The sequence below is a fragment of the Actinoplanes sp. NPDC051346 genome (assembly GCF_040682215.1).
Classification (GTDB): Bacteria; Actinomycetota; Actinomycetes; order Mycobacteriales; family Micromonosporaceae; genus Actinoplanes.
The window spans coordinates 115344-173014 of record NZ_JBFBAJ010000006.1 but is presented as its reverse complement, the minus strand read 5'-3'; the positions used below and the strand labels follow the sequence as shown (position 1 = coordinate 173014).

At 69.7% G+C, this 57671-nt stretch carries 26 protein-coding genes, 1 pseudogene and 1 riboswitch (2 of these 28 cut by a window edge); of the genes and pseudogenes, 7 read left to right on the top strand and 20 right to left on the bottom strand.

Features of this window, described 5'->3' with window-relative positions:
• The 3 genes in view from AB0M36_RS16990 to AB0M36_RS16980 are tightly spaced (at most 6 nt apart) and all read right to left on the bottom strand, a layout consistent with a single transcriptional unit that may run on beyond the window.
• Positions 1 to 46 carry the 5' end (the start) of a dipeptide/oligopeptide/nickel ABC transporter permease/ATP-binding protein gene (locus tag AB0M36_RS16990; RefSeq protein ID WP_364158102.1) on the bottom strand. 1778 nt of this gene lie to the left of the window's left edge, so 46 of the gene's 1824 nt are visible here — the first part of the coding sequence; its start codon is at positions 44 to 46; the stop codon falls past the left edge of the window.
• Positions 22 to 1005 carry an ABC transporter permease gene (locus AB0M36_RS16985; RefSeq protein ID WP_364158099.1) on the bottom strand — a complete coding sequence of 328 codons (984 nt, stop codon included), beginning with the start codon at positions 1003 to 1005 and terminating at the stop codon, positions 22 to 24. The genes AB0M36_RS16990 and AB0M36_RS16985 overlap by 25 nt, the downstream gene beginning before the upstream one ends.
• A gap of 6 nt (positions 1006 to 1011) precedes the next feature.
• Complete coding sequence (locus tag AB0M36_RS16980; RefSeq protein ID WP_364158096.1) at positions 1012 to 2505, bottom strand: ABC transporter substrate-binding protein; 1494 nt, start codon at positions 2503 to 2505, stop codon at positions 1012 to 1014.
• Positions 2506 to 2780: 275 nt separating this feature from the next.
• A riboswitch (cobalamin riboswitch) is annotated at positions 2781 to 3010 on the bottom strand.
• A gap of 39 nt (positions 3011 to 3049) precedes the next feature.
• On the opposite strand from AB0M36_RS16980, the gene AB0M36_RS16975 reads away from it, so the two are divergent.
• Positions 3050 to 3424: a hypothetical protein gene (locus tag AB0M36_RS16975; RefSeq protein WP_364158094.1), complete on the top strand. Its 375-nt coding sequence runs from the start codon at positions 3050 to 3052 to the stop codon at positions 3422 to 3424.
• Here AB0M36_RS16975 and AB0M36_RS16970 read toward each other — a convergent pair.
• A complete protein-coding gene (locus AB0M36_RS16970) occupies positions 3364 to 5118 on the bottom strand; it encodes a bifunctional diguanylate cyclase/phosphodiesterase (protein WP_364158091.1) in 1755 nt (584 codons plus the stop codon). The genes AB0M36_RS16975 and AB0M36_RS16970 overlap by 61 nt on opposite strands.
• Positions 5115 to 6683, bottom strand: a complete 1569-nt coding sequence (locus tag AB0M36_RS16965) for a PAS domain-containing protein (protein WP_364158089.1) — start codon at positions 6681 to 6683, stop codon at positions 5115 to 5117. The genes AB0M36_RS16970 and AB0M36_RS16965 overlap by 4 nt, the downstream gene beginning before the upstream one ends.
• Before the next feature lie 246 nt (positions 6684 to 6929).
• On the opposite strand from AB0M36_RS16965, the gene AB0M36_RS16960 reads away from it, so the two are divergent.
• A complete protein-coding gene (locus tag AB0M36_RS16960) occupies positions 6930 to 7514 on the top strand; it encodes a hypothetical protein (protein ID WP_364158086.1) in 585 nt (194 codons plus the stop codon).
• A gap of 11 nt (positions 7515 to 7525) precedes the next feature.
• On the opposite strand, the gene AB0M36_RS16955 is transcribed toward AB0M36_RS16960, so the two are convergent.
• The 3 genes from AB0M36_RS16955 to AB0M36_RS16945 form a co-directional block, all read right to left on the bottom strand.
• On the bottom strand, positions 7526 to 9340 hold the full coding sequence (locus AB0M36_RS16955) for a dynamin family protein (protein WP_364158084.1): 1815 nt from the start codon (positions 9338 to 9340) through the stop codon (positions 7526 to 7528).
• A 145-nt stretch (positions 9341 to 9485) separates the two neighbouring features.
• Complete coding sequence (locus AB0M36_RS16950) at positions 9486 to 11045, bottom strand: hypothetical protein (RefSeq protein WP_364158081.1); 1560 nt, start codon at positions 11043 to 11045, stop codon at positions 9486 to 9488.
• Between the two features lie 119 nt (positions 11046 to 11164).
• Entirely contained in the window at positions 11165 to 13489 is a 2325-nt protein-coding gene (locus AB0M36_RS16945) for a LuxR C-terminal-related transcriptional regulator (RefSeq protein ID WP_364158078.1), read from the bottom strand.
• Positions 13490 to 13668: 179 nt separating this feature from the next.
• Here AB0M36_RS16945 and AB0M36_RS16940 point away from each other — a divergent pair.
• Together AB0M36_RS16940 and AB0M36_RS16935 are read left to right on the top strand one after the other, a co-directional pair.
• A pseudogene (locus AB0M36_RS16940) lies at positions 13669 to 15178 on the top strand (dynamin family protein).
• 68 nt (positions 15179 to 15246) lie between these two features.
• A complete protein-coding gene (locus tag AB0M36_RS16935; protein WP_364158076.1) occupies positions 15247 to 17256 on the top strand; it encodes an Hsp70 family protein in 2010 nt (669 codons plus the stop codon).
• Here AB0M36_RS16935 and AB0M36_RS16930 read toward each other — a convergent pair.
• Both AB0M36_RS16930 and AB0M36_RS16925 read right to left on the bottom strand, forming a co-directional pair.
• On the bottom strand, positions 17253 to 17741 hold the full coding sequence (locus AB0M36_RS16930) for a hypothetical protein (protein WP_364158073.1): 489 nt from the start codon (positions 17739 to 17741) through the stop codon (positions 17253 to 17255). The two genes, AB0M36_RS16935 and AB0M36_RS16930, sit on opposite strands and share 4 nt — an antisense overlap.
• Positions 17738 to 18202 carry a hypothetical protein gene (locus tag AB0M36_RS16925; protein ID WP_364158070.1) on the bottom strand — a complete coding sequence of 155 codons (465 nt, stop codon included), beginning with the start codon at positions 18200 to 18202 and terminating at the stop codon, positions 17738 to 17740. Before AB0M36_RS16925 ends, AB0M36_RS16930 begins: the two co-directional genes overlap by 4 nt.
• A 159-nt stretch (positions 18203 to 18361) precedes the next feature.
• Here AB0M36_RS16925 and AB0M36_RS16920 point away from each other — a divergent pair, with 159 nt between their 5' ends.
• Complete coding sequence (locus AB0M36_RS16920; protein ID WP_364158067.1) at positions 18362 to 18775, top strand: VOC family protein; 414 nt, start codon at positions 18362 to 18364, stop codon at positions 18773 to 18775.
• A 209-nt stretch (positions 18776 to 18984) separates the two neighbouring features.
• Positions 18985 to 19617 carry a response regulator transcription factor gene (locus AB0M36_RS16915; protein ID WP_364158065.1) on the top strand — a complete coding sequence of 211 codons (633 nt, stop codon included), beginning with the start codon at positions 18985 to 18987 and terminating at the stop codon, positions 19615 to 19617.
• Between the two features lie 54 nt (positions 19618 to 19671).
• Here the strand turns inward: AB0M36_RS16915 and AB0M36_RS16910 are convergent, their stop codons facing one another.
• From AB0M36_RS16910 to AB0M36_RS16900, 3 genes are all read right to left on the bottom strand, one after another.
• Complete coding sequence (locus AB0M36_RS16910; RefSeq protein WP_364158062.1) at positions 19672 to 21738, bottom strand: hypothetical protein; 2067 nt, start codon at positions 21736 to 21738, stop codon at positions 19672 to 19674.
• Positions 21739 to 21769: 31 nt separating this feature from the next.
• Positions 21770 to 37735 carry a hypothetical protein gene (locus AB0M36_RS16905; protein WP_364158059.1) on the bottom strand — a complete coding sequence of 5322 codons (15966 nt, stop codon included), beginning with the start codon at positions 37733 to 37735 and terminating at the stop codon, positions 21770 to 21772.
• Between the two features lie 89 nt (positions 37736 to 37824).
• Positions 37825 to 46815: a hypothetical protein gene (locus AB0M36_RS16900; protein WP_364158057.1), complete on the bottom strand. Its 8991-nt coding sequence runs from the start codon at positions 46813 to 46815 to the stop codon at positions 37825 to 37827.
• Positions 46816 to 47021: 206 nt separating this feature from the next.
• On the opposite strand from AB0M36_RS16900, the gene AB0M36_RS16895 reads away from it, so the two are divergent.
• Positions 47022 to 47351, top strand: coding sequence for a YbaB/EbfC family nucleoid-associated protein (locus tag AB0M36_RS16895; protein ID WP_364158054.1), 330 nt, complete (start codon positions 47022 to 47024; stop codon positions 47349 to 47351).
• Between the two features lie 51 nt (positions 47352 to 47402).
• On the opposite strand, the gene AB0M36_RS16890 is transcribed toward AB0M36_RS16895, so the two are convergent.
• The 7 genes from AB0M36_RS16890 to AB0M36_RS16860 form a co-directional block, all read right to left on the bottom strand.
• Positions 47403 to 48776 (bottom strand): EsaB/YukD family protein, encoded by a 1374-nt coding sequence (locus tag AB0M36_RS16890; protein ID WP_364158052.1) that lies wholly within the window; start codon positions 48774 to 48776, stop codon positions 47403 to 47405.
• A gap of 6 nt (positions 48777 to 48782) precedes the next feature.
• Entirely contained in the window at positions 48783 to 49109 is a 327-nt protein-coding gene (locus AB0M36_RS16885; RefSeq protein ID WP_364158050.1) for a WXG100 family type VII secretion target, read from the bottom strand.
• 14 nt (positions 49110 to 49123) lie between these two features.
• Positions 49124 to 49495 (bottom strand): WXG100 family type VII secretion target, encoded by a 372-nt coding sequence (locus tag AB0M36_RS16880; protein WP_364158048.1) that lies wholly within the window; start codon positions 49493 to 49495, stop codon positions 49124 to 49126.
• Between the two features lie 87 nt (positions 49496 to 49582).
• Positions 49583 to 53623, bottom strand: coding sequence for a type VII secretion protein EccCb (eccCb, locus tag AB0M36_RS16875; protein ID WP_364158045.1), 4041 nt, complete (start codon positions 53621 to 53623; stop codon positions 49583 to 49585).
• The gene (locus tag AB0M36_RS16870) at positions 53620 to 54363 is read right to left on the bottom strand and encodes a hypothetical protein (protein ID WP_364158042.1); all 744 of its coding nucleotides are present in this window, start codon (positions 54361 to 54363) and stop codon (positions 53620 to 53622) included. Before AB0M36_RS16870 ends, eccCb begins: the two co-directional genes overlap by 4 nt.
• Positions 54364 to 54383: 20 nt before the next feature.
• Positions 54384 to 54926, bottom strand: coding sequence for a hypothetical protein (locus AB0M36_RS16865; protein WP_364158040.1), 543 nt, complete (start codon positions 54924 to 54926; stop codon positions 54384 to 54386).
• Positions 54923 to 57671, bottom strand: partial view of a hypothetical protein gene (locus tag AB0M36_RS16860; RefSeq protein WP_364158037.1) — the 3' portion only. The gene runs 713 nt beyond the window's last position; the window shows 2749 of its 3462 coding nt (coding positions 714-3462); its start codon lies off the right edge, out of view; the stop codon is at positions 54923 to 54925. Before AB0M36_RS16860 ends, AB0M36_RS16865 begins: the two co-directional genes overlap by 4 nt.

The following is a 57671-nucleotide window of genomic DNA, read 5'->3' as shown; positions in this document are numbered from 1 at the left end:
GGCGCAGCAATTGGGCGGCCATCATGACCAGCTCCGCGGCCGCCACCAGCCGGACCGGGCCGGGACGCGGTGCGGCCCGGCGGCCAGCCGCGGGTCGATGGCCACGGCGACCAGGTCGACGACGAGGGACACCGCGACGTAGGCGGCGATGGCGAGCAGGATGTAGCCCTGCACGACGGGAAGGTCGCGGGCGGTGATGGCCTGCACGGCGAAGCGGCCGACGCCGGGCCAGGTGAACACGGTCTCCACGATCGGGGCGCCGCCGAGCAGGGCCGCGACGCCGGTGCCGACAACAGTGAGGAACGGCACGAGGGCGCCCGGCAGATCGTGCACGACCAGCAGCCGTAGCCGGCTGGCGCCGCGGGCGCGGGACACCTCGGCGTGGGGTGCGCCGTGGGCGTGCAGCAGGCCCGCGCGCAGCAGCCGTGACCAGGAAGCCGCGGTGGCCAGGGCCAGAGTGAGCGCCGGCAGCCCTACGGTGCCCCAACTGCCGTCGGAGATGATCCGCAGGTGGCCTAGCCGCAGCACGACGACGTGCAGCAGGGCGAGGCCGACGACGAAACTCGGCACGACCACCGCGGTCGCGGACACCACCCGGATGATTCCGTCGAGCCAGCGACCCGCGCCGGCGGCAGCGGCCATGGCGAGCAGCATCGCCACGCTCAGCGACAGACCGACGGCCGTGGCGGCGAGGCGCAGCGTGGCCGGTAGCCGGGTGCCGAGTTCGTGGGCCACCGGCCGGCCGGTGGCCCACGACGTGCCGAGGTCACCGCGGACGGCGTCGGCCAGCCAGCGGCCGTAGCGGACCGTCGGATGCCCGGTGAGGCCGAGTTCGGCGTTCTTGGCCTCGACCTGCGCGGCGGTGGGATGGGCCACGCCGCCCGCGGCCAGGATGCGGCGGGCCGGATCGCCGGGTGCCAGGGCCAGCAGCGCCCACACCAGGACGCTGCCGACCACCAGGGTCACCACGGCTTGCCCGACCCGGCGTGTGATCGTCGCGGTCATCGGTTGTCAGTACGCGTCGACCCACAGCAACGCCACCGGCGGCACGGCGTAGCCGCGCAGCTTCGGCGCCGCGACCACCGGTACCCGCTTGAGCGTCAAGTACAGGCTGAGAACCTTCTCCTCGACGACGATCTGCTGCACCCGGCGCATCAGCGTGTCGCGGGCGGTCGGATCGAACGTCTCGGTCAGCTGCCCGGCGAGCCGCGTCAGCTCCGGCTCGTCGACTCCGCCGTAGTTGTTGTCGCCGCCGGGGGTGAAGTTGGCGATGACCGGGGTGACCGGGTCGGTCTGGGTCCAGTCGATCGCTCCGTTGCCCATCACCGCCGCGTCCCAGCCCGTCGGGCTCTTCACCGCCGCGGTCACGTCGTCCACCTGGCGCACCTCGACGGCGAAGCCGGCCGTCCGCAACTGCGCCTGCACGGCCACCGCCACGGTCTTGGAGTCGGGCTGCTGCGGGTAGCTCAACAGGGTGAACGCCAACGGCTTGCCGTCCTTGGCGCGCATGCCGTCGCCGCCGCGGACCCAGCCGGCGGCGTCGAGAATCCGGTTCGCCTCGGCCGCGCCGAACGTCTGATTCCGCAACGCGTACGGCAGGAACGCCGGGTAGAAGCCGACCGCCGGGTCGTACAGCCCGTTCATCACCTGCGTGGCTAGTTGACCGTAGTCGATGGCGTGCGACACCGCTCTCCGCACCGCGACATCGGCGATCGGGCCGCTGCGCAGGTTCAGCAGCAGCTGAAAGCCTTCCGCGGCGGTGCCGGGGGCCTGGTGGAGATACACCGCGTCGGAGCGACCCTGTAATTCCTTGGCCGCCGAGGTCGGCGGGTACAGCGCCAGGTCCGCCTCGCCGTTCTGCACGGCCAGGATCCGCGCGTGCGCGTCCGGAACGAACCGGACGGAGAGCTTCTCCAGCTTCGGCGTCGACACGGCGTAGCCCGGCGTCGGGACCAGGGTCATCGCCTCCGGTGTGAGACCGGTGACCGTGTACGGACCCGACCAGATCTTCGCCGCGATCAGCTCGGCATCCTTGCCCTTCAACGGCTGATACGTGGCGTAGTCGAAGATCGGGAACATCGACTCGTGCGCGAGCAGACTCGGCACATACGATGTTGGCTTCCCCGTTGTCACCGTGACCGTACGCGGTCCGCTCACGGTGACCGTAGCGCCGGGCAGCAGTGGCTTGACCGAACTGTTCTCGGCAAGGCTGAACGTCATCGCCGCGGCCAGCGCCGCCGCGTCGAGCGGCTTACCGTTCTGAAACGTCAGATTCGGCTTGAGCCGCAGGGCCCACCTGGTCGGGCTGGTTCGGCTCGGGGGCGACTCCAACAGCCAAGGCGTCAGCTTGCCACCCGCCACTGGCTTCATCAACAACGCGCCGAAGCCGAACTCCGGCGCCCAGAACCCGTTCTCGAGCGGATCCAGATCCCCGATCGCGAAACTCGTCGCGATCGTCAACTGCTTGAGCGGGCCGTCGACCGACGCCGCCGTATCCGTCGACACACCCGAACAGGCCGACGCCACCACGGCCAGCACACTCGCCGTGGCCAGCGCACCGACCAGCCGTCGCCCTCTGCGCCACAGCGGCGCTGCAAGCCCATCACGCCGCGGTGTACGACCCTGGACAGAACGTGCGGAAACTGCTGACACTGCCGCTCTCCCTCGAGACCCGACTCAGCCGGGAACGCGCGAGGAAGCCACAACGACAGACCGGCGCAACGAGCGTGCGACGCAGTGTCGGCGAGATCTCCCCACGAGACCCGGTACCGGCACGCGCCCCACGCGCGTGCACCGACGGCAGGTCTTCGGACTCGCGGGCAATGCACCGGCACCTGAGCCGGCGGCAACCTACTGGCCGTCGCTTCCCGGACGCGGACGCGTCCAGTGCTGTTGACGGCGGTCGTTCCCACTTACCGCTGCGGGGCAGTCCCGGATTCACACCGGGTTCCCTCTTACGACGCCCACCCCCGAAGCCGGGAGCAAGCGAACCGTTGGCGAGCCGCAGCATACACGGACCGGCTGCCACCGGAACCCGCATGGTTCCGGGATGGACGGTGAGCCGGCATCCGCGGCTACAGCTCCGGTTAGCGCGCGGCGGGCCGTTACCGCGTCGCTGTCTGCCGACTGGTCCCCGCTGGCGGATCTGGTCGGCCCTGTCGCCACCGACCTCACCGGCCGACTGGTCGCTGCCGGCTCGATCCGGGCGCGGCTCGCGCTGCTGGACACGTTCCTCGCCGCCCGGCTGGGCGACATCCGCCGCGATGGCAGGGTCAGCACCGCGATCGGTGCGATCGTCGATCGCGGCGGCGCGGTGGAGGTGGCGTCGGTGGCGCGACAGGCCGCGGCGAGTCCGCGCCTGCCTCAGGCGTTCGTCGCGAGCACCTCCGTCGGCGGCTGGAGTTGCAGGAGCTGCGGGCTCTGAGGGCGGCCGAAGTGGTAGCCCTGTAGCAGATCGACGCCGAGAGCCCGAAGGGCCTCGGCGGTGCGTTCGTCTTCGATGCCTTCGGCGACGACCGTCAGGCGCAACGACTTGGCCATGGTGGTGACGGCGCTGACGATGGCGGCGTGCGGGGCGGAATCGACCATCCGTGACACAAAGCAGCGGTCGATCTTGAGTTCGTCGATGGGGAGTTCGGGAAGCAGGGCGAGGGAGGTGTAGCCGGTGCCGAAGTCGTCGACCGATACCCGCACGCCGAGGTCGCGCAGGGCGGCCAGGCGGGTCGCTGCCTGTTCGGGGTGGGCCAGCATGGTGCTTTCGGTGATCTCCACGGTGAGCAGGTCGGCCGGCAGGTGGTGCAGCCGCAGAAGGATGGCGATGGTGTCCACGGCCCGCTGCTGGGCGAGGTAGGCGGCGGAGATGTTGATCGAGATCGGTAAGGGTCTCCCTGCCGTACGCCAGTCGGCGGCCTGGCTGATCGCTTCGGCGAGGACCCAGTCGGTGAGGTCGATGATGATGTCGGAGCGTTCGGCGTCGGGCAGGAACAGCCCGGGTGCCAGGAAGCCGCGGTCGGGATGTTGCCAGCGTACGAGTGCCTCGACGCCGTGCAGTTGGCCGCTGGCCGCGTCGACCAGGGGTTGGTAGTGCAGGCGCAGCTGCCCGCCATTGGTGGCCGCGCGCAGTTCTGCCATCAGCCGCAGGTCGCTGCTGCGGGCGGCAGCCGCCTGCGGATCCCACGATTCCACGCCGGTGCGGGCTTGTTTGGCGGACCGCATCGCGATGGTGGCCCGGCGGATCAGGGCGTCGACGTCATCGTCCGCGTCGCCGGCGGGGGCGACACCGATGCTCATCTCGACGCTGACCGGCACGCCGGCGACGGTGAACGGGCCGCGGGCCCGCTGGGCGAGCCGTTGGGCGGTTTGCAGCGGCCAGGCCGCGGAGGCCGGCTCGGCGCCGGCGCCGGGTGGAGCCGGGCTGAGCAGGACGGCGAACTGGTCGCCGTCGAGGCGCGCGACGATGTCGTCGGGGCCGGCCGCGGCGGAAAGGGCCAGGGCTACCTGGCGCAGGATGTGGTCGGCCCCCTGGTAGCCGAGGGCGTCGTTGGTCTCGGCGAAGCGGTCGAGGTCGATCAAAAGGAGCGCGCCGCCCGGCCGCTCACGCAGCAGTTCGGCGCCGTTGGTGGTCAGTGCGTGGCGGTTGGCCAGGCCGGTGAGGGCATCGCTGCGGGTCAGCCGGGCGTAGCGACGGGCCATGGTGGCGATGAGGTCGAGCATCGGTGCGATGCCGTAACGCCCGTGCGGCCACGCGACGACGACCGCGTCGTCGCGGGTCTCCGGCGGCCGGGCAAGCGCGGCCTCCGCGGCGGCGTCGACGGGTGTACTGGCCGGCAGCACGAGTGTCTCGCCGAAGGCCGGGGCGTGCGCCGCACCGGCGACCGGCTCGGCACCGGGTTCCGGGGTGCCGACGGCGGCCTGCGCGAGGTGTGCGCGGCTCAGCAGCCGCAACCCGCCGAGTGCGGTGCGTACGACGATGCCGGGTAACAGCGGATCTTCGCGCAGCATCGCCTCCAGATCGGCGACCGGCGTGCCCGCGGGCAGGAGCCGCACCGGCACGGCGAGCTCGCCGACGTGCCGGGGAAGCCTTTCGCCCGGGCCGGGACTCAGTGCCGCGCTCGTCATAGCGGGGACGGGGCCGTCGTTTGGGGGGTGATGTCGCAGCAGAAGCCGTCGAGCAGCGTGGGATCCTCGGGCCGAGGGCGCAGCCGGATGAACACCCACCGTTGCCGCCCGTCGAAGCCGATGATGCGACAGTTGAGGTCTCCCGCCTGCCCGGCCAGCGTGCTGGCCCGAAAGGCGGCGTATTTGGGCCGGTCGTCGGGGTGGATGAGCTCAGCCATCGCCTCGGCGAGGTCGCTCGTGGCGTCCAGCGGCCCGCCGAAGGTCTCCGTGCCGTCGGCGCTGCTGTAGACCTTGCGCACGCTGCCGTCCGGCTGCACCCTGACCGTGAAGGCATAGCCGCGCAGCCAGGAGATCATCTGGTTCAGGTCCTGTCGTACCCGCGCCGACTCCAGCTCCGCCTGCTTCTCGCGGGTGCGGTCCAGCAGCAGCCCGTCCCAGACCATGGTCCCGTCGATGAGCCGTTCCGGCCGTGCGATGCCCTGCAGGTAGCGGGGTCGGCCGTCGCGGAGTCGGATCTTCCCTTCCCACCGCCACGGCTCGAGGGTGTCCGCCGACTCCCGCAGGGTGTCGTCGATCGACTTCTGCGTCTCCGCGTCGAACAGGCCGGTAATCGCGGTGTCGTCGGCGAGGACCGCGGCGGGCTCGACGCCGAAGACCTCACGGCAGCCGTCGGAGACGTAGGTAAATGCCACGCGCCCCTCCTGGGGGATCGCCTCGAACCGCAGCACCATGCCCGGAATGTTGCTGACGATCCGCTCGTAGCGTTCCTCGCTGTGGCGCAGCGCCTCCTCGCTGCGCCGGTGTGCGGTGTCGTCGATCGCGAGGCTGCACACCCCACGGGGAGCCCCGCTCGGGTCGAGCAGGGGGAACCGGGTGACGATGTACTGCCGCACCTCCTCGCCAGTGGGCAGCTCCTCCAGGGTCGTCGAGGCGGTGGCACTGTGCAGCACCCGCATGTCGTTGGCGAGCGACGTCGCGGCCACCCGGGCCGGTAGCACGTCGGACTCGGTCTTCCCGACCAGTTCCCCCGCAGCGACCCGGAAGCAGCGCTCGAACTCGCGGTTGACGAACAGGTACCGGCCGTCAAGGTCCTTGGCCGAGATCAACGCCGAGGTGTGCTCGAGGATGGCCTGCACGAGCGCATTGCTCTCCCACAGCGCGCGCTCGGCCTCGCGGCGCCCCGTGCTGTCGTGGGCGAATGCGCAGAACCCGTCGTCGACGGCGTCGATGGTGACCTCGATGAGCAGATCATGGCCGTCGCGGTGGCGTGCCGGCAGCTCCAACCGGCGGCCCAGCGCGGATGCCTCACCGGTGGCCAGGCAGCGGGCGAAGGCGGCCATGAACGCGGCACGCATCTGCGGCGGTACGATCGTGTCGGCTACCGGTTGCCCCAGGATCTTCTCCCGGGTCCAACCGAACATCCGCTCGGCAGCCGGATTCCAGTCCACGACCAGCCCCATCTGGTCCACCCGGAGGAAGGCCAGCGCGGTAACACTCAGCGGCCCGCCGCCCGCGTCGACCGGGCCGGGCATGGTCTCGGCGCCGGCACCACCGTCAGACCCCACGCACTCCTCATCGGCAACCCTGGCCGCGAGCTGAGCACGGGCCGGACGCGACGGCTGTCCGGCACACCCGGCATCTCGTCGACCCCAGGATCCCCGCCGTCCGGCACGATTTGGTGCGTCGGCGCAGCCGGTGCTCGACGACGCCGCCCGCACCGAGCACGACAGCATGGACGGAAGCAGCGTTAGGGGGCGGTCAGGGGATGTCCCCCTTGCCGGGACCGGTGGCGTTCTCCTTACAGTGGGTGCATGGCAGCGGCGCGATCCCTTCACGAGATCATCGCGGGGTTGACCGGCACTGCCGGAACCTCGGGTGACCTCGCCGCCGTGCTGCGGGCCGGCGGGCACGGGGACCTGCCGGAGGAGCTCCTCGCCGAGGCCGTGGTCAGCTTCGCCGACACCGCCCGGGCCGAGGTGTCCGAGCACTTGGCCCCCTTCGTCATGGCGCACAGTCCGATCATCGAGGGCGACGCCGTGGCAGGCGAGATCGGCCAGCTACCCGATCTTCTCGCCACTGCCCCGGCGGCGGAACTCGACGAGAGTTCGACGCTGGCGATGCCGGAGATCGATCCGCCCCTCGAGGCGCGGAGCCACGACGTCGAGCACGCGTGGGCGCCGATGGACACGGCATTCGGTCACGGCCATGGCCTCACAGCGGTGCCGGTGGACGACAGCGCGTCCGGTGCCGTGGCACCGGACGCGGAGCCGGTCGGATACGCCGCTTCGCAGGATCTGTCGGAGCTCGAGGACGTGGCGCCGGCGGCGGACGAGCTATGGGCGATGCCCTCGCTGCCCGATGACGCTCCGGAGATCGACGACATCGACGGCGACTGACGCCGGGCGGCTCACGAGACGAGCGCCGCCGCGTGCTCTCGCAACTGCCGCAGGCGATCCTGCTCGGCCGTCAGATCGCGCAGACGGCTCTCGCGCTCGGCCGTGGTGCGCTGGGCCGCCTCCGCCGCGGCCGTCAGCGACTTGGCGTTGGAGCGGGCCAGTTCGTCGGCCAGGCCGCTGTAGTGGTCGCGGAGCTGACGCTGGATCCGGCGCAGGGTGTCCCGGGAGTCCTTGGTCATCACGAAGGTGACCTCGTCGCAGTAGCGGCGGATCGCGTTCCGGGCCTGATTCTGCCGGTTCGTGCGTTGCCGCTTCTTCTCCTCGCGCAGGCCCCTGCGGCCCATCACCAGGCCGATACCGATGCCGATCGGGCCGAGGGCGATGCCTGCCAGCGTCCCGACCATGGTGAACATGAGCGCTCCGCCGTAGGCACTCTTGAGTGCCACCATCGCCTGTTTCCGGCGATTCATCCTGACCAGGTCGATCTTGTGCTCGACCTGGGCGGTGCCGGCCAACGGCAGCGGGTTGGTGATCGCGACCTGGCGCAGGATCTGACCCGCGGCCTCCTCGAAGTGGGTCGCGACGTCGTCGCTGAGACTGATCGCCCGGTCCCGCAGCATCATGTAGTTGGCCAGCACTTCCTGGGAGACCCTGGCCTGCAGCCAGCGTTCCGTCTCCTCCCAGGTGTCGGCCGGGTCGCCTTCCTCGATCTCCGCGTCGGCCTCCTCCACCAGCCGCCGAATCCTGCCGCGCAGGTCGTGGTCGATGTCGGCGTTGAGATCGGCGATGCCATCGCCGAGGGTCTGCTGCCACTTCGCCGCGGCGGCCTTGAGCGCCTCCACGCGCGTCTTCACCTCGGTGAGCTCGTCCATCACCGTGGCGGCGGCGGCCGGGTCCGCGAGTGCGGCCCGTTCGGCCTCGAACTGGCTCTCGATCTGCTCGCAGATCCCGACGACCGACGCGCCCGCCTGGGCGGCGGCCCGGGCGGCCGCTCCTCCGGAGACCCGCTGGGCGACGAACTTGACCAGGTCCGGGAACCCGGACTCGGCGTTGAGTTCCTTGTCACCGCCGGCGACGGCACGTAGCCGCAGATCGGACGAGACGGGGAGGATCGGCACTTCTCCCAGGCTGCGCAGATGTCCCGCGTCCAGGTCACGGATCTTGCGCCAGTACGGATAGAAGTCGGTTTTGGTGAGCACGCAGACCGCCGTCGAGCAGACCTCGCGGGCCTGGCGCAGGAATTCCAGCTCGCTGCGAGTGAGTTCCTGGGCCGCGTCGGTGACGAACAGCAGCGCGTCGGCCATGGACGCCGCCGTCAGGCTGGCGGCCGAGTGCACCGAGCCGAGGCCGCCGACGCCCGGGGTGTCGACGATGACGAGGCCGCTGGAAAGCAGCTGGCGCGGCAGCCGGACCTCAACCCCGGTGACACCCTCCACCGCGCCGCCGGCGTCCTTCTCCAGGACGAACTCCCGCACCCGGTCGACCGACACCGGCTCGCGCCGGGGCGGGACCTCGTCGAGGAGCACCTCGGCGGATGGCTCCTTGCCGTAGCGGACGTAGGTCGCCACGGCGGTGGCGACGTCGTCGTTGACCGGGCAGACCTTGGTCCCGACCAGCGCGTTCACCAGAGAGCTCTTGCCCTGTTTGAATTCGCCCACGACGACGATGTGCACCGCCGGGTCGGCCAGGGTGGCGCGGACGGCGGCGAGCCGGCTGTCGAGATCCCCGCGGTCGTACGCCTCGCAGGCGCGTTGCGCGAGGTCGACGATCTCGGTCGCCCGCCGCAGCGTGTCGCCGGCGTCAGGTGGTGTCGTGGTGCTGGTCAACGTCGTTCCTCCCGGTCACGAAGGGTACGGCGAACCGGAGCGTCCGACCATCGGCCCCGAGCGCGAACGTGGCGTGGCAGGTCGCAAGACCGCCACGCCACGCTGTTCCCACCCGGCCCGCTGCCCGGTATCCGCCGGTTGGGGATCAGGCCGCGGGGCTGGGGTCGACGTTGTCGCCGCCCCCGGTGAAGTTGTCGGCCGATTCGGTGATGATCTGCGAGTCGTCGGCGCGGATCGAGTCGTCGGTGTTGAACGAGTCGTCCGTGTTGAACGAGTCATTCGTGGACTGGTCGTTGAACGAGTCGTTCGTCGACTGGTCGTTGAACGAGTCCTGCGTCGTGGACGCGTTGCCGCTGCCGGACACCGACGAGTCCTCCACGCGGGAGCCGCTGACGTTGGTCTGGCTGCCGCCACCGAAGTTGAAGTTGATCGGGCCCACCGCTCCCCCGGCGCCCCCGCCGGCGTTGCCACCGACGCCGGCGCCGCCCGCGGCGCTGCCGCCCACCGCGGTGCCGCCGGCACCGCCGTCGCCGCCGTCGCCACCGATGCCCTGGCCGCGACCGTCGCCGCTGCCGCGGATCCCGACGCCCACCCCGAGGCCGACTCCGGCGCCCACCGCGCCGCCGGCGCCGTTTCCGCCGTCGGCGGAGGCGTCGCCGCCGATGCCGCCGGCGCCTCCGGTGCCGTTGGCGGTGCCGCCGGCGCCACCACTGGTGTCGATGTCGAACTGGGCGGACTGGTTGTTGTCCCCGACGACGGCCTTGTCCACGTCGTCGCCGACGATGCCGAAGTTGTCGCCCAGGATCGCCTTGTCGACGTCGCCGCCCGCCTGCACTCCGGAGTTGGTACCGGTGTTGACCGCGCCGGAGATGTCGTCGCCCGCGGTCACCGCGTTGTCGCCGGTGTTGCCGACCACGTCGCCGTTGGCCGCGTTGCCGACGAACGCGCCGTCGCCGGTCGCGCCGAGCACGTCGCCGTTGCCGGTGCCGACCACGGAGCCGTCGCCCGCGGTGACCTTGTCGCCGCCGACAACCTCCGCCGACGAGTTGTCGCCGGTGACGCCGATCGCGTCACCGCCGGCCGCCACCGAGCCGCCGGTCGCGGCTACCTTGTCCCCGTCGCCCTGCTGGGCCACCGCGCCGTCGCCGGTGGCCGCGTTGACGTCGCCGTCGCCGGTGGTGCCGACGTTGCCGTCACCGGTCTGGTTGACGTTGGTGGAGTCGATGTCGATGTCGCCGAAGACCGCACCGTCCACGTCCACATCCACCGAGTTGTCGATGTCGGTGGAGTTGTCGGTGAATGTCCGGGTGTTGTCGACGAAGTTCTGGGTGGTGAAGGTCTGCGCGACCTGGGTGACCTGCTGCACGGCCTGCGGAGCCGGCGCAGAAGCGGCAGCGCTGCTCGCTGCGCCGCCACCGCTGCCACCGCTGCCACCGCCACTGAAGCCGCCACCGCTGTAGTTGCCACCGCTGTAGTGGCCACCACCGCTGTAGCCGCCGCCCGCGGAGCTGTCGCCGCCGTAGGCCGCTTCCGCGACGACCTGGTTGATGTTGACCGCGTTGAGCGACTCGGCGTCGATGTCGTTCGCGGCGAAGGCGCCGGCCGGGTCGGCGAGGAACTTCGCGGTTTCCGCGTCGCTGCTGAACACCTTCTCGAACAACGCCTTGATGTTGTCGATGATCAGCGGGGTGACTTCGACTGCCATGACTACTCCTGTGTTCAGGCCCGCCCCGGTGGTCGGACAAGTGCAAGCCTGCGGGTTGGGGCCGAGCGTCGCATCGGGGCTATCCCCCTTCCGTCCGGAGGGGGTTAGGGGGGACCCGGCTAGGACTCCGCCGGCAGGCGACTACGCAGCGCGGCGATCATCTCAGCTCGGTTGGCGGCACCGAGTTTGGCACGGATCCTGGCCACGTGGTGTTCCACCGTCTTCGGGGACAGGTAGAGCTGCGACCCGATCTCACGGTGCGTACGACCCGCGAGCACCAGCCGTGCCACCTCCACCTCCCGGTCGGACAGACCACCCGCGTCCTGGAGTGACTCGTCCGCCGGTCCCTCCGCGCGCGACAGCTCCCGCGCCCGCTCCAGCAGCCTCCGCGCGGCCGACGGGTCGCTGGTACGGATCGCGGCCTGCCCGAGCAGCCGGGACGACTCCCACGGCAGGTCGACCGCGACGAGCTCGGCGGCGTCCGCCAGCACGTCGTCCGGGTGTACGTCGCCGGTGAGCGCGGCGGCCCACCGAGTGGCCGCGCGGCATTGGGCCCGCTGCCGGGCGCCCGAGGGGTCGAGACCGCCGAGGTGGCTCGCCGCGGCGGTCGCGGCCGCCTGGTCCTCGCCGACGACGGCGATCTGCAGCCGGATCCATCCGAGCGACACCGCCCAGGCGTCCGGGCGGCCGAGCCGGTCGACGACCGCCTCCAGGTCGTCGAGGATCGGCGTGATCCGCCGGTGGTGGCGCAGCCGGGCGGCGGCCACCAGCAGTTCCTCGACCATCTCCAGCTGGAACAGGTCGACCGCGCGCCGGGCGAGCACCGGCTCGGCGAGTGCCCACGCCGCACGGAGCTGGGCGATGTCGCCGCGGCGCCGGGCGATCCCGGCGGTGAGACAGGCGAACGCCAGACGTTCGCGGCCCGGCAGGGGCGTGCCGGTCAGCCGGTCGAGTTCGGCGAGGGCGGTGTCGTATCGGCCGGCACGCAGTCGCGCCCAGGCCAGCAGTGTGCGGTGCCGTTCCTGGGCGACGGGCCCACCGATACCGGCGTGCAGTGCCCGTTCCAGCAGGTGCTCGGCGGTCGCGGTGTCGCCGGCGGTCACCGCGACCAGCGCGCCGAGCGCGTGCGGCAGATCGGGAACCGTGACCGCCGGCGGGGCCTGCTCGTAGGCCTCGGCCGCCTCGATCAGCAGCGGCAGGGCCGTCGTGGGGCTGCCGATCGCCAGCGCCGCCTCGGCGAGGCGACGCAACGGCAGTGGGGCCTGGCCGGTCGCCGCGGTTCGCGCCGATTCCGGTTGACCGGTGGCCATCAGCGCCGGTACGGCCAGGACGGGGCCCGGCGCGCCGGTGTTCAGCAACGCCTCGGCCGCCCGGCCGGCTCTGCCGTCGTGGGCCGCGGTGGCACCGGCGACCATGGCGAGCCGGGCCGCGTCGGACTCCGTCGCGGTCGCGGCGTCCAGGTCGACGGGCAGGCCGAGCAGGACAGCCGCCTCGGCTCGGCGGGCGGCGACGACGGCCGGGTCGACGCCGGCGTCGAGCGCCTCGTCGTAGAAGGCCAGGGCGCGGTCGGGCGCGGCGAAGCGGAGCCGGTCGGCGGCACGTCGGTAGACGTCGGCCGCCGTGGGCGTACGCACGCGGGCAGCGCGCAGCTGCTCGGCGGCGCGAACCGGGTCGGCGCCGGTGGCCAGCAGGGCCGCCGCCACGGTGTCGTGCAGCCGACGGCGTTCCGGCGGAGACAGATCGGCCAGGAGCGCACGGGCTACCGCCGGGATCATCCGTTCGCCGTCGGGCGTCAGCAGTCCCTGGTCCCGCAGCGAGCGCGTCGCCGTCGCCGCGACCGCCGGATCCAGCCGGGTCGCCGCGCAGACGACGTCGTCCTCCAGGTCCAGTCCGAGCGCGAGAATTCCGGCCAGCTCCGCGATGTCGCGGCCGGACGCGGCGAGCCGTCGTTGCAGCCGGGCGACCAGCGCGGGCGGTGTGCCGTCCGGAGCCGCCGCCACCGTCTCGGCCACAGCGGCCAGGCCCGCCGAGGCGGCGTGGACCGCCGCCACGTGCTCCGGAGTTGCCGGTCGGCCGATCGCGGCGGTGACCAGCGCGGTCAGGGTGTCGAGGTCGAGCGGGCCGAGGTGTTCGACCGTTCCCGTGGCGGCGACCGCGTCGTCGAGGTCGGCGAGTTCCGGCCCGTTGATCGTGGGACGGCGGGCGATCGCCATCGGCAGTCCGGCGCGCGCGGCGGCGGCCAGCGCCCGCAGTGCCTCCGGGGGCAGCCGGTGGGCGTCGTCGACCACGACCATCGCGCCGTCCGTGCGGGCGCGGGCCAGGAGCGCGTCCAGATTGTCGACCGTTGAGAAGACCACCGAGACGACCGGCCGTCCGGCGGCCGCGGCGATCTCACCAAGCCTGCGGGTACGCCCGGCGCCGTCCACGCCCACCACGACAGTCACCGTGCGTTCCCTTCACCGGTACCGACCTGGCAGTTTACGGCTTGGTGGGGTGGCCGCTCCCAGAGTGATGCACCACATGCGCCGAGCCGTCCGGGCCGAGCGGCAAGCAGCCGCCGAGTACCTTGCTTCGAGAGGCTTGTTCCTCCGGGAGGCGGCGACGTGAGGATGTGGGGTCCGAGTTGTTGGGCGGGAGCCTGATCGACCGTACGCGGGGTGTGCTCGGCAAAGCCGTCGACGTCTACCGCGGAACGCCGTACGAGCGGCGGATCGCCGCCGTGCGCGACCGGCTCGACGAGCCGCTCCGGGTGGCCGTCGCGGGCCGGATCAAGGCGGGAAAGTCGACGCTGCTCAACGCCCTGGTCGGCGACCGGTTGGCGCCCACCGACGCGGGCGAGTGCACCCGCGTCGTCACCTGGTATTCCGACGGGCACACCTACCAGGTCATGGCCCGGCCCTATCAGGGTCCGCCGCGGCAGCTCCGGTTCAGCCGGGAAGACGGCGCCATCGAGATAGATCTGGGCGACCTCGCCGTGGACGACGTGGCACAGCTGGAAGTCAGCTGGCCCTCCCAGGCGTTGCGGACCGTGACGCTGATCGACACTCCTGGTATCGGGTCGCTGTCCGAGCACACCTCGCAGCGTTCCTGGAACCTGCTCGTGCCGGACGACGAGGAGACGCCCGCCGACGCCGTCATCTATCTGATGCGCCACCTGCACAGCAACGACGTCGAGTTCCTGCGAGCCTTCCACGACGTGGAGGTGTCGCGCCCCAATCCGGTCAACGCCATCGGGGTCCTGTCCCGGGCCGACGAGATCGCCGCCGGCCGGCTCGACGCGATGGCCTCGGCGCGCCGGGTCGCGGCCCGGCTGAGCACCGACGCGAGCGTCCGGCGACTGGTGCAGTCCGTCGTTCCCGTGGCGGGTCTGCTCGCCGAGACCGCCGCGACCCTCACCGAGGTGGAGTTCGCCCGGTTGCGCCGGATCTCGGAGCTGCCGCCGGCGCAAGCCGAGCAACTGCTGCTCTCCGTCGACCGGTTCGTCCAGACCATGCCGGAGCTGGGCATGACCTCGATCGAGCGGGAGGCGCTGCTGGCCCGGTTCGGCCTGTTCGGCCTCCGGCTGTCCGCGGCCCTGCTGCGGCACGGCACCAGCAGCACCGCCACGGAACTGGCCCGGGAACTGACCGAGCGCAGCGGACTCGCGCAGCTCCGGGAGATCCTCGGCTCGCTGTTCTTCGAACGCCGGGACGTGCTCAAGTCCAGATCCGCGCTACTCGCCCTGGCCGAGATCACGCGCGTCTGCGCCCCGCCGGGCAGTGACCAGGTCGCCGGCATGGTGGAGGAGATCATCGCCTCGGCGCATCCGTTCAACGAGCTGAGGGTGCTCTCCAGCCTCCGCGCGGGATGGGTGACCGGCAAGCCAGAGGTCGTCGCCGAACTCGAACAGCTCATCGGCGGCGCCGGCGCCGCGATCCACCAGCGGCTGCGGCTGCCGCCGGACGCATCCGGCGCGGAGTTGGACGCCGCCGCGGACGCGGCGCTGGCCCGCTGGCAGCGCCGGGCCGAGAACCCCCTGACCACGGCGGAGATGGCCCTCGCCGCGCGGGTGGCCGTCCGATCCTGCGAGGGCATGATCGCCGACCGGCGGCGGTCGCGGTGAACATCGGATGAGCCGCGATCGAACCGTCTGACCCGCCGCGACGTGTCTCCCGCAACGACCTGAGCCTTGTCTTGATGATCATAATCGGAGCATCCATCGATGTACGCGCTTGGAATTGACCTCGGCACCACCTTCACGGCGGCGGCGATCTGGCGGGACGGCCGGGCGGAGACCGTCTCGCTCGGCGACCGGAGCGCGGCCATCCCGTCGGTGGTGTTGCTCCGGCAGGACGAGACCTTCCTGACCGGAGACTCGGCGCATCGCCGGGGACTCTCCGAACCCCAACGCGTGGCGCGCGAATTCAAGCGGCGGCTGGGCGACACGACCCCGATCCTGCTCGGCGGTGTGCCGCAGTCGGCCGAAGCGCTGATGTCGCGGTTGCTCCGGTGGGTGGTCGACGAGGTCGCCCGCCGCGAAGGCGGCCTTCCCACCGCGATCTGCGTCTCCCACCCGGCGAACTGGGGTCCCTACAAGCTGGACCTCTTCCGCCAGGCCACGCGGATGGCCGACCTCGGTGTGCCGGTGACCTACACGACCGAGCCCGAGGCGGCGGCGGTCAACTACACCCAGCAGCAACGCGTCGAGCAGGGCACGGTCGTGGCCGTGTACGACCTCGGCGGCGGCACCTTCGACGCCGCGGTGCTGCGCAAGACCGCGACCGGGTTCGAGGTCATGGGCCAGCCGGAAGGCATCGAGCGGCTCGGCGGCGCCGACTTCGACGCCGCGGTCTTCAACCATGTCCGTACGGCACTCGACGGCAAGCTGGAGGAGCTCGACGAGGACGACTCCGCGGTGATCAACGCCGTGGCCCGGCTCCGGGACGAGTGCGTCCAGGCCAAGGAGGCGCTGTCGTCGGACACCGACACGACCATCCCGGTCCTGCTGCCCGACGTGTCCACGGAGGTCCGGCTCACCCGGGCCGAGTTCGAGGCGATGGTCCGACCGGCGCTGCACGGGTCCGTCGAGGCACTGCAGCGGGCGCTGCGGTCCGCCGACTGCACGCCGGACCAGGTGCACTCGGTGCTGCTGGTGGGTGGCTCGTCCCGGATGCCGATCGTCGCCCAGCTGGTCGGCTCGGAACTCGGACGGCCGGTGGTGGTCGACGCCCATCCCAAGCATTCGGTCGCCCTCGGCGCGGCATGGCTGGCCGGCGGAGCCCTGGCAAAGCCCGCGGGCGCCGCCGGCACGCCGTCCCGTCCGGTCCCTCCACGTGAGCAGGCGGCACCCGCGACCCCGCCCGCGACCCCGCCCGTGACCCCGCCCGTGGCCCCACCCGTGACCCCGCCCGTGACCCCGGCCGCCAGGCCGACGCCATCGGCGCCTCCGCCCGCCCGGCCGGCGCGGGCGACGTATCACGGGGAGCCAGTGATTCCGCACTCGGCACCGCGCGTCAACCCGTCCGGTCTCCCCAAGGCGACCGTGGCCGGCAACGCGGGCGTCCCGGCGCCCGCCGCCAGCCCGGTCGGCCAGCCCACCCGGACCAGGACCTACGCGTCGACCGCGGCCGCACCGGCCACCGACTCCGCGGCGCAAGCGCCGAAGCCACCGGCCAAGCGGAGCCGGGCCGCGCTGGTGGCGGTGGTCGCGGCGCTGGCCGTGCTGCTCGGCGGTGGCGCCTTCGCGACCTGGGTGCTGACCAGCGGCAACCGCGCCGAGGCGGGCGGCGACAAGCCCACGGTCCCGGTCTCCGCGAAGCCCGCGGTGCCGGCCGACGAACAGTGCACGAACGAGATCAAGCGCAATCCGCGCTGGGTGTGCCTCACCGCGGCGAAGATTGCCGACGGCAAGTTCACCGTCGCATACGACGCGGGATTCAACGGCGAGGCGCCGAACACCGAGGGTGGGTTCCACCTGCATCTCTACGGCGGCGACGGCACGAATCCCCAGGACAGGATCATGGGCTCGCAGGTCCCCGACGACCAGCAGGGATTCTGGTACGTCGAGGACCAGCAGCCCTCAGTGCTCTCGACGAGGGACCAGCGCTTCGTCAGGGCCATCGGCGAATCACCGAAGGTGTGCGCCCGGATCGCGCAGTCCGGGCACGGCCTCGTTCCCGACAGCCGCGGCACGTACAAGACCGGGAACTGCGTACCGATCAAATGGTCTTAGCGCAGTCGCTGGAACCAGTCGTCGTCGGTGACGAGGAACATGGTGCCGGCGCCGGGGGGTGCGTCGATCAGCATCGCGGCGTTGAGTTCGATGGCGCCGCGTTGCTTGACGCTGGAGTCGTCGGCGTCGCGCAGTTCGTCGAAGGTGAGCACGGCCCTTCGGGATTCCTCCGGCGGAGTCTTCGGTGAGGACTTCAGCATGGGGCCGAGCTTCCAGTGGCCACGGCCGCGAAACGGGCCCAGTCGGCCGTCGCGCTCGTAGAGCGTCTCGTCCAGCTGGTCGACCGGCAACCCGGTCGCCGTGAACGTGCCATCGGCACGCAGGTCGTAACGGGCGGAGCTCTCGTAACCGGCCCAGACGCCCACGTAGGAAGCGCTGCTCTCCTGGATCGGCATCGTCGGGGAGTCGGACAGCATGTCGCTGATGCCGCCGCAAGCCGCGACCAGCAGCAGCGCGGGCACGGCCAGCAGAACGCTCCGCTTCACTTCTCAGTCATCCAATCCTCGTCCAGCTCCAGCGTGACCGGCTTCGCCGGGACGTCCGGAGGATCGCTGACCCACTGCTTCGCGCTGAACGTGATGTCACGCGGCTGCTTGAACGGCTGCCCGTCGCGCTCGTCGCGGATGGAGGTCATGTCGAGCACCAGCAGATGGCGGTCCTCGGCGATGCGCCAGGAGCCGCGGCAGTGGTACGGCCCGATCGGCCCCCCGACGCGATACGGCTCGTCGTCGAAGGTTGCCGTCGGCACACCAACGGCCTCGAACGTGCCGTCGGCGGCGAACGTGTAAGTGGCACCGCTGACGTGCCCGACCCAGACACCGACGACGCTGTCCGCCACGAGGTCGACGTCGCGCTGCTTCGGACGACTCGACGAAGGAACCCAAGAACACGCGGCGCCGAGCACCACCACCATGACCCAAAGGGCCGTCCGCCATCCCCGCTTCACGAGATCAACGTAGGAGCATGCCGTCACGGCCCGCCATACCCTTTACAGGATCCTCACAAGCTCCGCCCACGATCGACGCACGACGCACGACGCACCCCGCAGACTGACGCACAAGCCGGTGCGGTCCGTGCAGGCCGGCGATCGGGCGACGATGGTCGGATGAACTGGAACCCGATGGTCCCGGAGCTACTCGTCAGCGACTTCGCCCACAGTCGCCGGTTCTACATCGAGGTGCTGGGCTTCACCGCGATGTTCGAACGTCACGAGCCTCTGTTCGTCTACCTGGACCTCCACGGCGCACAACTGATGCTTGAGCAGGACCACCTCAGCGCCTGGATCACCGACGAGCTGCAAGCCCCGCGTGGGCGAGGCCTGAATCTGCAGATCGAGGTCGACGACCTCACCGCCGTCCGCACCCATTTGTTGACCGCCGGCTATCCGTTGTTTCGCGACCTCCACGAGTCCTGGTACGACGTCGGCGATGCCCGCGAAGGTCAACGCGAGCTTCTCGTCCAAGACCCCGACGGCTACCTACTGCGCCTGGTTGAACCTCTCAGCCCTCCGACGACCTAGCAACCGGGCCGCCCCGGCTGCTTGCCCTTGCCTTCGCCCTGCCCAGGAGCCGCGAGCGTCTAGTGGAACAGCCGCAAGACCTTCTTCGGTGCCGTCGCGACCGTCATTGAGGACGTACCCGGGAATTCTTCGCGGGAAATCGGGCAGTCCGTGAACCGAGGGGTACTGGTACTCGTTCCAAGGACATTCGTGAGGACCTGGAGGACCACGTGTTCACTGTCGCCATCGTCGCGGACCAGCCCGTCTCCCGGGCGGGTCTGGAAAAACTGGCGTCCGACGAGGCCGGATTCCGGGTGGTCGCCGCGGTCGCCACGGTCGAAGAGCTGTCCTGCCAGGCGGCTTCCTACGACATCGTCGTCCTCGACCTGCCGACCGTCGATGTCACCGCGCTCGACGAGATCGCCAAGGTCGGCCGGCCACTTGTCAGCTCCACCTGGGACGGCCAGCCCACGCTGTTGGCCGCGATTCGCGCCGGCGCGCGCGGCTGCATCAGCCGGTTCGCCGAGCAGCGCGACGTGCGGGAGGCGATGCGGGTGCTCGCGCGGGGCGGCTTCTACCTGTGTCCGCGACTGGCCGGGCGGTTCCAGACCGAGCTGTCCAGCCGCCGGGACGAGGACCAGAAGGGGCTCGCGCGGCGCGAGATCGAGACCCTGCGCTGGATCGCCTCCGGGTTCACCCACGCGCAGATCGCCACCCGCATGGGGCTGTCGGAGGCGACCGTCAACACGTACGCGAAAAGGATCCGCGCCAAGCTGAACGTCACCAACAAGGCGGAACTGACCCGCATGGCGATCGAGCTGGGCCACCTTCCCCGCATTCAGCGCAGCTCGTCGGCAGCGTAGCGAGCCCGACAGGACGGGGACGCCGCCCGGCGTCCCCGTCCCTTAGGTCGTTCGCTACTCGGGACAGGTCATGATGGCCTCACCCACCTGGTCGATGCCGGACGCCTGCTCCTCGGGCAGCTGTGCTTTCAGCGCGCCAAGCTGACGAATCCAGTGCACCCGGCCTTCCTTGGGCAGGTAGTCCTTGTAGTGGTGGATCTCATCGCGAATTTTGTCCATGTCCTTCGTGCCGGTCAGCAGGCCGTTGAGCGCCCCGAGGATGCCGTGACCGGCGTAGTCCTGCACGCCGTTGGCGCCGGCCAGGGCGGCCAGGTGGGGCAGCAGCGTCTGGATGGCCTGCTGGTTGCTGGCCGGAGTTTCGCCGCCGACGGTCAGCAGCGGCTGGAAGATGGTCTCGAGACGGGCGTCCTTGTTGTTCAGGTAGGACGTGACGAAGTCGGCCTTGCCCGCCGCGGCCAGGTGCAGGGCGGCGTTGTGCCCGGCGAAGGACGGGTCGCGGTGGACGATCTGCTCCACCTGCGGCCGGAGCGCCTTCACCGCCTCCCCGCCGAACGTCGACCCGGAACCGAGCTTGATCAGCGGCGTGGTGAGGAAGTGCGCGACATCCGCCGTCGGGGCACCGTGGGCCGGGCGGCGGTCCTTACCGGCCGCGAACTGCAACAACTGCAGGGTGAGGTTACCGGCGAACGGCGGCTTCACCCCCGGTTGCGTGGTGCCGTCCGGCGTCAGCGCCTCGCGAACCGTCCACGGGTTGTCGAGGCGTAGCGAAAGGCCACCACCGGTCGACTGCGCCCCGGCGCCGGCCGGGGCCCGGTGCACCAGGGGTGCCTGGTACTTGTCCAGCACGCCATGCAGTGCGATGGTCGCGGGGTCCTTCGGGTTGAGCCTTGCGCGGGTGACGACCAACGGCACCTTGCCGCGCCAACCGTACTGTTCGAGCAGCGACCCCAGTTTCGCGACGCGCTCGGCGTTCGGCGGGGCACCGGAACGGTCGGCGCCCAGCACCACGATCGGCTGGCCGAGCTTGCTGACCGACGCGACGAGCGGGTCCATGACCGAGGACGGCTCATCGTCGATCCGGCCGACCACGACGATCGGGAGATCCGACCCGCTGCCCGCCGGCTTGTAGAACTGTGTGTCCGCCGGCAAGCGGATCTGCCACGACGGCTCGGGCTTCGCGCCGACCCGGGTATTGGTTAACTGGTCGAGCCGCACCTCCAGCGGCATGGCATCGGGCAGCGGGCTGAACCGCACCTGGACCGGATCCTCCGGGAAGATGGCCGCCTTGCCGCTGCCCGGGTCGAGGAACGACACGCCGTAGTCTCCCCGATGGGCCAGGAACACCTGCGGCGGCTGCCCGGCCCCGCGATCGACCGTGACAAGTCCCTGGCTGTTCGGCGGGGACGACTCCATCCGGTGCAGAAGGTCGACGTACCCGGCTAGAGCGACCGGCGGTCCCGCCCCCTGGAGATCCTCGTTGTCCAACGGACGGCCGAACCCGGTCAGCGCCCCGCCGTGCCACTGGTTCACCAGCCCGGCCGGTAGGCCGAGCTCGACACCGTCGGGACCGAAGACGATGCGCCCGGACAGGAGGTACGGCTGTTTGAGGAACAGCGTCGCCACCTCGGCGGAGACGTCACCGTACGCCCCCGCCGCACGGCTGGATCGCGGCACCACCCGCACCGCCGACGCCTGGTGCAGGGTCGTGATCTGCCCGCTTCGGTCCAGTGGCACCAGACGATGCTCCGCCAGCGGCAGAGCCGGGCCGGGGTGCGTCGGTGCCAGGTCGGCTTTGGGAACCTGCACGAAGATTCCGAGGTGGTCGGCGGCCGCACCGAGCGCGAAGGCGCCCAACGGCGCGTCCTGGGACGGCAGCGGCACATGGCCCATGAGGTCAAGCGCCACGGGCGGCTGACGCTCAAGAAACCCTTCGGTCAGCGGACCGGCGAGCGGACCCGGCTCGTAGGTCAACGGCGTGATCCGCGGCATCCTCGGTCGCTTGGCCGCTGCCGGCGGCTCCGGCTCGGCAACGGATTTCTTGTCACCGGTGTGCAGCAGGATGCCGTCGGGGTCCACCCAGATGCGGCTGTCGGCGCACAGCGGATTCGGTCTTTGCGCCATCGGCGTCCTCCATGTTGGACAGAACTGATGCTCAGCAGTTGGACAGTGTGTGGGTCAACAGCTCGATGAGGGCGGCGTGCTCGCCCTGCCCGGTGTCCCGCAACCAGTCCCGGAAGTAGTCCATCCGGGATACCCAGGTCATCCGGTCCCAAGGCGGCACCCGGCACGCCATGATCTGCCGTTGCAGTTCGATCAGCTTCGCGTTCGTCGCGGGGTCCTGCCCGGCCTCCTCGGCCGTCATCTCAAGCACGCCTTCGATGGCTTCGAACACGGTCGCGTTCGGCCCCGCCGCACCGTCGGGAACGTTCCTGGCCAGCACCACCATCTGGCGCTCGGTCAGCTCACCCACGGCAACAAGGCGCAACAGCTGGTCGTACCACGGCTTTCGCTGCGCTGACGAGGTCTTCGGCGTCAGAAAGTCGATCACGAACGTCTCCGGCAGCCGCCCCTCTAATGTGATGGCAGGCTCGATGAAGTGCACCTGGATCGGTTCTTCGGGTGTGTACCGGGGCGCCGACGGGTCGGACAGGCGGTTGTCGCGGACCATGTCGAGCAGCATTCTGTACGGGTCCGCCTCATCGGCGGCAACGCCACCCCACTGCCCGTCCGTCAGCGCCAGCAGATCGGCCGCATGCGAGCGCAGGTACAGCTCCCGGCTCGGCCAGTCGTTCAGTGACAGCCAATCGGCCAGCACGCGGGGCAGCTCGGAGCCGGTTGGCCCGGCGGGCCACCCGTCGGCCCAGTGGAACAGTCTCTCGTTCGGCTCCTTCTCCAGACGCTCCGCCTCGCCGCTCGGCCCTTGAAGCTGCCACACGTTGTCCAGCCCGGCGGCCATCGGCTGGATCGTCACCGGCCGGTACTTGTCGCGAAGGTTCTCAAAGGTATGCCGGTCCGTCGTCTTCACCAGGACGACCGGGTGCACACCGATTCGGGCGAAGCGGAGCAGCGCGGTCTCGAGGTCCGCCATCGCCTGTGGTCCATCCGACGAACCCGACGGCACGTTCACCGCGATCACCGGCCGTGTCATGGTGGGCGCCCACTGCTTGAACCGCTTGAGGTCCTCCCGAGAGCGGCCGAGCCACGACCCGAGCGCCAGCACACGATCGTCCCACTCGGTCCCGGACGGTGCGGGCACCAGGGGATGCTGCCCTGCCGTCGCCGGCGCGGCCCCGTCGGTCGCATCGCCTGACGGACCGTCCTTCCCGCCGGTCGACGACGGACGGATCGCGACATCCAGCGGGATCGTCAACGAGCCGATCCCGCTGGCGAGCTCCCCGGTACGCGTGCGGCGGCTGACGCGCTGCCCGGCCGCGGCATCCGCCGCCCCGCGGAGGGCCGCGGCCATGGCCTCAGGGTTGGTGAGGACGGTCTCGCGTACGGTCAGCCGGTGCGGCGCGGACCTGCCGGTGCCAAGGATCGCGTGCACGAGGTCGTCGGGTGCGAGCTGGATGGTGGCGTCGTGTCCGCCACCGGGGCTGCCGACGTCAAGTTTCATCACGAACTCGTGGCCGTTGCGGTCGACGACCTGGATCGTGTCCGCGGAACGGACGTCGAAGCGATGTGCTTTGGGTCGCTCCGCCGGGCCGAGGCGGTCAACGGCCTCCCACAGCTGTTCGACCCGCTGGTTGGCGTCACGAGCGAGCCTGATGGCTGCCGTCCACCCAGGATGCGACTCACCGTCAAGGCGATGGGCGCGGAGGTCGCCCAGGTCGGCATCGCCGGCGACGCGCCGGCCGTACCGGGTACGCAGGGCGGACGACACCGCTTTCCAGCGCGGCGCTGAGCCGGGCTGTTCCTGGCGCAGGCCGAGGGTGTCGAGATGGACGGCGAGCGCCGCGGTAACCAGCTCCGGCGTGAGGTCCGGACGCGCGGTCGTGCGAGGGTCACGCGCGCCGTCGAGGTTGGCGAGAAGGCCGTCGAGGGTACGCAGCGCGGCGCGGTCGTTCACGGTGAGTTCCACCGGTTGGTCCCCTACGGGCGTTCGGGTCAGCGCCCGTGGTCCGTCGGCCCCGTCGGTGAGGCCGCCGATCCAGGAGCCGGCACGTGCGGCACGGCGTGTCATCCGCACGGTCTTGCCGACGGTCTGCCCACTCACCCAGGTGCCGAGGCGTGCCCCAGCGGACCGTCGCCGAACCGACACCGGTGTGATCTTTTTGTTCGCTTCGACCGCCAGGTTCTTGAGCTCGGACAACGCGGAGATGAACGAGTCGGTCGACCAGGGAAGCCGCGCCGCCTGGTCCAGGACGGCCCGTTCACGGGCGACCTGGCGGTACAGTGGCTCGTTCACGCGCAAGGCCGTTTCCCCAGCGGCGGCTCCGATCTGTACGAGCGCGCCGGTCGTGAGGACGGCGGGGATCAGCGGTCCGCTGGCGAGCCAGCCCAGTCCTGCCCCGATCGCGTAGCCGATGCTCTGACCGAGCAACGCCGGTATGTGCTTGTAGGCGATCTGGTGGGTCCAGGGCATCTCGCTGGGCCGGCCCTGTGCCTTGTTGTTGTCGCGCTGGTCGCGCGCGGCCGCGACGCGTTTTGAGACCTTCCTGATCCGTGGGCGATTGGCCGGGTCGGCCGGCCGCGGTCCAGCCGGTTCCGGACGGGCCGGATTGAGCATCGAGTCGATCAACGCGATCAGTCTGTTCACCCGGTCGAGGGCGTCGAACGCGGCCAGCGCGACGGAGTCGGCGAACTCGATGCCCTTGGCGGGACTCCACCCGGCGCCGTAGGCGAGGCCGCGCAGCGCGGCGCCGACCATTGTGGTGTCCATCAGCCCCACGGCGCTGTTGAGGAGGTGGGCCATGGCCTCTGGCGGCGTCTGCATCGCCGACTGTTGGATAGCTCCGCGGGTCGCGTTGTGCGACATCCGGGGCGCGCCCGAGGTGACGCCACGTTCGACGACGTCGTAGGTGACGTCCGCGGTCTTGGATGGTCGCACCGTCCGGCCCAACCGGCGCGGGAGCGCGCGCCTGCGGTGCAGTTCGCGTATCTTGCTGGCCACCTCTGTGCGAAGCCTGCCACGCATGCTGTCGAGGCCGTCCCGCACATCGGCCAACGCGGCACGCTGCTCGTCGGTGAGTGCCTGACCACCCTGACGCAGCCGGTCACGCAACTCGAAGGCGAAGTAGTACGCGGCCTCGACGTAGCCGTTGCGTTGGTGGTCCGGGCTGGCGTGGTAGTAGTGCTCGAAACGGCCCTTCGCCAAATCCTCCGGGCGGTCGAACACGTACTGGGATAGGGCGCCGGCGCCGATGCTCTGACCCACCGCCACCCCCAACGCCACGAGGCCGTTGAGCGGGTTGCCGGTAACGCCGCCCGCCACCGCGAGACCGACCAGGGCGTTCGCCACCGCCGGCGGAGTGGTTTCCGTCAGTTGGGCCTTTGGCGATGTCCACGGCGGGGCCTGGTAGAGCGTCGCGGGTTCGGCCGCCTTCGCCTCGACCAGTTGGGGCTTCGGCTCCGCAGCACCGAGAATCTTGTCGGCCGCCCTATCCGAGAAGGCCTGCACGCCGCTCTGCACCACACCCCCCGCCGCACTGTTCGCGATCAACCCGGACCTTCGATCGGCCAGGCCACCCGCCACGACCGTCTGCACGGTCAACCCCGCCGCCGCGACGAGCCGCCGGTACATGTGCAGCGATGTCGGCGCCAGGTTTGACGTCGGCGTGGCGACCTCTACGCCTTCGACCTGGCCGAGGGACTGCCGCAGGTCCTCATCCAGGCCCGCGTCCAGCCCACCGGCCGCTAGCAGTTCGCGGATCCGGTCGTTGACCCGGTCCAGCGCACCGCGCGTCACGCGGGCGGCGTACCGCAGCCAGAACCGGTTGTCCTTCGCCGCCCGGCTGAACCGACGCCAGCCGAAGCGGCGTCCTTGGAAGTACAGCCGGCGCACGGTCGTGTGCTCGGCGAAGAGCTGGAGGCCCTTCCGGTCAGCGGCGCTGGTGCCTGGTGCGACTTGGTCGATCGCCCACGACGCCAACACGCCGGAGAGTTCCACGGCGATCGCAGCGTCGCTGGCGTCCTTGCGTACCAGCAGCTCCGAATCCCGCAGGCCCACCGCCGTGTCGAGGGAATCGTCCACCCGGTCCACCAGGCGGATCGGCAGCGACACGAGGTCGGCGTCGGTCACCTTCTTTCTGTCCGGAGGCAACGTGGCGACCCGGAGCACCGGAGTGTCACCGCTCACGTCGACCTGCGCCGCGGCGACCAACTTCTCTTGCGCCATGAACATGCTGACCGCGGTGTCGATCGCCGACAACACCTTGTCGTCACCGGCCTCGGTGCGGCTGTCCCAGAAGCGCCGCTGGAGGAACTCCATGGTCGCGGGAGACACTGCCTTGGTCGAAGCCAGCTTTCTCAGCAGCGCCTCGCCCTGGTGTGCCCCACCGGACCGGTCCCGCAGCACCCCCATCGTCCGCAACCGGTCGATGACGGCCCGCTCCAGTCTCGCTCGATCGGCATCCGCGGCGCTCTCGAGCCGCCGGATCACCGACATCAGCGCGCCGACCTGCCCGTGATCCGACGGGCTCAGCGAGATCCTTTGCCGGGTCCGGCTGTCACCGGCGAACCGGTTCCGGACGGACCGCTGGACCACCAGACGACCGACCCGGCCGGTCCCCGACCCGTGCTCGGCCGCCGCGCGGATGCCCAGCTCGAGCAGGTGCGCGGCTGCGTCGTCGACGGAGAACGACGCCGGCAGGTTGACAGTGACGGGGCGTCGTTGCCCGTGCAGCGCCCTGGTCAGGTTGTCCCGCTCCAGCGTCAACGACGGCCGCGGGTGTGCGTCGTCTACGTCTATGGCTACCGTGGCGGAGCGTCCGCGGGCGGTGAACCGCACCTCATTGCCGTCCACAACGGTCACCTCCACGCTTGGCGGCGCCAGCCGGCGCGTCGCCGCGATGATCTGGTCGATCGCCGCGTCGGGCCCGGCCTCGGTGACGTTCGCGATGGCGGTCAGCAGGTCTCCGTCCACCAGACGGCCGTCGGCGAGTCCCTTCGGGTAGTAGATCCACGGCAGGCGGCCGTCACCGGACAGCCACCGCCCGTTCGGGGTCCGTTCGACGATACCCGTAGCCGACATCGCCGCCTGACCCCAGAGCGTGCGGGCCCGATCGGTGAACCCCGCGTCTATCCCCGCGCTTCCCGTGAAACACGACACCAACGCCAGTTTCTTGCCCGCCGCACCCGGTAGACGCTTCACCCACTCCACGAACTGCCACGCCGACAACAGCTGGTCGCCCACGCGGACCCGACCGTCGCCGGTGCCATGGACGAACACCACGAACCAGCCCGGAATGCTGGGCATTTCCCGAGCAGCGGCCAGCTCCTCGCTGGTCACCGCGTCGTCCGGACCCGGGAAGTAATGACCCGCCCGCACCCGCGAACCCGGTACACCGTGCAACGACCTGTCCAACGACCGGTTCCGCAGGGCGGACGCCGAAAGCAACCGCCCGTCGTCGGACGTGCCATCCCGGAACGCGCCGAGTTGCAGGCCCGACGGGCTGGGGGCCGCGCCCGGGACCAACGGCCACACCTGCACTACGGAACCGTCCGGCTTCTGCCGGAAAAGCGGGCCACCCACCGGCGTCTCCTGGTATGGCCAGACCTGAGTGTGACCGTCTCCCGGGTTGGCACTCAACAGAACGCCGTTGTTCCACTCGTAGCCGGGCGCCAACGAGAGACGGCTCAGGTCTCCCCCGCGCAGCGAAAGCAGCTCGACGACCTTCTTCAGCCCACCGTACGCCTGCGACAGCGCAGTGGCCGCGGCAGCGATCCCGTTGGCCCGCCGACTCAACCGCAATGAGTCGACAAGCATGCCCGCGGCGCGCTCCAACGACACGAAGGGGTGGTTGACTACGCCGGACGCAGTGGTCAATGGCGCTATGTGCCACCGGAGTTCGTACAGTTCCTGCGGCGGCTGGCCCGGCAGCGCCCGGTCCACCGGCATGGGGTTCATCCCGCCGAAGATGCGCCGCAGGTCGAGATCTACCAACTCGGTGCCGGTGTACGCGGCCCTCAGGAAGATCCGCGGCGTGTAATACCGGGATTGGTCCGGACGCGCCTGCTCGTTGGCGAAGGAGTGCGGGCGCTGCGGCACGTCGAGCCAGCCGGCCACGTCGCCGTCGAACCTCATCAGTTCACCGAGCAGCTGTCGGTGCTCGCTCAGGATCTGGGAGCCGGCGTCGTTGATGATCCGTTCCGCGTGGGTTCGCAGGTATTCCTGGACCGTCGCCGGCAGCTCAGCGAACAGCTCGGCCATGCGGTGGCGGCTCAGCGCGTAAAGGCCGTTCTTCTCGCGGCCGGCGAGCAGATGCATGAGGGCGACGCCGATCATTCCCTTGAGCGCGAGCGCCTCCTCGAAGCCCATGAGGAAGTCCACAGTCTCATCGGAGAGTGGCAGCATGTGAACGAACGATCGAATCATCGCCCGGGCCTCACCATCGGCTAACGCGCGCACGGTGGCCAGCAACTCGTCGATCCGTAACAGCTCCGCCGGACGCGTGCCTTCGGTGCGCGGCACCGAGCCCCGCAGGATCTCGTCAACGCCGGCAGGACCCGTACCCAAGGTCGACTGGAACGTGAACTGCCCCGGATGGCTGTTGCTGTCGTAGAACAGCTGCTCGTCCCGGAATATGCCGTTGATCTGGGTCTGGCGGGGCTCTCGGAGCTGGGTGGCGATTATGTCGGCGTAGTACGCGAGTGCCGGTGTCAGCGGCGAGCGCATCCATACGTCGAACAGCTGGCCGTACCCGTTCTGGTAGGGCTGAAGCGCCTGAGTCACGGTGGCGCCACGCTGCCCGGCCGCCTGCAACCACAAGGTGATGGCGACGGTCAGGCCGAGCTGCTCCTCGGCGGTGAACGGCACCACGGCGCGCTCGGAGTCCAGCGCCCCACCGGCATCGGGAACCACCTCGACGATGAACCATTCCTCCCGCGGCTGGCCCTCGACCTCATCGAAGGACAACCACGCCAGCTGCGCGTCGGCATAGAGCCGGCCCGACTGCCCGGTCGCCACATTCGCAGTGTCTACCTTCAGCGTCATCCCGATGCCGTGCAGCTTTGCGAGGGTACGCCCCTGCCACACCCGGTCGTCGAAGGATTCCTCCCCCCAGCTGCCATCGACATACTGACGCTCGTACCGGATCGGACGGCCGACCCGCACCAGGGTCTGCAACTCGTGCCCGACCCGGCCGTAACCGCCGCCGGACAGCAGCAGGGCCGCCACGGTAGACGTCCCGAACTCGCCGGTCGGCGCCTCGACCTCGCTGCGGTCCGCCTCATAGACACGCACCAGCAGATCGTTGGTCATACCCGGTTCGGCGCGGATCGCGGCCAACATCTGCTTGGTGGTGAGCACCCGCATCGGCTTCGTCGGCGTGCCCGGATCGATCCACCGCACCTCGCCGCCCTGATTGATGGCGACAAAAGCGTGCCCGACACCATGCAGACCGGCGACCCCGTCCGGACGCTTCATCAAGACAGCGGCGAATCGGCCCGGTTTGGCCGCCACCAGGTTGTTGATGGCAGCCCAATCGTCCGCCCGCGGCCAACTCGACGGTCTGCCCCAGCCCGACCACACCCCCAAACCGACCACGCTGTCGTCGTGCGCCCGGCCGGGCGGGCGAGGCACCGGCGCGCTCTTATAGACCATGTCAAAGATCGCAGCCACCGCCGCAACGCAATACGGATCGGACTGGCCCGCGAGGTGCGCGACCGTAAACTGCACCCCCGGGTCGGTGAAATCAACCGGATCGGACGCCGAGAGCAACCGCCCGTCGCCGGACGTGCCATCGCGGAACGCGCCGAGTTGCAAAGCTGATGTACCGGCGGTGATCTCCTCCACCGCGCCGAGCTCCTCGCTCAGCGCGGACGGGTATTCGAGGAAGTGCTGCGCGGCCGCCTTGATACCGCCGTACTGTTCGCTGAGGGCACGCGCCGCGGTCGCCGCCTCGTTCGCCACGTTGGCGAGTGCCACGGTGTCCCGCACCCACGCGTACGTGTCGTCAAGCGTGACCAACATGCTGGGCTGGATGCTGCCGTCCGGCATCTCCAGGTTGACCGGCAGCAGGCGCCGCTCGAACAGCAGCAGATCGCCGATGTCGTACGTGGACATCCGGCCGTACAAATCCTTGATGTCGAACCCGCTGCCACCGGCGAACACGTCCATGAGGAACTCGCGGGCGGTGAAGCTCCGGGGACTGAACTCGAACCGGTGGTCGAGCCAGTTCACCCCGAACTGCCCCGACGCGAAGCCGCGGTCGGCCGCCGACCATGCCTCGCCGGCCTGCTCGACCAGCTCAGCGAGGTGCCTCATGACATAGTTCCGCGCGACGTCCGGCAGGGTCCGGAAAACGCCTCCCGGAGGGTGCCGCAGAAGGGCGTTGACGTAATCCTTGACCATCGACCACCGCGGGCCGGGGAACATGTGCTGGGCGACGGTGGAGAGGCCGTAGAGCTTTCCGAAGAGGTGGGCCAGGGCGACGGTGACCGCGCCCTTCAGTGCCTTCGTCTCCTCGAATTGGAGCAGGTGCTCGATGCTCGTCTCGGACAGCTGGCCGGGCACGAGAGATGCCACAAAGGCGCGCGTCATCTTGTCGGCGATCCGCGTGGCGGTCTGTTGCAGCCACGTGTTCATCCGGATCTGATCGCCCAGGGCGATGGCGATGTCCTCGAAACCCGAGTCGGCAGTCATGTCGGGCATGGTGAAGCCGGGCAGCTGCTCGTACATCGTCGGGAGGCCGGCGTGCTTCACCCCGTACGTCATGTGTTGCAGGATGTTGGCTTCGTAGGCCAACTCCGGCGAGTACAACGGCTCGTCGGCGGTCGACGGGTCGACGACGGTCCCGGCGTTCGGGCGCAGCGCGTCGCGGACCGCTTGGGCGACCGGCTCGTCGTCCGGGCCGTGCATCGCGACCCACTCGTCGATGAGATCGCCGTAACCGTGCTCGTCGGGTGACAGCGCCTGGTGCACCGTCAGCCCTTCCGCGCCGGCTCGGTCGATCCAGCGGGTCATCGTCGCGGCCCACTCATGGATCTGCTCCGCGATGGGGCCCGTCTCGCCCGGCAGGGCCGCGCCGGGGTCGTAGACGACCTCGTCGATGAACCAGTTCTCCTCGCGCACGACCGGGTCGCCGGCCAGCTCGGCCAGGCCGGGTCGCGGATACGTGGTTCCGGACTCGCCGACCTGCACCCGCGAGCGAACGTCTACCACCACCTTGAGACGCACGCCGGGGACTGTCGCGAGGGTCCGGCCACTCAGGTTGCGCTCGGGACGCGTACCAGGGGCCCACGCTTTGCCGACCCGGGTGAACCCCTCCAGTTCGCCGGCCGCCAACCCGACGCCGGTGCCGGGCGCGGTGATCGCCCGCGCGGTCGAGGCCGAACCGGCAGCCGGTGGCCCGTCGAACGGCACCGGCTGACGGTTGGCGTCATACACCCGGGCGCGCAGTTCGAGCTCCGGCTGCGCCTTCGCCAGGAACTGCGCGTGCGACATCACCTCGAACGGCCGCTGCGGGTTGGTCGGATCGAACCACGCGATCTCGCCCTGCTTGGTGCGCACCGCCACGAATGCGTGGCCCAGGCCACCCGGGCGTCCCATCACCACGAATGCCGCGCGACCGCCCCCGTTCGGTCCCAGCAAGCCGGCGACAGCCTGCCAGCTGTCCAGCCGCGGCCAGGACGAGGGACGGCCCCACAGCGACCACGGGTCGCCGGTCAGGACGCTGTCGTCGACCGTCTGCCCGGCCGCGACACCGGTCGGGTACAGCACCGTGCGCGCGGCCGTCATGACCTCGGCGCAGTACTGCTCGTCGACCGGGCGCCCGGTGGGGCCGAGTTTGTCGAGCGCCTTCCGCACCCCGTTGGCGAGTACCCGCATTTCGGCCAGCGCCTGCGGGGACAACGGAACTGGGGTGTCCCGGGTGCCCGCCTCCGCAACGGGCGGGGCTCCAGGCAGGAGTGGCAACGTCCGGCCGCCGGAGGTGAGGGCGACGTTGACGCCGAGTGCTTCCGCGACGATCGCGGGCACGACGTCGTCGAGGAGGGAGGCAGCCGCATAGTCGAAGTAGATCGCCGCCGTCAGCATCATGGCCGCCGGGGCTAGATTCGGGTCATCGTTGTGACCGAACAGATCATCGTTGTGACCGAGCAGAAAGGCCTTGATCAGAAGTTCTGTCGGCGCGTCGAGGATATCGTCAGCCACCAGTCGGCCCAGCGCGTTCATGGTGTTTGGCTCGCGGGCGTCGATCGCCTCGGCGATGGCCCGCCGCCGCCACACGTCGCGTTCGAACTGGCGGCGGGTCTCCACGAGGGACTCCGTATACGTCGGCTCGATACCGATGCCCAGTCGGCGCAGGCTTTCCGGGTCGGTCGCCGACACTCCGAGCCGAGCCGCCTCGGCGTGTCCGGCGGCCGACTCGATGGACGCACGCCAGCGTTGGACCATCGCCTCCGGTGGTGCCCAGTCGAAGTCGGCGAGAAGGTCCGCATAGTTGTCCGGGGGCACCAGATCGGCGACGATCGTCCCCAGGCTGGGCCTGATCAGCTGCGTGAAGCGCTGCTGTTCGGCGAGGATCCGGCTACGGATGTGCGAGCGGAGGGACGCGGAGTCGGTGACATCCGTCGGCAGTGCAACACCCTGCCGGCGGGCGTTGTCGAGGATGGCGTCGAGCAGCGTGCCGGTGTCGGCCGCGAGGTTGGGGTGGGGAACCGACCCGCCCGCAGTGGCCGAGGGCCGGTCCGAGCCCGCCTTGGCCAGTCGCGCGCCCACCTCTGCGAACAGGTCGCTCAGCTCCGCGCGGACCATGGGCTCGGTCTCCGACGGCAGGGCCCGACGCAGCTCGGTGAGGAGTCGGCGCAGCATCGCCACGCTGTCCCCGGTGGCCAGCAGTTGCCGCGCCCGGTCGATCACGGCCCTGCTCTCGGCGTACTTCCGCACCTCGACGGGCACCTCGAGTTGTTGCCCGATCCGAGCCGCCACGTTGGTCAGCCAGCGGTGCACGTCATCCGGGTCGACGTTCTCCCGCTCCCCCATGTATCGCCCCGAGGCGTCGGTGACCTGCCAGGTCCCAGTCACCGGATCCAGCTTGAACTCGCCACTGACCCGTGCGCCGGCCGTGAACGTGCGACCGTCCCGCGTGATCCGGGGTACTACCGTGGGGTGCCCCTGATCTGTGACGGCGGCGAGCCCTTCTCCGTCGGGATTGCGTCTTTCGAACCCTTCGATCAGGCGTTCGTTGTCCGCTTCCGATTTCAGCGTGAAGGCGTTCTGGGCTCCGACGAACACGGCGCCGTCCTCAGCCACCGCGAACAACCAGTTCGCCGACGGTCGAGCGGCCACGAGGTCCATGGTGAGCTCGGAAAGCGGCATCCAGGCCGGGTTGAGTCGGATCTCGGCGCCGCGCACCTCGGCGGCGTCCACGACGTCCTCCTCGCGTGCCGGGTCGAGCTCACTGCCGTGGAGCATCCATGGGTACTCCAGTGGGCCGTAGTCGTGGTCGAGGTCGCCGGTCGGTTCGCTGACGGGCGACGCCGACGGACGGAGGGCAAGGCCGTCGACCGTACGAGCCGATTGAAGGCGGTCGAGCGCCGAGCGGATCCCGACGAGCCGGTTGACGACATCGTCGAAGGCGAGTGGGTGGGCGCCGGCGCCGTCCTGGTTGGTGTGCCAGCGCAGCCATCCCGCACTGTCAGTGACGGTTTGCCGGTCCATACGCGGACCGGGAAGGTCACCGACCAGGTCGGCGGCGTCGGCTCCCGCCGGCCACAACGGCCAGCTGACTATGGCCCGAGCGACGAGTGGACCCGCCTGGACGAGCAGCTGCCGCGCATTCCACCGTTCGTCGCGAGCGCGGCTGACAAGGGCGTCCAGTTGGCGGCCCCAGTTGACCGGGGCCGCCACCCGTTCACCCATGGTCACCGGACCATCGGTCTCCGGAGCAACGGGGGTGAGGGGCCGGGCGAGATGGCCGGTCTCGACGGTCTGATAGCCGCCCGGTTTGCCCCGCCCGATCGGCTGCCAGTTGCCGACCATGCCATCCGGCCACCGCGCGGCCAGGTCACCCCGCACCACCACGGCCTGCTGGCCGATGCCGGGAACAAACACCGGAACCGTCGACCTCCCGAGCTGGCCGCGCAACCAGTCGAGCAGGTGGTCGGAGGTCGGCGAGAGGGTCGCGATCCGGATCGGCGTCTGGGGCGTGGCCGACAGCGCCTCCCTGAGCGTGCGCCGGTCGGTCTCCTCGTCACCGACCAGGAATACCGTGCGAACATCGGTACGCAGCTCGGCAGCGCTCTTCAGGCCCGGGAAGCCGTTGCTCGGGCGCATCAGTTCACCGAAGCGCCACACGCCGGACGGCTCCTCCCCCAAGGGGAGGTCGGGGATTCCGATCGCCTCGCGCATGTCGGCCGGTAGATCGACGATGACTACCCTGGTCCCGACCCCACCGTCGCCTTCCACCAGGAGCCGGTCGGTGACAGTCCTGATCCTGGAGGCCAGTTCCGGACGCTCGAGGATGAACATGAGCGCCGCGCGCCAGCCTTCCTCCGGGTCGGGCAGCCCCGCGACGACCGGGGCCACGTAGGTCAGATGCAGGTCGCCCTCGCGGTTGTACAGTTCGCGGATCAGCGTGGCCACCACGAACTGGACGACGTCGGACACTTCGTCCTCGGTGTAGCGACGCGGCGGCTCCAGCGGGGGGCCCGCGGGCGCCCAGCTCAGCATCGATCCGATGTCGAACTGGGTCAACGCCGGCAGCTTGCGGGAGACCCTGAAACCGCCCCACTCGTTTACCCGGCGCAGGTTCTCCGTACCGGTCCGACTGCTCACCGAGTTGCGGTGCGACCTCATGGTCGGCCAGGTCCACATATCAGCGGCTTCGCGGGTCGCATCTTCGGAGCCGTCACCGAGCAGTTCTCGTTGCGTCCGGGCGTAGTTGGCTTCCAGCCGGTTTAGGAACAGCCGGGCGAACGGGTGCCACCGCGCCATGAAGATGGCCGAGTTGCGCACACCGTGCTTTCCGGCAGCCACCGCGAAGCCGCGATCCTCGAACAGCTCCCGCAAATCGTTAAGCCATTCCAGGGCTCCATCGTCGCGGAGGGCGTTGTCCGGGTCTGTGTACAGACCGCCGACGTCGTCGAGATCGACGAACCGGAAGATGTCACTGGCGGCAGCGGCTCCCACGCCGAGCAGCTTGTCCAGCTCCATCCGATACTGGGCGTCCAGCTGCATCTGCGCAGCGGCGTGGTAGACCTCGTCGACATTCACCGGCACGACGCCGCTCTGCTTCGTCCACTTCACGAACTCCCGGATCTCGCGCAGGTGCACCGGGCCCGAATCTGACGGCAGCTTCATGGCTTGCGCGAATACGCTGCGCGGAATGGTGGTCCATACGAGCACCATCCCCCGCTTACCCTCACCCTTCCCCAACGCGTTGGCGAGGTTGGCAAGGTTGTTGCGGCCCTCGCCCGCGGGCACCACCCCTCCGGCCCAGTACGTTTTGAAGATCAGCGGCACTTCGAGCGCTTCGGGCAGCAGCCGGTACTCCTCCGGCACCGACTCCGGATTCTGCGCCCAGGACCGTTCGTCGTCACTCAGCTCCGTGCGCCATACCAGGTCCGGCCGGTGCTGAAGCGCCTCCGGTCGCAGGTCCGCATTGCTCGGCGCGGGCTTCGTAACGTCAAGCAGAGTGAAGAAGCTCGGCAGCTGGTCGGTCGCGATGTCGTTGAGCTCGATTCCCTCCATCCACGGTGGTGGCGGCGGCGCGCTCCGACCGAACAGGTTAGGACCCAGCAGAGCCGTCGGTCCGTTCGCTGGCTCCACCTCCCCGGCACGTGCGGCCGCGCGTAGATCCTCGAGAATCAGCTCCGACGGTCTCGGTTTCGGTGTCCCGGTCCACCACCGGCGGAGGTCGGCAATCGTCCCGGCTGAGGGCGACTTCGCGACCAGGTCCAGCAGCCGCCGACCGTCGGATCGCTGTACAGGCAGGTCGTCACCGCGCACCTCGCGTACCAGCGCCTCGAACCCAGCCCAGTCGGTCAGCGGTGCGCCACCGTCGGGAACCCGTACCTCGGTCAGCTGCCGCATCGCGCTCAGACGTGCCGAGGTCAACCGGTTCACACCGAACACCCGCGCGGTCAGGTACGCCACGTCCAGCAGTTCGTGCCGAACCGCGAGGGTCGTCTCGCCGGCACCTCCCTGGGTAGTGCCGACTCCGATCCTCCGCGCCAAGGCGGAGAACGGCTCCGGTGACGACACGTCCTCCGGCCCCGCCAACCGCGCCAGGGACCGCACCAGCTCGGGCAGACTGAATCCCGCGAACCGACCCACCGGTGGTCCCTGGTAGTCAGCCGCGGCGACGAACCCGAACACCTCGTTCAGTGCAGCGGGTGTGTCGTCCTCATCGACGAGCCCTTCACCCGCACTGGCGAGGAGCAGGGCCGGCACATTGGACGCCTGGAACGCGCCGGCCGGTAGCTCAACCTCGGTACCGTCCGCCTCGTGGATGCGCATGCGCAGGTCGCTGGTCATGTCGGGTCTGTTGGCGACGGCGGCCATCATCTGCTCGGTGGTGAGTACCCGCAGCGGCTTCGTCGGCGTACCCGGGTCGATCCACTCGACCCGGCCGCCCTGGTTGACCGCGGCGAACGCGTGTCCGACACCGCGCAGATCGGCGGCGCCACCCGGACGGTTCATCAGGACCACGGCGAACCGTCCGGCCGCCGCGCCGACAAGGGTGTCGATCTGCCCCCAGTCGTGCAAGCCGGGCCATCCCTCCGGCCGGCCCCAGCCGCCCCACAGCCCATGATCAATCACACTGTCGTCGACCGACGTGCCAGCCTGGCGACCGACCGGCGCGCCGCCCAACACGAGGTCGCGTATCGCGCCAACCGCGGCGACACAGTAGACGCTGTCGTCGAACCGGGCGGCGGCGTCAGATACCCGCCGCACGATCTTCGGATCGGCAAAGTTGACCGCGCGGTCGCCGGCGCCCGTCGAGTCGGGCACCAGCAACGCGTCCATCGTCGTGGGGCGACCGGCCGCGTTCACCGACAGCACCCGGGTTTCCGGGTCGCGGAGCACCACCGCGTGCCAGTCGTCGGAGTCCGGATCGACGTCAACCGGCACTAGCGTGCCGTCCGGTTCCAGCCAGAACAGACCCTCGTTGCGGGAGATCAACCAGCCGACCTGTGCCGGGCCCGACGAGACCGGTCGGAACGACACCAGCGCGGCCGACCCGGGACTGGCCGACAGTCCCCTTACCAGGTGGTCGGGATCCACCTCGGTGAGCTGACCGCCGATCGCCGCCGTCAACCGGGCGACCGTCGGAGGAATCGCGGGCAGCAGAATGTCGTCGAGGTTCATCCCGGCCGGCAGCCCGTAGCGGGCGACATAGCCAGCCAAGGCATCGCTTGGCGTCGAGCCGGTAGAGGTCTCCGGCGTGACAAAATACTGATCGCGGGTGTCGGCCGCACGAGTCGCGAGCTCCTCCATGCGCTGCACCGATGCGGGCTGCGGTCCCTTCGCGGTCAGCACCGCGTCCTGCACCGACGCGCGGGCCGCCGCCTGCGCCCGGGTCAGCAACCGCACCGAGGTCGCCTGCCGCCAGGTCGTCTGCCGCCCCTGGCCGTCGATCGGCACCGAGCGCCGCGAGCCTTTGAGCTCTTCCCGCACCGGCAGCTCGAGCGCGAGGTCGTAGAGGTCACCGAGCTCCTCGAGTGCCTGCACGTCCGGCTTGTCGACCACGCTCGCCGGTGGTTTGACGACGAGGTGGTGGCGGATATGGCTAGGTTGACCGCCGAGGAAGCGCACGAGGACCGCCGAGCGCTCGGCGCCGGGTGCCGGATGCACGAATGCGGTATCCGGCAAGGGAGCCGTCATGAGCGCACGCACCAGCGACACCTGGTCGATCGGCACCTTCATCGGGCGGTTGTGCAGGTACGCCCCGCTGGGCACCGGCACGACCCGTCCGTCGTGGCAGATCATCATGAGGTCGCCGGTGCCGGCCACTTCGCCTCCCGTGTCTCACCGAGGTCGTCGAGGAATGCGTCGACGGCCCTAAGACGAGCCGCCGACACCGACGGTTCACGGACGTATCGCTACTCGTTACACGTCATGACCTGTTGGGCGAGCTCGGACAGCCGCTCGCCGTGCTCCGCTTTGGCCTGCCCGAGCTGACCGATCCACCGGACCCAGTTGGCGCGGTCCGCGCCCACCAGCGCCGCCCGGTTGGCCAGGATCACATCGAGCGCACGCGGGAAGTCGCCGCTCAGCGTGAGCCGGACCGCTTCGAGGACAGCGGCGTTGGCGTGCTGCGACAGACTGGCCTCGGCGGCGCCGCCGAGCCGCACTGGCGGCGGACCGGCGATGCCGAACCCGGCGAGGAACTGCCTGAACTGAGTCTCGCTCGCGTTTTCGTCCATGATGGACGTGCGCAGGTCCGCGAGACCACGGTGCCCCAGGTTGGCGTAGCGGATCTCGGTGTGCGGAACGGCAACGCCGGGCGTAGCGTCGCCCGACGCCGGTGGCCGGTTGGTCACCTGTTGCAGCATCGCTTTGGCTTTCGCCGCGTGCAGCGCGAACTGGCGCGTCTTGACGATAGACGCGGACGTCGCCCGAGCCCTCGCTTCCTCGACCCCGCGCGGCGGCTTCGAGGATGTCGGCCACTGACGGTCCCGAAGGTAGGTCGGCGCCCAGTCGGGCGGCAGCGGCTGCTCGTTGTCGGCACGGTGCACGACGGCGCGGTCCCGCACCGGGTCCGGCAGCGCGCCCAGTATCTGGCCGATCGGCACGTCCCCGCTGAACCAGAGCAAGGTGGTGTCCGGCGCCGGGGACACGCGGCGCGCCGTCTCCAACTCGGGCAACGCGCCTTCGGCCGCGATCACGTGACCGGCGGGGACCTGGATCGCCTGGTATCCGGGCGGAAGCCCCTGGGCCACGGCCGCGTGCTCGAGCCGGCGCCAGCCTTCGATGTCGCCGCTGAGGGCGACGTTCACCGGCCGGCCCGCGCGCCACCGCTCCAACAACATGAACAGCTGCGCGAGGCCGGCCGGAGTGTCGGGTCCGGACACCTCTACGGACACCGCGCCGGGGCGGGCCGGCCGGGTGGACGGCGCCGTGGCCTTGGTGCTGTCGTGCGTGATACGCACGACGCGCGGGTCGCTCGTGTCGACGGTCCAGTTCGCCAGGTCCGGCGCGGTCAGCTCGAAACGCCCGTCCCGGCTTTCGGCGAGGCCTTCCGGGAGCGGCTCGGCCGGCTCGGCGCCCGGCGCATAGACCCGGTAATGGTCTGCGAACTGCGGCAGGGTCCGGACCGGGCCGGCCGACGTCCAGGCCATCGGCACGAACATGGAGTCCGACGCGGCCGGCGGGTCAACCAGTTGGGCGAGCGGGACGACGATCGCCGGTGCCGCCCGGGAACCCCCGGGCAGCATCTCCGCCAGCCTGCTGACCGTCTGAGGCGGCAGCGCCTTGCCCGGCGCGGGTTGCAGCACCAAGGAACGCCGCAGACGCTCCGGCAGACCCGCCACAAGGTCCGCGATGGCCGTGGCCACGGCGTCCGGCTCGGCATCGGCACGGTCGACGAAGACCACCCTGGTGCCCGGGACGGGCGTCACCGTCGCGGCAGGGCCTAGGTCCGGCGGCGTGCTGCCGGCCGGCCCGACCACCCAGCCCTTGGTGACCGGGTACGCCTGCCAACCGTCGGGAAGAGCCTTTCGAACCACCTTCAGCCGTGCCTGCTCGGGGCCGGTCAACGGCCGGCCGACCAGCACCACCTCGATGCCGGGCGTGGTCCGCCGGATCCGGTCGACGTCGTCCATCACCTCCGGCGGGATCACCGTCCCCGGCTCACCGACGACGATCGGCCCGGTCCCGGTCGCGGTGCCTTGACCGGGACCACCGACCGGGACGCTCTGCGGCAGCCGCTGCCCGATCCAGACCGCGTTCGGGTCACGGCCGTCGGCACTCCATCCGGCCGGCATCCGGTACGTCTCGGCCTGCGGGCGGCTCGTCAGCCCGTAGGGGGCGCGGACGCTCGGCGCGGGGTGGTTGGACGGGTGGAACCGGAACCCGGCAGCGGTGGCCGCGAACGCCGGCTTACCATCCGCGCCGACCGGCACCTGCCGGGCGTTCTGCGTGGGTCGCTCGGTCAGCGCGGGCGCGGGGAAGTACACGGCCGCATTGGCGGCCGTCTCGCCGAGAATCTTGTCGGTGATGGCCGCCGCCCGCTCCACCGTGACCGCTGTGCGGTCGCCGAGGAACATCACGGTCAGCCTGGGCGTGAACTCCGGCTTGAGGTTGCGCAATGCCGCCTGAATCTGCGCGAGGTTGGTGAGTTGCGGATCGATGGCGATGGTCAGGCCGCCGCGGGATCCGGTCGGCCTTTCGTCCGCCGGGATGCTCACGGTCTCGCCGTCGAACAGGATGACCACGTTGCCGTCGGCGGCGGCCGAGATCCCCGCGGGCATCGCGGTGAAGTAGCTCGGTCCGCTGGGCCTGGCCCGCTTCACTCGCGGCGCCGGCGCCGGCGCGGACCCGGAAGCCGGACCGGGGGCCCCGGCGCCGTGGTCCGTCGGTGTGCCGTCGTCCCCCGGTGTGCCGTGGCCGGCCTGCGGGTGTGGCGCCTGCGACCCACCTGACGTTCGCTCCGGCGGCAGGTGCCCGCTCGAACCATGACCCGCTCCCCCGGCGCCCATTTGGGCCACCAGGTCATCGACCGTCCGGCCGCCCTGGCCGAACATCTCCTGGATCGGGTCCGACGGCTGGTGGGCCGGAGGCCGCTCGGCGAGCTCGGTGACGTTGCCGGGCCGGGTGTCGCCCGGGAGGCGGGTGTCGCCCGGGAGCCGGGTGTCGGTGGCTGGCCGTTCGCCGTTCGTGGACCGTGTCTCGGTGGCGGAATCGTCCGGCCGGGATGGCCGGCCGAGCGCCGTGGACGGGCTGCCTCCAGGGCCGCTCCCGCCGAGTCGGTTGGTGACCTCGAAGCCCGTCGACGGTGGCGGCGCACCATCAGTGCCCGGCGCAACCTCCTGGGTACTGCCGTCGTCGTAGGTGCGCACCGCGGGCGCGTCCCGCCGGTACTCCACCGAATACTTCCGCCCGCCGGCCTCAAGGCCGTCCAGCGGACGCTTCAACCCATCCAGACGCGTATCCACCGTGGCGCCGTCACCGAACCGGATCGTCGCCTCGCCGTTCCAGCGATACCCCATGGTGAACAGCCGCTCATCGTCCGTGATACCCGCGCTCGGCCGACCCTCGCTGTCGAACGCCGTCAACACGGTGCCGTCGGAAGTCTCGATCCGCACCAACCGGTCACCGTCAAAGGTGAGAGGAGAATCGGTTTCGTAGACGAACCTCGACCTGTCATCGTGGGTGACAACTCGCTGCCCGGGCGGGTAATCGAAACTCAGAACCCGACCGTCCTCGTACGTCAACACCGACGGCCGGCCGTCCTCGTCGAGCTCCACACGGCCCGCCGGCCTGTCGACGGTCTCCTCCCCTTCGACGTCTCGCGGACTCCTCGGCGCGACCGTCACATCGACCGGATCGCCGCGGTGGAAGTGCAGCGCCCGGCCGTCGCCGAAGGTGTAGACGGCGTGGTCGCCGTCGGTGTCGATGGTGAACCGACGGCCGGTCGGCGTAACCCCCCGGTGTGGCACACCGTCGACGAAGTCCGCGTACTGGGTACCGTCCGGCGCGGTCTGACCCACCAGCTGCGCGTTCTGGAAATGTTCGGTCCACCGCCCCGGATTCCACGTGCGCGGGAATTCGTGCCACACGTCGAAGCCCACCGACGGCGGCTGCACACGGTCGGTGCCCGGCCCTACCTCCCGGATGCTGCCGTCGCCGTAGGTGCGCACAGCCGTCCCGTTCGGTCGGTACTCCACCGAGTACTTCCGCCCGTCGGCCTCAAGGCCAGCCAGCGGACGCTTCAACCCATCCAGACGCGTATCCACCGTCGCGCCGTCGTCAAACCGGATCGTCGCCGCACGGCCCGGGCCGTGCTCGATGGTGAACCCGCGCCGGTCCGCCGTACTACCCGCCACCGGCCGGCCCTCGTGATCGAACGCGGTCAGGTCAGTGCCATCGGTCGTCGTGTGCCGCACCAACCGGTGGTCGGCATAGGCGAACTCGGAACCGTCGTGGACGATGTCGAGCCGCGCCTTGGACTGGAAGCTGTACGTCGTGACCTGGCCCCCGGGGCTCGTCAGCTGGGTCGGCCGGCCAATCTGGTCGAACTGCGACGAGACGTACCCGTGCTTGTCCGTGCTCGAAATCAACCCGTTGTTTCGGTACTCCTCCCGGGTGCCGTCGGGCAGGATCCGGGTCGCCGAGCCGCCGGACGGCTTGATGTGGACCGCCGTGCGGTCGTCGAAGATGTGAGTGATCCCGCCGTCGGGACTGTCACTGGTTTCGACCGGCCCACTATGGTTGGCCGGCTCGCCGGGTAGGTGCCCGTCACGATATGGCAGACCGGACTCGGCGCCGAGTGGGCGACCGTCCCATCCGCTGCGCCCCGGCCCGGTAAGGCGCATGTTGCTCGGGACGATCTCGCTGGCGTGCCCGCCGGTCGGCGTCTCGTCCGCGAAGTGCCGGCCGAGCAGAGTGACCGGGTAGCCGCTCGGCCGGGTGGGCAGACTCTCGATGAACTGCTTGCCTTGCCACGCCACGGCGGGCGGCACGTTCTCGTTGTGTTTTCCGAAGACGAAACTCGGACCGTCGGACAGCGGGTCGGCGTAGTAGCCGGAACGCACCTTGGCGGCGGTTTCGGGCGACACCTCCGGCGATCGGAACCACCCGCCCCACTTGTGGACCTCCAGTACCCAGTCGTTGGCGAGCTTGTACGTGATCGGTTGCTCGCCGTCCTGCGGGAACCGGAAGTTGCCGTCCTGCCACGCCTGGCCGATGCGGAGCCCCATCGTGGTCTGGCTGAACTGGTCGGTGAACGTCTTCTCGTGCGCGAGCCACCAGTCGAGCTTCTCGCCCGGACGACCGAAGATGCTCTGGTACGTCGAGGCGTAGTCGTCCCGGTAGCGGTCACCGAGAGATGTGCGGGCCAGGTGGGACATCTCGTAGTTGGGCCGCGAGACCGGGCCGACCAGCGCGTCGAAGTCGCGCGCGGCGTACCCGAGGATGGTGTTCAGGTGCTGCTCGTGCAGGATCCGCACGTCGAGCGTCCGGTTCAGGACGTCGGTGGCTTGCTCCCACTTCTGCCAGCGGCCGCTGGCCAGGTTCTCAGGGCTCGACCCCTTGGCGAACTCACCGGGGTGGTCGCCCCAGATCCGGTCGTACGCCTGTCTGAAGTCCCGCCCTGCCTGCCCACGCACGCGGTCGAGTGCGTCGTTGGACATGGTGAGTTGACCGTCCTTGTCGGCGGCCCGGAACTTCGCGTCGACGAGGCTCTGCTCCCGCTGACCGGTCAGAGCCAGGTTGTCGGCGGCCTTCGCCTCGGCCAGTCCCTTGCCGTTCAGCCACTTCGGCACCGCGTCGCCGCCGCCCGCCCGGGCGTCCAGGTACGCCTCGTGGGAGTCGGCCATGTAGCGTGCGCGTTCCTGCGCGATCACGTGCTCGTTCAGCTGCCCGGCCCGCTCCGGGTGGTTCCGCTGGACGGTGGTGAGCGCGCGGTCGAACGCGCTGCCGTCCTCCAGGGTGTGGAAGTTGTCCAGCTGCCGTTCGTCGGCGAGCCGGTCCCGCAGCGCGCGCTCGTTGCTGTCGAACCGGTTCGGCAGCTTCCCAGCGGCTGCGTCTGCCCACCCGTCGTCAGCGGGCCTCGTCCGGGTCGTGGCACCGGGGCCGGCGTCCTTGGTCAGGTCGGCCCGGATCTCGTTTCGGATGTCCTCGGTGACCCGCTTCTCCCAGGGGCGCTCCGAGGCGCCGTCGAACCCGTTGTCGTGCTTCCACTGCTGCAACCGATCGTTGTACGGGCCTTTCATGAACAGGTCGAGGCTCGCCTCCTGGTGGAACCGGTCGGGCAGCCCCTTCTCCACGCGCTCCTGCCACCGGTCGAACGCGGGTGTTACCTTGCCGTCGCGAAGGTTCCCCAGGTATCCGTCGGTGATCTCGCGGACGTACTGGTTCTTCACCTCGGCGAACTGGCCGTCGGTCAGGCCGCTGCCCGGGTGGTCGCGTTGGAAATTGGCGCGTGCCTCGCCGAAGCTGAGGTCCGCACGGTTGTGCGCCGCGTCCAGGCCGGCGTGGCGGTCGAACTTGAAGCTCAGTGTGTTGGCGAGATTGTCGACCTCCTTCGGCCAGTTGCGGTAGACGGCGTTGGGATCCTTGAGGCTGCTCCCCTTGGCACCGCTCATCGCGGTGCCCGGAGTGACGGGTTCGGCCCGACCCGGCCGCGAGACCAGCGGCTCGCCCGCGCCCGGACTCTCGTAGAAGGCCTGCCAGGTCTTCTTCAGCGAGAAGTCGAACTGGCCCTTGAGCCAGGTCAGCGTGTCGGCGTTGAGCTCCTTGCCTTCCTTCGTCTTCCAACTCTGGTAGGCCTGGTCGAACCGGTCGCTCGGCTCACCACGGGCCTTGTGCATGCTCTGCATGGCATCGGCGATGGCCTGGTACTTGCTCTGGAGCCGCTCCTGTGCGGCGTTCCAGACCGGTTCCTTCGCCCGGTTGCTGAGGAGGAAGTCCTCGCGGCTGACCTGCGTCTCCGAGAACGGGTTGCCGGTCGCGGGCGGCTTCTCGCCGCCGCCACCGGACAGTCCCCTGCCCATCGACCCGCCCTCCCCTGCCGGCGTAGGACGCGGTGGGTCGGGTGTGTTGCTCGGCGTCGATGCCGGATGCGACGAAGCCGCGGTGTCGCCGGCGTGCGGCAAGCCGCCCTGCGGCCGCCCGGCCGGGCCGGTGTGCCGGGTCAGCGCGAGCGCGTCGTCTGCCACCGTGCCTTCGGCTGTGGACGGACGCGACGGCGGCCGCGTGGTCGGCTCCGCGCCCTGCATGCCGTGGCGGACCGGCGACGGCGCGGCACTCGCCTCGGGCGGCGCCTGCCTGTCCCCGCTGGCGGGCGGGCGAAGGCTGCCCTGTTGTGGCGCTTCACCCCCGACGCCGGACTGGTTCGGCGCTCGGTCGATCGGCAGTCGGTCGGTTATCCCGGCCTCGGACGAGACGCGATCCGGCGACGCCGGGCTCGGGCTGGCCTTGCCCGGGAACGGTCGCGCCGGGGACGAGTCGCCGCCGGAGGGGCGCGGCGGGAGCACCGGACCGGACCCTTCCTTCGGCGTGCCGGGGCCGCTGCCCGCGTGCGACAACGGCGAGACCGGGGACGTCGGCGACTCCGGCCTACCCGTCAACGGCGAGACCTCGTCGGGGATGTGCCGGCCACCGACCGACGTGTCGATACGCAACTCGGGAGTCCGCGACTGCGGCGAGCCGCTGCCGGACGTCGGCACCCGCTCCGGCGGGACCGACGGCGACGTCGGCGGCAGCACCGTCGCATCGTGACCACCGCTACCGACCGACTGCACCCGCTCCGGCGGCACAGACGACGGACGCGGCGGCAACACCGTCGCATCGTGACCACCAGCGCCGCCAACAGACTGCACCCGCTCCGGCGGCACAGACGACGATCGCGGCGGCAGCACCGTCGCATCGTGACCACCGCTGCCGACAGATAGCGGCCGCTCCGGCGGCGGAGTAGCGGCGCGCGGGGGCAGCGGCGTGGCCGAACCGCCGTGCGAACCGGTCGGTGGCGGCGTGTTCGTGAACGACTCGTGCGGCTGGGGCCTCGCCGGCAACGGGGTGCCGTGACCACCGTTAGCGGCCGTCTGGTGGTTGACGACGGGCGTCTCGTGTCCGCCGGCCCCACGGGGACCGCCGCCGGCGTCCGCCCGGCCGCCAGCCGCGGAGGCCGCCGGTGGACCGCTGTGCGCGGTTGGCGGCTCGTTGAGCGTATGCGTCGTCGACGGCTTCGGCGAACCGTGGCCCGTCGAGGTGCTCGACCCGTTGTCGACCGGAGGGTTGTCCGGTCGTGCCAAGCCGTTGTCCAGCCGCGCCGGGGGGAATCGGCCGCCGCCGTTCGCCGACTCCTCGGCCGCGCCGGGCCGGCTCGGCGGGACGCGCGTACCGCCCGTCGGTGTCGAGCCCACTTTGCCGGTGGGCGGCGGGATGACCGAACGCTCCGGCTGGCCGGCGCCACTGCCCGGGCGTCCCGTCGGCGACGGCTGGTTGTTGCCGACGGCCGGACGCATCGTGCCATTGACCGGCGGGGGTTGCTCGCGCACCGCCCCGGAGGATCTGCCGTTGGCGGACGTGGTGTTCGGGTGGAGGTCGGCGCCGGCGTTGACGACAGTCTGGTCGTGGGGACCAACGGTCTTGCCCAGCGGCGTGTTCACCTTCGCGCCGGTGGCGAACCCGGCCGCGCCGGCCGGATTCGCCTCCACGTCGGGGCTCTTCCCGCCCGTGGCGCCTGGCCCGGCCTTCCCACGACCGGGGAGCTCGATGGGCTTGAGCGCGTTGATGATTTTCGGGAGCGGGTTGAGGTGCCGGCCCTGGCCCGGTCTGATCTTCCCGCCGGGCATGATGCCGCCGGTCAGCGCACCGAGCCCGATGGCCAGCCCCAGGTTGAGCGGATCGACCTCGTACGGCAGATTCGTAAAGCCCGCGGCGAAGCCGTCCGCCACCGCCACAATGCCGGCGCCGACCGCGGCGCCGACCGCGATGTTCGACAAGAACGGCGCCACGGCTGGCGCGATGTTGGGGAGGACTTTGCCGCCGGCCGACAGCAGCGCGGAGAACATCCTGGACAGCTTCTCGAGAAGAGAGCCCAACGGCAGGAACATCGCGGCAATGCCCAGAACCGTGCCGATGATCATGGCGATGACCTGTTTGTTCTGCTTGGCGAGCTCCTCCCGGATCTTCTGCGCGAATTCGTGGATGTCCTTCGCGATGTTGTGGGTCTGTTGTGCGACCGACTGCACCTGCTGGCCGACCAGAAACGCGGTGTCGTTGAAGTACGTGTGCGCCTTGCCTGTCCAATCGACCTTCGCCGTGGAGCCCTGCACGGCCAGATACAGCGCGTCGAGGTCGTCGGCCATCCGCTCCCACTCGTCGGCGAAGCTGTCGAGCGCATCCGGGTCCGGATAGGAGATGCTCATCCTCGCGCGCCCTTCGACGACCCACTGAGCAGACACCGCATCGGTCCACGGTCTCACCGCGGACGCGTCGTACCCAGTTCCCAGAAACGAGGACCGGGCACGTCACCGGAGATGGGACGCGCCGACCAATCCGCCGCCCGCGTGAACCGGACCGCGCGCCCAGCCGTCTGGCGGGTACGACCGCGGACGCTTCGCTGGGAGGCACGATGGGATACCAGAACGAACTGCACGAGTTCCTGCGACAGGCGCAGGAGATCACCGTACGGGTACAGGAGGCCAGCGCCGGCATGGCCGACCGTGAGGTCAACGGCACGTGCGAGGGCGGCTCGGTACGGGTGGCGATGACGTCGTCGGGCGACGTCCGCTCGGTGAGGATCGAGCCGCGCGCGGTCAACCTGGACAACCTGCGCCGGTTGGAGACTCTGGTCGCCGAGGCGATGCAGGACGCGTTGAACAACGTGCGCGGAGTGGCCCAGCAGGTGATGCAGCCGCTCACCGACGACCTCAACCGGTTGATCGCCGACGATCCGCAGTAGTGACGGCCGCGAAGGTGCCGGGACATCCCCGACGGTGTCCCGGTACCTTCGTCATCCAACCATCGTGCGGCCCATCAGGAACAGCTCGTCGAAGACGCCGAACACACCCATCGCCAGCGTCGCGGACAGGACGAGACACACCACGCAGAGGCTGTCGAGGAACTTGCCGCGGTCCGGGCCGTTCGACACCGAGGTGTCCGCGTCGGATTCCTCCGGCCGGTAGGTGACCGCCACCGCGACGCCGATGCCGACGAGTGCACCGCCGACCAACACCAGCGACCAGATGGCCTGGTTCATGCCGAGGTACCGGTACGCGCTCGTGCCGATCACGCTGAACAGCCCGATCGCACCGGACCCGCCGAGCATGGCGATCTCGACGGGGTAGCCGACCTGCCGGGAGCGAATCACCAGCGCCAGTCCCGCGACACAGGTCAGTCCGAGTGCCCAGCCCTGACCGGAGACCGCGAGCACCGGCAGCGCGCCGACCAATGCCAGTGCCGGCAACATCAGGGTCAGGGTCAGCAGACGGCGGGAACTCAGCATCAGTCGGGCGGTCACGGGTGCCATGCCGGATGACGACTTCGGCATCCGGGCACTCCACGCCGCCACCGCACCGGCGAGCGGTCGGGCCGCGGCGATCAGGGCCAGAGCCACCACCGTGGTAGCGGCGGCGGCCTTCGTCACGTCGGCGTGCACGATCATCAGCACGACGCTGAGCGCACCCGCGGTCACCAGCGGCACCCCGACGGCGACGATCGCCGGCTCCGGCGTCGCCGCCAGCGCCATCAGCGTCCCCAAGGCGGCACCGAGGACGACACCGCACCAGAAGAGCCGACCGTCCAGCGACTGGCCGAGCAGGCCGCCCGCGGCGGCCAGGCAGGGCGCCGCGCTCAGCGAGATGGCCAGACACGCGGACGCCGGGATCCGTGCCCGCTGCTCGTTGAGTGCCCACGCGACGGACAGCATGACCAGGCTGACCAGGGTGAGGCCGATCGCCGCGACGAGGCCGGCGCGGGGTGTCCGCAACGCGACCGTCGCCGCGGCGAGGGAGAGCCAGCCGGTGCCGAGCCAGATGGTGAGCACACCGCGGTGCGCCGTGTCGCCGCGGTTCTTCTGCGCGTCGTCGGCGACCAGCTCCTCGATGTCCTCCACCACTGGCTCGGTGCCCGGATCCCGGGCGCTGTCGCACAGGTACAGCACCTGCCCGTCGGCCACCCCGGCCTCGGCCAGGGACTGCTCGATCGGCCACGGTTCCCGCCCCGCCGGCGCCAGCGACCACGCCGGTGTCATCGGCCCCGAGCCGTTCCGGCCGCACAGGTCGGCCAGACCCACCACGTACTCGCCAATGGGACTCTCGCTGGGAACCGCGACGTCGACGCGCTTGTCGGCGCCGACGACGGTGATCCGGCTACGCCTGTCCAACATCGTGCGTCAGCGCTGCCAGGTCTTCACGTTGGAAGCCTCGGCATTCGAATAGTTCTCGTACACCTTGTCGAGCGCGTGCGCGATGAACGGCAGGAGGCCGACGTTGGTCGCCGTGCCGTCACCCCACAGGCCCACGGAGGCGAGGTTCCACTGCTGTTCGAGTCCGGTGAAGTAGGTGTACGCCTGGCCTGTCCACGACTCCTGCAGCGGTGCCAGCTTGGCTCGCAGGTCGTTGAGCTCCATGGCGAGGCCGTTGGAGATGGTACGCACGCTGTTCCCGGCGTTCTCGAGTTCTGTCGGCACCTGAAGTCTGCTGGACAAAATATCGGGCATGATCGGCTCCTAGCTCAGAGACGGGCTGGCTGAATGGGCGTGGGGTCGGTCGGCATGGCCGACGGATCGGTCGGTGTGCCGATCAGGTTCCCGTCGATGGCGAGGAGGTTCTGGAGGTTGTCGGCCTCGCTGTTGACATAGTTGACGAAGTTGCCGCTCAGGCCCTGGCCGATGTTCACCAGCGCGTCGTGCAGAAGGATCGAGTACACGTGGAAGTTGTTCATCATCTCGGCGAACTGGGCGGACGTAACGCCGAACCACGATGCGCCGAGTCCGGTGACGAATTGCTGCAGTGCGGTCAGCTGGGTCAACACGTTGTTGGCGGTGTTGTCGCACTGGGTCGCGGCGGTCGCCACGTACTCCGGTGTGACGTTGTAGTGCGTCACGTCGCTCCTCCTCATGTTCGCGCGGACTGCCGTGCGTCTTAGCTTCGATCGTTGGTGGAGGACACGGCTAGTTCCCTAATCGAAGGGTCATGGGGCGACCCCGCTGGTCGTCATCGCGTCCTCGGCGATAGCCACCTGAATCAGTTCGGCGGGGGCGCCACGCGTCACCAGGACACCGCGGCCCGGTGGCCGGATCGCGGCGCGTTGGTCGCCGATCAGCGTTCCCTCGCGGCGGTCGCCGCTGAGAATCAGTCCCGCGCTGCCCATCTCCAGCATTCTCATGATCAGCACATCGGACATCAGCGACCGCGACGAGCCGGCCACGCGGCGCGCGAGCACGACGTGGAAGCCGATGTCCCGGGCGTGCGGCAGGAACTCGACGAACGGCCGCAGCGGATGCGCCATGCCGCCGGCGATCAGGTCGTAGTCGTCGATCACGAGATAGATGTCCGGGCCCTCCCACCAGTTGCGCGCGGCCAACTGTTGCGGGGTGACGTCGGATGGTGGCAGCCGCTCGCGCAGTTTCGCCGTGACCTGTTCGACGTACACCTTGAGCGAATCCGAATCGGCCGCGTAGGCGCCGAGATGCTCGTCCGGCACGACGCCGAGAAGGCTGCGGCGGTAGTCGACGACGACGAACCGCACCTCCCAACCCGACTTCCGTTCGACCGTGGCGCGGATCCAGGTACGCAGGAAGGCGGTCTTGCCGGCACCGCTGTCGCCGAACGCGACCAGGTGCCGCTCGTCGCCGCTCGCGAGGTCGAGGTCGACCGGACCCAGGTCGCGCTGGGTCACGCCGATCGGGATGCCGGTATCGCGCATCGCGAGGACGTCGCCGAGCGAGATCTCGGTCGGCAGCAACCTGATCTCCGGGGCCGCCGCACCCGACCAGCTGGTGGCCACCTCGTCGAGCACGGCGAGCTGCGCCTCACGCAGCCCCTCGGTCGTCTCCGCGCCGTCCATGCGCGGCGCGGCGAGGTGGAAGTAGAGGCCCGGAGCGGCCACACCGCGGCCGGGGACGCCGGTCGGGATCTGCCCGGCGAGCTTGCGGTTGATTTCGGAGTCGTTGTGGTCGTTGAGTCGCAGCTCGATGCGGGTGCCGATGGAGTCGCGCAACGCCGGCCGGATCTCCATCCAGCGGCCGGCGGTGAGTACCAGATGCACACCCACACCAAGGCCACGCGATGCGATCTCGGTGACGATCGGGTCGGCTTCCTCGAACGCGGCGCGCAGGCCGCCCCAGTTGTCGATCATCAGAAACACGTCGGCCGTGCGGGTGCCCTTCGGCAGGCGGCCCGCGGCGCGCCGGGCCCGGAACTCGGCGATCGAGTCGACGCCGAGGGAGCGGAACTGCTGTTCCCGTTCACCGATCAGGAACTGAATTTCGGCGAAGGTACGCCGCACCAGTTCCTCGTCGCTGCGGCCGGCCACGGAGCCGACGTGCGGCGTGGACACGAACGGGTGCAGCGTGCCACCGCCGAAGTCGATGCAGTAGAACTGCATTTCCTCCGGCGTGTGGGTGAGCATGGCGGACAGCATCGCCGTGCGCAGCAGGGTGCTGCGGCCGGTCTGCGGCGCACCGACCAGGGCGAGGTTGCTCTGCGTGCCGCCGAAGTCCATGACCAGCAGCTGCTGGTCCTGGTGCAGCGGGCGGTCCAGCACACCGAGGACGACCTTCATGTCGGCGCCCGGCCACTCAGGTGCGCACAGCCCCCGGCCGGGTCTCACGGCAGGCGCGCCGAGCAGCAGGTCGAGCGGGATCACCTCCGGCAGCGGCGGCAGCCACACCTGGTGGGCCGGAGCGGCGAGCGGCTTCATCCGATCGATCAGCACCTGAAGCTCGGTCGGCCCGGACGGCGTCTGCGTGTCGTCGTCCGCTTCCTCGGCGCCAGCCTCGGCGGGCGGATCGGGCAGCGGCGCGACGTCGAACGGGACCACCGCCTTCACCAGGCCGCCGGCCTCGGTGCGCTGCGCGCTGGTGAGGTACGGCGCGGAAACGTGCGCGACCCTCAGTCGCAGGTAGACGGACTCGGCGACCTTCAGGTAGGCCGAGCCCGGGATCGACGGCAGCTGGTAGGCGTCGGTGGTGCCGATGACCGCGCGGCTCTCGCTCGCCGAGAACGTACGCAGGCAGATCCGGTACGACAGATGCGACTCCAGGCCGCGCAGCCGGCCCTCCTCGAGCCGCTGGGTCGCCATCAGCAGATGCATGCCGAGGCTTCGACCGACCCGGCCTATCTGAACGAACAGGTCTACCAGCTCGGGACGGCCGGACAGCAGCTCACTGAACTCGTCGACAATGATCATCAGGTACGGCATCGGCTCGAGCTCGGTGCCGTCCGGCTTGGTGACACCGGCGGCGCGCCGGGTCTGGTATTCCCGGATGGAGTCCACGTCGCCCGCGTCGCGCAACATCTGCTGCCGGCGCTGCTGCTCCCCGAGCAGCGCCGCGTGCACCCGGCTGATCATCGCGGCGTCGTCGACCAGGTTGGTGATCAGACCCGCGACGTGTGGCAGGCCCGCCAACGGCGCGAACGCGGCACCGCCCTTGAAGTCCACGAGTACGAAGCTGAGCACCTCGGGAGAGTGGGTCAGGGCAAGACCACTGACCAGCGTACGCAGCAGCTCACTCTTACCCGAACCGGTCGCGCCGACGATCAGACCGTGCGGCCCGGCGCCGCCCTGTGCCGCTTCCTTGAGGTCGAGCAGCACGGTGCCGCCTTCGGCGTCAGTTCCGATCGGTACGCGCAACAGGCGGCTGCTGTCGGGCCGCAGCCAGAGCGTGGCCGGATCGATGGTCAGCGGGTCGCCGACGAACAGCATGTCGGTGAGCGAGACGTCACGGGCGAGCACCTGGTCGCGTTCGTCGATGAGCCGCAGCGGCGCCAGCCGGCGCGCGTTGAGCTCGGCCACGCCGACGTCCATGGTGTCCGGCACGAGGTCGTCCACCGCGGTGGTGACCAGGTCGCCGCGGCCCTCCATCGCGGCGCGGCCGTCCTCGGTCAGCCTGATCCGCAGGTCCACCCGGCTCGGCTCGTCGAGTTCGCGCCGGGCCAGAAACAACGCGGTGATGCCGAGTTGCGGCCCGGCCGCCTGCAGCAGCGCCCGCAGCAGGTCCGAACGACCCCACTCGGACACCGGCTGGAACCCGGTGAAGAGCACGACCAGGCGCTGCAGGCGAGGCGCATGGGAACGGTCGAAGCTGATCTGGACCCGCTGCACCGCCACGTGCTCCTCGCGCCGGCGGATCTCACGTTCGAGGTATCCGGCCAGATCGGCCGGGTCGACCCGGACCAGCGGAAGGACGCCGGCTTCACTCGTACCGTCGGGTTCGATCGCGTGTGGCAGCCACTTGGCCCAGGCCCAGTCGCCGCCGCCGGACGTCTCCACGGCGATCAGGACGTCGTCCGGCGCCTGCAGGGTCGCGAGCTGGCTCAGGATCGCCCGCGCCAGGCCGGCGGTCCGGTCCGGAGGGCCGAGCAGGCTCACCACGCCGGCATCGGCGAAGTTGACGACGGCCGGCTGGTTCTCCACCCCGCCAAGCCGCGCGACGAGCTTCTTCGCCGAAGTGAGCGACTCCCAGTCGTACTCCCCCATGGGGTCCAGCCGCTGGCTCAGCTCCACCGGTGTGGCCAGGGCGGCCCGGCCCCGACCGATGCGTACATGCATGAAGTCGGGGTCTGCCGGGCGACGCTCCCAGACCCGGTCGAGCGAGGTGCTGATCCCCCACAGGCGCAACGGGTCGGGGTGGGTGACCGCGTTGACCGTGCGCTGCATAGCGGCGTTGGACCGGGCCTGAGCCCGGGCTTCGTTGAGGTGGACCCGATAGCGCCGACGCTGCCGACGGACCTCGCGCCGGTTGTCGCTGCGCAGCTGTGACCGCATGGCGATGGTGACACCGATCGCGACGACCACGAAAAGAATGCCGAAGGCGATCAGGATCGGCCGACCGAACGTAATCATGTAGCCCGCCATGCCGGCCGAACTCAGCACCGGAAGGATCGTCGCGAGCCAGGTGCCGGTGTTCCGGCCGCTCCCGGCCTCCGGAGGCATCTGAAGCGTGATCGGCTCGGTGGACAGTCGCGGCGGCAGGAACCGCGGCGGACGATGGAAAGCCAGTCGGGTCATCCTGTGCAACTCACCTTCAGCTGCCCTACCGCCAGCATGGCCTTGTGGAACGGCGCCTTACCCGCGCTGGTTATCCGCACCGCGATGCCGCTCTTCGTCACGGGGTAGGCGCCACCGGTGACCCACGTGCCGGCCGAACCGGCCTGGCGGACGCTGAACCGGGCGAACTCCGTGCCGCCACGCGCGTTGAGCACCGAATACGTCACCGAGGGGACCGGTTTGAAAACCGAGCCGTCCGGTGTCGGGACGAAGACCTGGACGGTGCAGTTCTTCATGGCTGTGGGCGGCCGGAACCACCACTGCACGCTCGCCGGCGTCACCGACCCGGCGCCGGCGAACGGGATAACCACGTAGTCGCCGTGACACCCGTCCCTGGTCCAGCCACCCTCGCCGACGGTCACCCACGTGGACTGGCGACCCTCGGCGGCGAAGCCGTGATCGTCGAAGACCCCACAGTCCCAGCCACTGACCGCGGAGTAGGTCGTCACGGCCTTTGGCGGGGCCGGCGCGACTGGCTTCTTCAGCTTGACCGGCTTGATCAATTGCATCGCCACTCCCGCCAACAGAGCGATCAACGTCGCCACCGTGGCGACGATCAGCGTCACGTGCGGGCGGGCCGCTGGACGCTCGGCACCCGGACGGGCCCACCCGTACTCGGAAAACGCGCGCACGAACTCCCGGCGCTGCTCACCCGGAGCACCGATCCCCTTGTCCCGATATTGCGTGTCGACGCTTGTCACTGCCGATTCCCGTCCGATTGTTACTTCTTGGCGTTGGTCTCCGTGATCGGCGCATTCTGGTAGTCACGGGTGCCGTCGTCGGCGCCCCCGTCCGGTCGCTCCGCACCGAACGGCAGGGTGGGGACGTGGTCCGGAAGCGGGTCCGGCAGGTTGCCGCTGGGGTCACGCGTACCGGCCAGGCCCCCACCGAACTGGAGAAAGTCCCTGCAGAGCGAATCCTCGGACCTCGCATAGTTGTGCGCGGCCGCTTTGACCAAACCCTGGATCTTGCTAAGTGCGCTTTGCCCCTGCGGCTGTGTCTTCTTCGGGTCGGCCTTGGGGTCGCCGAACATCTCCAGCATGGCCGCGTCCCACTTGGTGTTGAAATCGTCGACCTCGGTCTCGGTCTGACCAGCCCAGCCCAGCTTCAGCCCCTGCCAGGTATCGGAGATGCTCTTCATCTGGGCATTGATGTCATTGATCGTACTGTCGAGCGAAACGCAGTAGTCATAGATCTGCGAGGGACTGACGTCGATCTTCTGACCACCGTTGTAGTCGTCCGGTGGCGCCACGGGATACGTCATGACGCTCCTCCTGCCTGTCCAGCCAACTTCCGCGCCTCATTCCCGATCTGCATGATGATCGAGGAATTCTTCTCCTCAGAAGTGACATAGTTCTGGTACGACGCGTGCATCCTCCGCAGCCCCTCGTCCAACGTGGCCATCAGGTCCGTGGACGCCTTGGTGAAATCGCCGGACAGCATCGTGAACGAATTGGCCGCCGGGCTCCTCCACACGCCCTGGATGTCGGTGAACACACCCTTAACTCTCTGCAAATCGCCCTCGACCACGTCCCGGGCCCGCCGCACCGAGGTGATGGCGTCGTTGAGCGCCTGCAGATCGACCTTCCAGTTGATGACCTTGCCGTCCGGCGTCGTCGTGGTAATCGACATACCATTCGCGCCGTATTCGGTGCTGCCATCCGGACCGGTAACAATGAGGCCGCCGTTGGACAGATACTTGTAGTGGCTCGCGACGGACTCGTCGCTACCGGTCCACGTCTTGAGCAGCTGGCCATTGCTGTTGTACTTCGAGTGCTCGATTCCCTGCGTCACGATGTAGGTGCCGTCAGGCTGCCACTGGATCGTCTCGGGGACCTGGCCCGGTTTCTGGACGAGGATCGGCTGGTTCTGCTCGTTGTACTCGGTCACGGTCCCGGCCGGGTCCGTCAGCGTGAAGTGCCCGTTGGGAAGCTTGTGGTAGAACGACGCGGTCGACTCGTCGTTGCCCTCCCACTGCTTGATCTCGTTGCCGTTGGCGTCATACAACACGTGCATGTTGCCGGTCGTGGCGACGTACTGGTCGCCCCGGTACTGGAAGGTGGTGACCTTGCCGTCGGCGCCGGTCTGCTTGACCAGATGACCACCGTCGGCGTACTCGGTGACGGTGCCCTTCGGATCGGTCAGCGTGTAGTTCCCGTTGCCCAGCGTGTGATAGAACGACGCCGACGATTCATCGGCGCCTTCCCACTGCTTGACCTCATTGCCATTGGCGTCATACAACACGTGCATGTTGCCAGTCGTGGCGACATAGATGTCGCCCCGGTACTCAAATGTCGTGACCTTGCCATCCGCGCCCGTCTGCTTGACCAGATGACCACCGTCGGCGTACTCGGTGACCGTGCCCTTCGGATCGGTCAGCGTGTAGTTCCCGTTGCCCAGCGTGTGATAGAACGACGCCGACGACTCGTCGTCACCTTCCCACTGCTTGATCTCATTGCCGTTGGCGTCATACAACACATGCGCGTTGCCGGTCGTGGCGACGTACTGGTCGCCTCGGTACTCAAATGTCGTGACCTTGCCATCCGCACCGGTCTGCTTGACCAGATGACCGTCATCGGTGTACTCGGTGACGGTGTCCTTGGAATCGGTCAGCGTGTAGTCGCCGTTGCCCAGCTTGTGATACAGCGACGCCGACGACTCGTCGTCACCCTGCCACTGCTTGACCTCATTGCCGTTGGCGTCATACAACACATGCGCGTTGCCAGTGGTAGCGACGTACTGGTCGCCTCGGTACTCAAACGTGGTGACCTTGCCATCCGCACCGGTCTGCTTGACCAGATGACCGCCATCGGCGAACTCGGTGACCGCCCCGTCCGGATCGGTCAGCGTGTAGTTGCCGTTATCAAGCTTGGCATAGGTCTGAGCCGTCGACTCATCGCCGCCCTGCCACTGCTTGACCTCGTTGCCGTCGGCGTCATACAACACATGCGTGTCGCCGGTCGTGGCAACGTACTGATCACCACGGTACTCAAACGTCGTGACCTTGCCATCCGCACCCGTCTGCCGCACCAGATGACCGTCATCGGTGAACTCGGTGACCGCCCCGTCCGGATCAGTCAGCGTGTAATCACCGTTGCCCAACTTGTGATACAGCGACGCCGACGACTCGTCGCCGCCCTGCCACTGCTTGACCTCATTGCCGTCGGCGTCATACAACACATGCTGGTCACCAGTCGTCGCGACATAGTTGTCGCCGCGATACTCAAACGTGGTGACCTTGCTGTCGGCGCCGGTCTGCTTGACCAGGTGCCCGTCGTCGGTGAACTCGGTGACGGCCCCGTTCGGATCGGTCAGCGTGTAATCACCGTTGCCCAACTTGTGGTAGAACGACGCCGACGACTCATCGTCACCCTGCCACTGCTTGACCTCATTGCCGTTAGCGTCATACAACACATGCTGGTCACCAGTCGTGGCGACATAGTTGTCGCCCCGGTGCTCAAACGTCGTGACCTGACCACCCGAGGTCTGCTGCACCAAATGACCATCAGCGGCGTACTCGATCGTCCCGTTGGAATCGGTCAGCGTGTAGTTGCCGTTGCCCAGCTTGTGGAACAGCGCCGCCGACGACTCGTCGTCACCCTGCCACTGCTTGACCTCATTGCCGTCGGCGTCATACAACACATGCTGGTCACCAGTCGTTGCGACATAGTTGTCGCCCCGGTACTCAAACGTCGTGACCTTGCCATCCGCGCCCGTCTGCTTGACCAGATGACCGTCGTCGGCGAACTCGGTGACCGCCCCGTCCGGATTGGTCAGCGTGTAATCACCGTTGCCCAGCTTGTGGTAGAACGACGCCGACGACTCGTCGTCACCCTGCCACTGCTTGACCTCATTTCCGTTAGCGTCATACAACACATGCTGATCACCCGTGGTCGCCACGTACTGGTCGTCGCAGTACTGGAACGTGGTGACCTGGCCGTTGTCGCCAACCTGCCGCACCAGATGACCATCGGCGCTGTACTCCGTGGTCCCCCTCGCATCGGTCAGC

Coding starts and splice junctions, on each gene's coding strand:
- AB0M36_RS16985 (WP_364158099.1), bottom strand. CDS start 1,005: ATGACCGCGACGATCACACGCCGGGTCGGGCAAGCCGTGGTGACCCTG.
- AB0M36_RS16975 (WP_364158094.1), top strand. CDS start 3,050: ATGGACGGTGAGCCGGCATCCGCGGCTACAGCTCCGGTTAGCGCGCGG.
- AB0M36_RS16970 (WP_364158091.1), bottom strand. CDS start 5,118: ATGACGAGCGCGGCACTGAGTCCCGGCCCGGGCGAAAGGCTTCCCCGG.
- AB0M36_RS16960 (WP_364158086.1), top strand. CDS start 6,930: ATGGCAGCGGCGCGATCCCTTCACGAGATCATCGCGGGGTTGACCGGC.
- AB0M36_RS16950 (WP_364158081.1), bottom strand. CDS start 11,045: ATGGCAGTCGAAGTCACCCCGCTGATCATCGACAACATCAAGGCGTTG.
- AB0M36_RS16935 (WP_364158076.1), top strand. CDS start 15,247: ATGTACGCGCTTGGAATTGACCTCGGCACCACCTTCACGGCGGCGGCG.
- AB0M36_RS16920 (WP_364158067.1), top strand. CDS start 18,362: ATGAACTGGAACCCGATGGTCCCGGAGCTACTCGTCAGCGACTTCGCC.
- AB0M36_RS16910 (WP_364158062.1), bottom strand. CDS start 21,738: ATGGCGCAAAGACCGAATCCGCTGTGCGCCGACAGCCGCATCTGGGTG.
- AB0M36_RS16900 (WP_364158057.1), bottom strand. CDS start 46,815: ATGAGCATCTCCTATCCGGACCCGGATGCGCTCGACAGCTTCGCCGAC.
- AB0M36_RS16895 (WP_364158054.1), top strand. CDS start 47,022: ATGGGATACCAGAACGAACTGCACGAGTTCCTGCGACAGGCGCAGGAG.
- AB0M36_RS16890 (WP_364158052.1), bottom strand. CDS start 48,776: ATGTTGGACAGGCGTAGCCGGATCACCGTCGTCGGCGCCGACAAGCGC.
- AB0M36_RS16885 (WP_364158050.1), bottom strand. CDS start 49,109: ATGCCCGATATTTTGTCCAGCAGACTTCAGGTGCCGACAGAACTCGAG.
- eccCb (WP_364158045.1), bottom strand. CDS start 53,623: ATGACCCGACTGGCTTTCCATCGTCCGCCGCGGTTCCTGCCGCCGCGA.
- AB0M36_RS16865 (WP_364158040.1), bottom strand. CDS start 54,926: ATGACGTATCCCGTGGCGCCACCGGACGACTACAACGGTGGTCAGAAG.